At 70.1% G+C, this 56,410-nt stretch carries 54 protein-coding genes and 3 pseudogenes (1 of these 57 running past the window's edge); 43 read left to right on the forward strand and 14 right to left on the reverse strand.

Annotation, left to right across the window (positions count from 1 at the left end; all coding sequences use genetic code 11):
- The first annotated feature begins 90 nt into the window (after window positions 1-90).
- The 9 genes from rpmI to ACFZDA_RS28540 all read left to right on the forward strand — a co-directional run bounded on the left by rpmI (window position 91) and on the right by ACFZDA_RS28540 (window position 10,091).
- Window positions 91-285: a 50S ribosomal protein L35 gene (rpmI, locus tag ACFZDA_RS28500; protein WP_086563630.1), complete on the forward strand. Its 195-nt coding sequence runs from the start codon at window positions 91-93 to the stop codon at window positions 283-285.
- Between the two features lie 95 nt (window positions 286-380).
- On the forward strand, window positions 381-764 hold the full coding sequence (rplT, locus tag ACFZDA_RS28505; RefSeq protein ID WP_003989074.1) for a 50S ribosomal protein L20: 384 nt from the start codon (window positions 381-383) through the stop codon (window positions 762-764).
- A 92-nt stretch (window positions 765-856) separates the two neighbouring features.
- Window positions 857-1,717: a TrmH family RNA methyltransferase gene (locus ACFZDA_RS28510; RefSeq protein ID WP_391086853.1), complete on the forward strand. Its 861-nt coding sequence runs from the start codon at window positions 857-859 to the stop codon at window positions 1,715-1,717.
- 54 nt (window positions 1,718-1,771) lie between these two features.
- Complete coding sequence (locus tag ACFZDA_RS28515) at window positions 1,772-2,920, forward strand: ATP-binding protein (protein WP_391086856.1); 1,149 nt, start codon at window positions 1,772-1,774, stop codon at window positions 2,918-2,920.
- A 126-nt stretch (window positions 2,921-3,046) separates the two neighbouring features.
- On the forward strand, window positions 3,047-4,174 hold the full coding sequence (gene pheS, locus ACFZDA_RS28520) for a phenylalanine--tRNA ligase subunit alpha (protein ID WP_391086859.1): 1,128 nt from the start codon (window positions 3,047-3,049) through the stop codon (window positions 4,172-4,174).
- Complete coding sequence (pheT, locus tag ACFZDA_RS28525; protein WP_391086862.1) at window positions 4,174-6,687, forward strand: phenylalanine--tRNA ligase subunit beta; 2,514 nt, start codon at window positions 4,174-4,176, stop codon at window positions 6,685-6,687. The genes pheS and pheT overlap by 1 nt, the downstream gene beginning before the upstream one ends.
- Window positions 6,688-6,838: 151 nt before the next feature.
- The gene (locus tag ACFZDA_RS28530; RefSeq protein ID WP_391086865.1) at window positions 6,839-7,849 is read left to right on the forward strand and encodes a SpoIIE family protein phosphatase; all 1,011 of its coding nucleotides are present in this window, start codon (window positions 6,839-6,841) and stop codon (window positions 7,847-7,849) included.
- Window positions 7,850-8,097: 248 nt separating this feature from the next.
- On the forward strand, window positions 8,098-9,438 hold the full coding sequence (locus ACFZDA_RS28535) for a transcriptional regulator (protein WP_391086868.1): 1,341 nt from the start codon (window positions 8,098-8,100) through the stop codon (window positions 9,436-9,438).
- Between the two features lie 107 nt (window positions 9,439-9,545).
- A complete protein-coding gene (locus ACFZDA_RS28540; RefSeq protein ID WP_391086871.1) occupies window positions 9,546-10,091 on the forward strand; it encodes an NUDIX domain-containing protein in 546 nt (181 codons plus the stop codon).
- Between the two features lies 1 nt (window position 10,092).
- Here ACFZDA_RS28540 and ACFZDA_RS28545 read toward each other — a convergent pair whose 3' ends face one another.
- A complete protein-coding gene (locus ACFZDA_RS28545) occupies window positions 10,093-10,350 on the reverse strand; it encodes a hypothetical protein (RefSeq protein WP_010045250.1) in 258 nt (85 codons plus the stop codon).
- Between the two features lie 218 nt (window positions 10,351-10,568).
- A complete protein-coding gene (locus ACFZDA_RS28550; RefSeq protein WP_391086875.1) occupies window positions 10,569-11,444 on the reverse strand; it encodes a 3-hydroxybutyryl-CoA dehydrogenase in 876 nt (291 codons plus the stop codon).
- Window positions 11,445-11,624: 180 nt separating this feature from the next.
- Between ACFZDA_RS28550 and ACFZDA_RS28555 the strand changes: the two genes are divergently transcribed.
- Entirely contained in the window at window positions 11,625-12,863 is a 1,239-nt protein-coding gene (locus tag ACFZDA_RS28555; RefSeq protein ID WP_391086878.1) for a family 10 glycosylhydrolase, read from the forward strand.
- 1 nt (window position 12,864) lies between these two features.
- Here the strand turns inward: ACFZDA_RS28555 and ACFZDA_RS28560 are convergent, their stop codons facing one another.
- The gene (locus tag ACFZDA_RS28560) at window positions 12,865-13,065 is read right to left on the reverse strand and encodes a DUF1918 domain-containing protein (RefSeq protein WP_031114695.1); all 201 of its coding nucleotides are present in this window, start codon (window positions 13,063-13,065) and stop codon (window positions 12,865-12,867) included.
- A 96-nt stretch (window positions 13,066-13,161) separates the two neighbouring features.
- A complete protein-coding gene (locus ACFZDA_RS28565; RefSeq protein WP_391086881.1) occupies window positions 13,162-14,082 on the reverse strand; it encodes an EamA family transporter in 921 nt (306 codons plus the stop codon).
- Here ACFZDA_RS28565 and ACFZDA_RS28570 point away from each other — a divergent pair.
- From ACFZDA_RS28570 to ACFZDA_RS28580, 3 genes are all read left to right on the forward strand, one after another.
- Window positions 14,081-15,517 (forward strand): aminotransferase class I/II-fold pyridoxal phosphate-dependent enzyme, encoded by a 1,437-nt coding sequence (locus ACFZDA_RS28570; RefSeq protein ID WP_391086884.1) that lies wholly within the window; start codon window positions 14,081-14,083, stop codon window positions 15,515-15,517. The genes ACFZDA_RS28565 and ACFZDA_RS28570 overlap by 2 nt on opposite strands.
- 39 nt (window positions 15,518-15,556) lie before the next feature.
- Window positions 15,557-15,997: a GNAT family N-acetyltransferase gene (locus tag ACFZDA_RS28575; protein ID WP_391086887.1), complete on the forward strand. Its 441-nt coding sequence runs from the start codon at window positions 15,557-15,559 to the stop codon at window positions 15,995-15,997.
- A gap of 73 nt (window positions 15,998-16,070) precedes the next feature.
- Window positions 16,071-16,664 (forward strand): histidine phosphatase family protein, encoded by a 594-nt coding sequence (locus ACFZDA_RS28580; protein WP_391086890.1) that lies wholly within the window; start codon window positions 16,071-16,073, stop codon window positions 16,662-16,664.
- Here the strand turns inward: ACFZDA_RS28580 and ACFZDA_RS28585 are convergent.
- A complete protein-coding gene (locus ACFZDA_RS28585; protein ID WP_391086893.1) occupies window positions 16,646-17,086 on the reverse strand; it encodes a DUF6314 family protein in 441 nt (146 codons plus the stop codon). The genes ACFZDA_RS28580 and ACFZDA_RS28585 overlap by 19 nt on opposite strands.
- A 137-nt stretch (window positions 17,087-17,223) precedes the next feature.
- Here ACFZDA_RS28585 and ACFZDA_RS28590 point away from each other — a divergent pair, with 137 nt between their 5' ends.
- The 5 genes and pseudogenes from ACFZDA_RS28590 (at window position 17,224) to ACFZDA_RS28610 (ending at window position 23,308) form a co-directional block, all read left to right on the forward strand.
- Window positions 17,224-19,707 (forward strand): alpha-L-arabinofuranosidase C-terminal domain-containing protein, encoded by a 2,484-nt coding sequence (locus ACFZDA_RS28590; protein WP_391086895.1) that lies wholly within the window; start codon window positions 17,224-17,226, stop codon window positions 19,705-19,707.
- A 50-nt stretch (window positions 19,708-19,757) separates the two neighbouring features.
- A pseudogene (locus ACFZDA_RS28595) lies at window positions 19,758-20,102 on the forward strand (3'-5' exonuclease); the annotation flags it as partial.
- Window positions 20,103-20,449: 347 nt separating this feature from the next.
- Entirely contained in the window at window positions 20,450-20,785 is a 336-nt protein-coding gene (locus ACFZDA_RS28600; RefSeq protein ID WP_391086898.1) for a metalloregulator ArsR/SmtB family transcription factor, read from the forward strand.
- Window positions 20,785-21,507, forward strand: coding sequence for a cation transporter (locus tag ACFZDA_RS28605; RefSeq protein WP_391086901.1), 723 nt, complete (start codon window positions 20,785-20,787; stop codon window positions 21,505-21,507). The genes ACFZDA_RS28600 and ACFZDA_RS28605 overlap by 1 nt, the downstream gene beginning before the upstream one ends.
- Window positions 21,508-21,724: 217 nt before the next feature.
- A complete protein-coding gene (locus ACFZDA_RS28610; protein WP_391086904.1) occupies window positions 21,725-23,308 on the forward strand; it encodes a DHA2 family efflux MFS transporter permease subunit in 1,584 nt (527 codons plus the stop codon).
- A 190-nt stretch (window positions 23,309-23,498) separates the two neighbouring features.
- Here ACFZDA_RS28610 and ACFZDA_RS28615 read toward each other — a convergent pair whose 3' ends face one another.
- The 3 genes from ACFZDA_RS28615 to ACFZDA_RS28625 all read right to left on the reverse strand — a co-directional run bounded on the left by ACFZDA_RS28615 (window position 23,499) and on the right by ACFZDA_RS28625 (window position 25,417).
- Window positions 23,499-23,987, reverse strand: coding sequence for an SRPBCC family protein (locus ACFZDA_RS28615; protein WP_391086907.1), 489 nt, complete (start codon window positions 23,985-23,987; stop codon window positions 23,499-23,501).
- A 66-nt stretch (window positions 23,988-24,053) separates the two neighbouring features.
- Window positions 24,054-24,923: a M48 family metalloprotease gene (locus ACFZDA_RS28620; protein WP_391086910.1), complete on the reverse strand. Its 870-nt coding sequence runs from the start codon at window positions 24,921-24,923 to the stop codon at window positions 24,054-24,056.
- Between the two features lie 128 nt (window positions 24,924-25,051).
- A complete protein-coding gene (locus ACFZDA_RS28625; protein ID WP_391086914.1) occupies window positions 25,052-25,417 on the reverse strand; it encodes a BlaI/MecI/CopY family transcriptional regulator in 366 nt (121 codons plus the stop codon).
- 141 nt (window positions 25,418-25,558) lie between these two features.
- Here ACFZDA_RS28625 and ACFZDA_RS28630 point away from each other — a divergent pair, with 141 nt between their 5' ends.
- From ACFZDA_RS28630 to ACFZDA_RS28685, 12 genes are all read left to right on the forward strand, one after another.
- Window positions 25,559-26,710 (forward strand): hypothetical protein, encoded by a 1,152-nt coding sequence (locus tag ACFZDA_RS28630; protein ID WP_391086917.1) that lies wholly within the window; start codon window positions 25,559-25,561, stop codon window positions 26,708-26,710.
- A 3-nt stretch (window positions 26,711-26,713) separates the two neighbouring features.
- On the forward strand, window positions 26,714-27,112 hold the full coding sequence (locus ACFZDA_RS28635; RefSeq protein WP_391086920.1) for an iron-sulfur cluster assembly scaffold protein: 399 nt from the start codon (window positions 26,714-26,716) through the stop codon (window positions 27,110-27,112).
- A complete protein-coding gene (locus tag ACFZDA_RS28640; protein WP_391086923.1) occupies window positions 27,087-28,304 on the forward strand; it encodes an aminotransferase class V-fold PLP-dependent enzyme in 1,218 nt (405 codons plus the stop codon). The genes ACFZDA_RS28635 and ACFZDA_RS28640 overlap by 26 nt, the downstream gene beginning before the upstream one ends.
- 67 nt (window positions 28,305-28,371) lie before the next feature.
- Window positions 28,372-29,421, forward strand: a complete 1,050-nt coding sequence (locus ACFZDA_RS28645; RefSeq protein WP_391086926.1) for a U32 family peptidase — start codon at window positions 28,372-28,374, stop codon at window positions 29,419-29,421.
- Window positions 29,422-29,436: 15 nt separating this feature from the next.
- Window positions 29,437-30,267: a hypothetical protein gene (locus tag ACFZDA_RS28650; protein ID WP_391086929.1), complete on the forward strand. Its 831-nt coding sequence runs from the start codon at window positions 29,437-29,439 to the stop codon at window positions 30,265-30,267.
- Window positions 30,268-30,276: 9 nt separating this feature from the next.
- Entirely contained in the window at window positions 30,277-31,476 is a 1,200-nt protein-coding gene (locus ACFZDA_RS28655) for an acyl-CoA dehydrogenase family protein (protein ID WP_391086931.1), read from the forward strand.
- The gene (locus ACFZDA_RS28660; RefSeq protein WP_391086934.1) at window positions 31,473-31,781 is read left to right on the forward strand and encodes a phosphopantetheine-binding protein; all 309 of its coding nucleotides are present in this window, start codon (window positions 31,473-31,475) and stop codon (window positions 31,779-31,781) included. The genes ACFZDA_RS28655 and ACFZDA_RS28660 overlap by 4 nt, the downstream gene beginning before the upstream one ends.
- Before the next feature lie 11 nt (window positions 31,782-31,792).
- Window positions 31,793-33,472: an AMP-binding protein gene (locus tag ACFZDA_RS28665; RefSeq protein WP_391086937.1), complete on the forward strand. Its 1,680-nt coding sequence runs from the start codon at window positions 31,793-31,795 to the stop codon at window positions 33,470-33,472.
- On the forward strand, window positions 33,473-33,994 hold the full coding sequence (locus tag ACFZDA_RS28670) for a flavin reductase (protein ID WP_391086939.1): 522 nt from the start codon (window positions 33,473-33,475) through the stop codon (window positions 33,992-33,994).
- A gap of 85 nt (window positions 33,995-34,079) precedes the next feature.
- Entirely contained in the window at window positions 34,080-34,889 is an 810-nt protein-coding gene (locus ACFZDA_RS28675) for a 4'-phosphopantetheinyl transferase superfamily protein (RefSeq protein ID WP_391086943.1), read from the forward strand.
- Between the two features lie 288 nt (window positions 34,890-35,177).
- Window positions 35,178-36,056, forward strand: coding sequence for an aminotransferase class I/II-fold pyridoxal phosphate-dependent enzyme (locus ACFZDA_RS28680; RefSeq protein WP_391086946.1), 879 nt, complete (start codon window positions 35,178-35,180; stop codon window positions 36,054-36,056).
- A gap of 18 nt (window positions 36,057-36,074) precedes the next feature.
- Complete coding sequence (locus ACFZDA_RS28685; protein ID WP_391086949.1) at window positions 36,075-37,208, forward strand: acyl-CoA dehydrogenase family protein; 1,134 nt, start codon at window positions 36,075-36,077, stop codon at window positions 37,206-37,208.
- 60 nt (window positions 37,209-37,268) lie between these two features.
- On the opposite strand, the gene ACFZDA_RS28690 is transcribed toward ACFZDA_RS28685, so the two are convergent.
- Window positions 37,269-38,309 carry a cation diffusion facilitator family transporter gene (locus tag ACFZDA_RS28690; RefSeq protein WP_391086952.1) on the reverse strand — a complete coding sequence of 347 codons (1,041 nt, stop codon included), beginning with the start codon at window positions 38,307-38,309 and terminating at the stop codon, window positions 37,269-37,271.
- A 293-nt stretch (window positions 38,310-38,602) separates the two neighbouring features.
- On the opposite strand from ACFZDA_RS28690, the gene ACFZDA_RS28695 reads away from it, so the two are divergent.
- From ACFZDA_RS28695 to ACFZDA_RS28730, 8 genes and pseudogenes are all read left to right on the forward strand, one after another.
- Complete coding sequence (locus ACFZDA_RS28695) at window positions 38,603-39,274, forward strand: hypothetical protein (RefSeq protein WP_391086955.1); 672 nt, start codon at window positions 38,603-38,605, stop codon at window positions 39,272-39,274.
- An 85-nt stretch (window positions 39,275-39,359) separates the two neighbouring features.
- Window positions 39,360-39,959: a copper resistance protein CopC gene (locus tag ACFZDA_RS28700; RefSeq protein ID WP_391086958.1), complete on the forward strand. Its 600-nt coding sequence runs from the start codon at window positions 39,360-39,362 to the stop codon at window positions 39,957-39,959.
- Entirely contained in the window at window positions 39,949-41,991 is a 2,043-nt protein-coding gene (locus ACFZDA_RS28705) for a cytochrome c oxidase assembly protein (RefSeq protein WP_391086961.1), read from the forward strand. Before ACFZDA_RS28700 ends, ACFZDA_RS28705 begins: the two co-directional genes overlap by 11 nt.
- Window positions 41,988-42,656, forward strand: coding sequence for a thioredoxin domain-containing protein (locus tag ACFZDA_RS28710; RefSeq protein ID WP_391086964.1), 669 nt, complete (start codon window positions 41,988-41,990; stop codon window positions 42,654-42,656). The genes ACFZDA_RS28705 and ACFZDA_RS28710 overlap by 4 nt, the downstream gene beginning before the upstream one ends.
- Window positions 42,657-42,795: 139 nt before the next feature.
- A pseudogene (locus tag ACFZDA_RS28715) lies at window positions 42,796-43,499 on the forward strand (cytochrome c biogenesis CcdA family protein).
- Between the two features lie 136 nt (window positions 43,500-43,635).
- Window positions 43,636-44,091, forward strand: a complete 456-nt coding sequence (locus tag ACFZDA_RS28720; protein ID WP_391086967.1) for a DUF3093 family protein — start codon at window positions 43,636-43,638, stop codon at window positions 44,089-44,091.
- A 77-nt stretch (window positions 44,092-44,168) separates the two neighbouring features.
- Window positions 44,169-44,870, forward strand: a complete 702-nt coding sequence (locus ACFZDA_RS28725) for a hypothetical protein (protein WP_391086970.1) — start codon at window positions 44,169-44,171, stop codon at window positions 44,868-44,870.
- 42 nt (window positions 44,871-44,912) lie between these two features.
- On the forward strand, window positions 44,913-45,665 hold the full coding sequence (locus tag ACFZDA_RS28730) for a DUF1775 domain-containing protein (protein WP_391086973.1): 753 nt from the start codon (window positions 44,913-44,915) through the stop codon (window positions 45,663-45,665).
- A 151-nt stretch (window positions 45,666-45,816) separates the two neighbouring features.
- Here ACFZDA_RS28730 and ACFZDA_RS28735 read toward each other — a convergent pair whose 3' ends face one another.
- The 5 genes and pseudogenes from ACFZDA_RS28735 to ACFZDA_RS28755 form a co-directional block, all read right to left on the reverse strand.
- Window positions 45,817-47,781: a copper resistance protein CopC gene (locus ACFZDA_RS28735; RefSeq protein WP_391086976.1), complete on the reverse strand. Its 1,965-nt coding sequence runs from the start codon at window positions 47,779-47,781 to the stop codon at window positions 45,817-45,819.
- Window positions 47,782-47,840: 59 nt separating this feature from the next.
- Window positions 47,841-48,287, reverse strand: coding sequence for a hypothetical protein (locus ACFZDA_RS28740; protein WP_391087252.1), 447 nt, complete (start codon window positions 48,285-48,287; stop codon window positions 47,841-47,843).
- Between the two features lie 210 nt (window positions 48,288-48,497).
- A pseudogene (locus ACFZDA_RS28745) lies at window positions 48,498-49,851 on the reverse strand (SulP family inorganic anion transporter).
- A 78-nt stretch (window positions 49,852-49,929) separates the two neighbouring features.
- Window positions 49,930-50,541: a carbonic anhydrase gene (locus tag ACFZDA_RS28750; protein WP_391086979.1), complete on the reverse strand. Its 612-nt coding sequence runs from the start codon at window positions 50,539-50,541 to the stop codon at window positions 49,930-49,932.
- Between the two features lie 147 nt (window positions 50,542-50,688).
- Window positions 50,689-51,072, reverse strand: a complete 384-nt coding sequence (locus tag ACFZDA_RS28755) for a hypothetical protein (RefSeq protein WP_391086982.1) — start codon at window positions 51,070-51,072, stop codon at window positions 50,689-50,691.
- Window positions 51,073-51,317: 245 nt separating this feature from the next.
- On the opposite strand from ACFZDA_RS28755, the gene ACFZDA_RS28760 reads away from it, so the two are divergent.
- The 5 genes from ACFZDA_RS28760 to ACFZDA_RS28780 all read left to right on the forward strand — a co-directional run.
- A complete protein-coding gene (locus tag ACFZDA_RS28760; protein ID WP_391086985.1) occupies window positions 51,318-51,902 on the forward strand; it encodes a hypothetical protein in 585 nt (194 codons plus the stop codon).
- Window positions 51,903-52,028: 126 nt separating this feature from the next.
- Complete coding sequence (locus tag ACFZDA_RS28765; RefSeq protein WP_391086988.1) at window positions 52,029-53,180, forward strand: pyridoxal-phosphate dependent enzyme; 1,152 nt, start codon at window positions 52,029-52,031, stop codon at window positions 53,178-53,180.
- Entirely contained in the window at window positions 53,177-54,430 is a 1,254-nt protein-coding gene (locus tag ACFZDA_RS28770; RefSeq protein WP_391086990.1) for an MFS transporter, read from the forward strand. The genes ACFZDA_RS28765 and ACFZDA_RS28770 overlap by 4 nt, the downstream gene beginning before the upstream one ends.
- 658 nt (window positions 54,431-55,088) lie before the next feature.
- On the forward strand, window positions 55,089-55,745 hold the full coding sequence (locus tag ACFZDA_RS28775) for a DUF3105 domain-containing protein (RefSeq protein WP_391086993.1): 657 nt from the start codon (window positions 55,089-55,091) through the stop codon (window positions 55,743-55,745).
- Between the two features lie 89 nt (window positions 55,746-55,834).
- Window positions 55,835-56,410: the 5' portion of a DUF305 domain-containing protein gene (locus ACFZDA_RS28780; protein WP_391086996.1), read on the forward strand. It continues 27 nt past the right edge of the window; 576 of the gene's 603 nt are visible here — the first part of the coding sequence; it begins with the start codon at window positions 55,835-55,837; its stop codon lies off the right edge, out of view.

Consider the following 56,410-nt stretch of genomic DNA (forward strand, 5'->3'; position numbering starts at 1 on the left):
CCAGGAAGCAACCGAAACAAGACGACGCTCCACCGTGCCCGGTTTCGCGACCGGGCACCGGAGCGCCACCGACGAGGAGAGTACGGCGTTATGCCGAAGAACAAGTCGCACAGCGGGTCCAGGAAGCGCTTCAAGGTCACTGGCTCGGGCAAGGTGCTCCGTGAGCGCGCCGGCATTCGCCACTACAACGAGCACAAGTCGTCCCGCGTGACGCGTCGCCTCACCGGCAACGCCGAGATGGCCCCGGGCGACGCCAAGAAGATCAAGAAGCTTCTCGGCAAGTGACGCTCCGGCGCCTGAGCGCCGTACGTCAGGACCGGGACCCAATCGATACCGGGCCGTGTGAGGACCACCGCGGCCCCGCTACAAGGAGTTAAAAAGTGGCACGCGTCAAGCGGGCAGTGAACGCCCACAAGAAGCGCCGGGCGATCCTCGAGCAGGCCTCCGGCTACCGCGGTCAGCGTTCGCGCCTGTACCGCAAGGCCAAGGAGCAGGTCACCCACTCGCTGGTCTACAACTACAACGACCGCAAGAAGCGCAAGGGTGACTTCCGCCAGCTGTGGATCCAGCGCATCAACGCGGCTGCCCGCGCCAACGGCATGACCTACAACCGCTTCATCCAGGGTCTGAAGGCCGCGAACGTCGAGGTCGACCGCAAGATCCTGGCCGAGCTGGCCGTCAACGACGCCGGTGCGTTCGCCGCGCTCGTCGAGGTCGCCCAGAAGGCGCTGCCGAGCGACGTCAACGCCCCCAAGGCGGCCTGACGCCGGCTCCGAGCCGATGTGACGGAAGGACCCGCAGGCCCGAGCGGCCTGCGGGTCCTGCTGTGCACCCAGCCACTGAGAAAGCGAACGCCATGCCCCCCGCCACCCCCGAGCTCATCTCCCCCCGCTCCCCCCGCGTCTCGGCGGCGCGGCGGCTGGCGAAGCGGAACTTCCGGGGCAAGGAGCGGCTGTTCCTCGCGGAGGGCCCGCAGGCGGTAAGGGAAGCCGCCGGGCACCTGGCCCAGGGTGCGGCCACGCTAGTGGAACTGTTCGCCACGCTGGAGGCCGCCGAGCGGTACGCCGACATCGTGGGGGCGGCCCGGGACGCCGGTGCCCGGGTGCATCTCGCCGCCGAGCAGGTCATCGCGGACATCTCCACCACCGTCACCCCGCAGGGCCTCGTCGGCGTCTGCCGGTTCCTGGACACGCCCTTCGAGCAGGTCCTCGCGGCGCGCCCCCGGCTCGTCGCCCTCCTCGCCAACGTCCGCGACCCGGGCAACGCCGGGACCGTGCTGCGCTGCGCCGACGCCGCCGGTGCCGAGGCCGTCGTCCTGACCGACGCCTCCGTCGACGTGTACAACCCCAAGGCCGTCCGCGCCTCCGTCGGCTCCCTGTTCCACCTGCCCGTCGCCGTCGGCGTCCCCGTGGAGCGGGCGGTCGAAGGGCTGCGGGCCGCCGGTGTGCGCGTCCTCGCCGCCGACGGGGCCGGCGACCGCGACCTCGACGACGAGCTCGACAAGGGCACCATGGGCGGGCCGACCGCCTGGGTCTTCGGGAACGAGGCCTGGGGCCTGCCAGAGGAGACTCGCGCCCTCACCGACGCCGTCGTCCGCGTCCCGATCCACGGGAAGGCCGAGAGTCTGAACCTCGCCACCGCCGCCGCCGTATGTCTCTATGCGTCGGCGCGTGCACAGCGCGCCGCCGGAGGGTGCCGCTCCGTCACCGGGAACTAGTAGGGTGACCAGCTCAGGGACCCCTCTGCGGAGCCTTGGAGGTGGGGTACGGGGATGAGCGTGGGCACGAGCAGCGCACCGGGGCAGGGCGCCGGGAGCCCGCCCGCCGCGTCCCGGCCGCCCGGTGATCTCGCCGACCTGGGCATCGACCCCGACATGCTGCCCGACGGACTCGTCGTCGCCGACGAGCAGGGCCGGGTCGTCTGCTTCAACGCCGCCGCCGAGCGCATCACCGCCGTCCGCGCCCGGGACGCCCTCGGGCAGCCCCTGGAGAAGGCCCTGCCATTAGAGGACCTGGAGGGGCGACGCTGGTGGCAGCTGACCGACCCGTACGGCGGGCTCGCGATCCGGGTCGGACAGCCCGAGCGCAACCTCCTCCTGCCCGGCGGCCGTGAGGTGCTGGTCTGCGCACGCTACGTCCGCACCCGGCCCACCGGGCCCCTGAGGCGCCTGGTCGTCACCCTGCGCGACACCGAGGCCCGCCGCCGCACCGAGCGCAGCCACGCCGAGCTGATCGCCACCGTCGCCCACGAACTGCGCTCCCCGCTCACCTCCGTCAAGGGCTTCACCGCCACGCTGCTCGCCAAGTGGGAACGCTTCACCGACGACCAGAAGCGGCTGATGCTGGAGACCGTCGACGCCGACGCCGACCGGGTCACCCGGCTCATCGCCGAGCTCCTCGACATCTCGCGGATCGACTCCGGCCGGCTGGAGGTGCGGCGCCAGCCCGTCGACATCGGCGCCGCCGTCGGCCGTCACATCCAGGCCTACGTCGCCGCCGGGCAGAGCGCCGACCGGTTCCTGCTGCGTGTCCAGCAGCCGCTGCCCGATCTGTGGGCCGACCCCGACAAGATCGACCAGGTGCTCAGCAACCTCCTGGAAAACGCCGTGCGGCACGGCGAGGGAACTGTCACCATCGACGTCACGGCCACGGCGTCCCTCCGCGAGGGCGAGTACGCCGAGAACGCAGCCACGTCGGTCACGGTGAGCGACGAGGGGCCCGGCATCCCGGAGGAGTCCATGAACCGCGTCTTCACCCGCTTCTGGCGGGGCAGCAAGCGCGGTGGCACGGGCCTCGGGCTCTACATCGTCAAGGGCATCGTGGAAGCCCACGGCGGCACCATCACGGTCGGCCGCGCCCCCGGCGCCGGCGCCGAGTTCCGATTTACGTTGCCCGTGGCGGCTCCGGCGTATCTCGCCTGAGGAGCACGGGCGCATCCGTACACCTCCACCCCGTTAGACTCGGCCCTTGGCACCTTTGTGTCCCGCAGACGGCCGTCCGAGTCGGTGACGGGGACCTCCAGCCAGCAATCGGAAGCACGGGAAGAGATGTCGGCACCGAATAAGTCGTACGACCCTGTAGAGGTCGAGGCGTTGAAACCGGAAGAGATCGAGCGCATGCGGGACGAGGCGCTCGCCGCCTTCGCCGCCGCGGACTCCCTCGACGCGCTCCACGAGGCCAAGGTCGCCCACACCGGCCCCGCCTCTCCGCTGGCCCTCGCCAACCGCGAGATCGGCGCCCTGCCCCCGCACGCCAAGGCCGACGCCGGCAAGCGCGTCGGGCAGGCCCGCGGCGCCGTGAACAAGGGCCTCGCCGCCCGCCAGGCCGAGCTGGAAGCCGAGCGGGACGCCCGCGTACTGGTCGAGGAGGCGGTGGATGTCACACTGCCCTACGACCGCGTACCGGCCGGCGCCCGGCATCCGCTCACCACGATGATGGAGCGGGTCGCGGACGTCTTCGTGGCCATGGGCTACGAGATCGCCGAAGGTCCGGAGGCCGAGGCGGAGTGGTTCAACTTCGACGCCCTGAACTTCCTGCCCGACCACCCGGCCCGGCAGATGCAGGACACGTTCTTCGTGCGGGGCCCCGAGGGCACCGAGGAGTCCGGCTCAGGCGTCGTCCTGCGCACGCACACCTCCCCGGTGCAGGCCCGCGCCCTGCTCGACCGTGAGCTGCCGGTCTACATCGTCTGCCCCGGCCGGGTGTTCCGCACGGACGAGCTGGACGCCACGCACACCCCCGTCTTCCACCAGATCGAGCTGCTCGCGATCGACGAGGGCCTGACCATGGCGGACCTCAAGGGCACCCTGGACCACATGGTCCAGTCCCTGTTCGGCGCGGACATGAAGACGCGGCTGCGGCCGAACTACTTCCCCTTCACCGAGCCGAGCGCCGAGATGGACATGCTCTGCTACGTCTGCAAGGGCGAGTCCATCGGCAACCCCGACCGGCCCTGCCGCACCTGCTCCTCCGAGGGCTGGATCGAGCTCGGCGGCTGCGGCATGGTCAACCCCCGGGTGCTCACCGCCTGCGGCGTCGACCCCGAGAAGTACAGCGGGTTCGCCTTCGGGTTCGGCATCGAGCGGATGCTGATGTTCCGCCACAACGTCGAGGACATGCGAGACATGGTCGAGGGTGACGTCCGGTTCACCCGGCCGTTCGGGATGGAGATCTGATGCGGGTCCCGCTTTCTTGGCTGCGGGAGTACGTCGACCTGCCGGCCACCGAGACCGGCCGCGACGTCCAGGCCAAGCTCATTTCGGCCGGTCTGGAGGTCGAGACCGTCGAGCAGCTCGGCGCCGACCTCAAGGGGCCCCTGGTCGTCGGCCAGGTCGCCACCATCGAGGAGCTGACGGAGTTCAAGAAGCCGATCCGCTTCTGCACCGTCGACGTCGGCCAGGCCAACGGAACAGGTGAGCCGCAGGAGATCGTCTGCGGCGCCCGGAACTTCGCCGTCGGCGACAAGGTCGTCGTGGCCCTGCCCGGCGCCGTCCTGCCCGGTGACTTCCAGATCGCCGAGCGCAAGACCTACGGCAAGATGTCCCGCGGCATGATCTGCTCCAGCGACGAGCTGAACATGGGCGACGACGGCACCAAGGGCATCATCGTGCTGCCCCCGGAGACCGAGGTCGGCAAGGACGCGATCGAGCTGCTGGAGCTGGTCGACGAGGTCCTCGACATCGCCGTCACGCCCGACCGCGGCTACTGCCTGTCGATGCGCGGCGTCGCCCGCGAGACCGCGATCGCCTACGGCCTGCCGCTGCGCGACCCGGCTTTGCTCGACGTGCCCGGCCCGAACGCGTACGGCTACCCGGTGCGGATCTCCGACCCGATCGGCTGCGACCGCTTCACGGCCCGCACGGTGACCGGCCTCAGCGCCGAGGCCCGCTCCCCGATCTGGCTCCAGCGCCGGCTGCAGAAGGTCGGCATGCGCCCGATCTCGCTCGCCGTCGACGTCACCAACTACGTGATGACGGAGCTCGGCCAGCCGCTGCACGCCTACGACCGCGGCCTGGTCCAGGGCACGATCGGCGTGCGCCGGGCCGAGCCGGGCGAGAAGCTCACCACCCTCGACGGCGTCGAGCGCACGCTGGACGCCGAGGACCTGGTGATCACCGACGACCGCGGTCCCATCGGGCTCGCCGGCGTCATGGGCGGCGCCAACACGGAGATCGCCGACCACGACGACACCGAGAACGCCACGGCGGACGTCGTCATCGAGGCCGCCCACTTCGACGCGGTGTCGATCGCGCGCACGGCCCGCCGCCACAAGCTGTCCTCCGAGGCGTCCCGGCGCTTCGAGCGCGGCGTCGACCCGCAGGCCGCCGCTGCCGCCGCGCAGCGCACGGTGGACCTGCTGGTCCTCCTCGCGGGCGGCACCGCCGAGGCCGGCGTCACCGAGGTCCTCGCCCCGACCGCGCCCCGCACCATCACGATCCCGGCCGACCACCCGGACAAGGTCGCGGGCGTCGCCTACGGCCGCGAGACCGTCGTACGGCGGCTCCAGGAGATCGGCTGCGACGTGTACGGGCAGGACGAGCTGATCGTCACCGTGCCGTCCTGGCGGCCCGACCTCACGGACCCGAACGACCTGGCCGAAGAGGTCATCCGCCTGGAGGGCTACGAGAACCTGCCTTCCACACTGCCCAAGCCGCCGGCCGGTCTCGGCCTGACCAGCCGGCAGCGGCTGCACCGCCGCGTCGGCCGGGCCCTGGCCGGTGCCGGCTACGTCGAGGCGCTGAACTACCCGTTCATCGGCGAGCAGGTCTTCGACCAGCTCGGCCTCGAAGCGGACGACCCGGCCCGCCGCGTCGTGAAGCTCAGCAACCCGCTGAGCGACGAGGAGCCCGCGCTGCGCACGACGCTGCTGCCGGGTCTGCTCACCGCTCTGCGGCGTAACGACGGCCGTGGCTCGCACGACCTCGCCTTGTTCGAGACCGGCCTGGTCTTCCGGCCGCGCGAGGAGCAGCGGATCGCCGCCGTGCTGCCCGTCGACCGGCGCCCTACCGACGAGGAGCTCGCCGAGCTGAACGCTGCGCTGCCCGAGCAGCCGCGGTACGCCGCCGTCGTCCTCGCCGGCGCGCGCGAGCAGGCAGGCTGGTGGGGCAAGGGCCGTCCGGCCGACTGGGCCGACGCGGTTCAGGCGGCGCGGTCCGTCGCCCGCGAGGCCGGTGCCGAGCTGATCATCCGCAAGGGGCAGTACGGGCCGTGGCACCCGGGGCGGTGCGCCGAACTGGCCGTCACCGTGGACGGTGCCGAGCGGGTCGTGGGGCATGCCGGTGAACTGCATCCGCGGGTCGTGAAGGCGCTGGGTCTGCCCGCGCGCACCTGCGCGATGGAGATCGACCTGGACGCGGTGGAGTCGGCGGGTGACGCCACGGCGCGGGCGCCGCGGATCTCCACGTTCCCCGTCGCCACGCAGGATGTCGCCCTGGTCGTCGACGCGGTCGTTCCGGCGGCGGAGGTCGAGCAGGCCCTGCGCGAGGGGGCCGGGGAACTGCTGGAGTCGATCCGCCTGTTCGACGTGTACGAGAACGCCGAGCAGCTGGGGGAGGGGCGCAAGTCGCTGGCGTACGCGCTGCGGTTCCGGGCCCCTGACCGGACGCTGACCGTGGATGAGGCTTCCGCGGCTCGGGACGCGGCGGTGGCCCTTGCCGGTGAGCGTGTGGGGGCTGAGCTGCGGAGTTAGCGCCGCCTCACTCGTTTGAGTGGTAAAGGTAGGTAAGCCTGCCCTTCGGGGCGGGCTGTCGACAGAATCGGACCGGCCTCATACGGGCCGGTCCGATTCTGTGTCAGGGCCTATTTGGGGGGCCATCGGCATGATCCGCATCAGGGGTCGGGTGCGAACTCTCGGTCTGCCGATCGCGTGGGGCGCGGCGGCCGTCACATACAAGCTGGCCTGTCCGCTCGCCCAGGAGTCCGGCCTCGAAGCGCGGATCGTCACCAGTACCGTGTTCTTCGCGGTCGGCACCGGGCTGATCCTCCATGTGCGGCAGACGCTGCTGCGCGAACTGCGGCGAGTGCGCCGCGTCGCGGGCGCCGCGCAGAACGCGCTGGTGAGACCGCTGCCCTCGTGTGTGGACGGACTGGACGTCGCCGCCGCCCAGTTGCCCTCGGAACGGGGAGCGGCCATCGGCGGTGACCTGTACGAGGTGATCGCCACCGAGTACGGCGTACGGGCCGTGATGGGTGACGTCCGCGGGCACGGGACCGGGACGTTCGGGACCGTCGCCGCCGTGCTCGGCTGTTTCCGTGAGGCCGTGCACGACGAGAAGGATCTCGGCGGTGTGCTGCACCGGCTGGAACGCGCGCTGGACCGGCATCTGCGCCAGGAACAACCGGCGGGCGCCGCCGAGGAGTTCGTGACGCTGCTGCTCGTGGAGATCCGGGCCGACGGGGAGATGATCGCCCTGAACTGCGGGCACCCGTGGCCGTACCGGCTGAGCGGCACCGACGTCGACCAGCTCGCCCCGGCCGATCCGCACCCGCCCCTGGGCGTGTTCCCGCTTCCGGCCGACCTGTCCCCCGTAGGGCTGGGGTATCTGGAGCACGGTGACGCCCTGTTCCTCTTCACGGACGGTGCGCAGGACGCGAGGGATGCCCGTGGCCGGTTCTTTCCGTTGCCGCATGCTCTGGCGCGGGCAACCCGGGACGCGCCGTTCTCCTCGCAGACGATCCTGAGCAGGATGTCGCATGACCTTCTGCACCACACGCGGGGCGGACCGGCGGACGACATCGCCCTGATGATCCTCACGAGGAGCGGGTGCACGTCACTCAGGGGTGCGGGGAACTGCGCGACCGGCCACGACGCACCAGCAGCCGGCAACGCACCCTGCACACCACGGCGATGAACCCCCCGGCGGAGCCGTCCGCCCCGCCACGGAGTGTCGGGCAGGCGGCCGGGCGGACGGCGGAAGCGGGCCGCCGCACTGTACGAGGGGGAGCCGGCGGCCCGGCCGGCCTCTTGCGAGGCATTTCAGTCAACCGGCTGACGACTCTCCGCGACAGTGCGCACACAGTGCGGATTCGAGCACTCCGTTCACACCCCGTGTGAAGGCGGAGCCACTAATCTGGCCGCACCGAGCCTACGGGGGCCCACATGCAGCCCAACACTCTGCTCGACGCGATCCTGGACGAGGCCGGGATCTCGCACGCGGGGCTGGCCGCACACGTCAACCAGGCGGGACGGGCGCGTGGTCTGTCCCTGAGGTACGAACACACCGCCGTCGCCCGGTGGTTGAAGGGGCAGCGTCCCCGCGGGCAGGTGCCCGACCTGATCTGCGAGGTGCTCGCCGCCCGCTTGCGGCGGCAGGTGACCCTCGACGACATCGGCCTGGGTGTGCCCGGAGAGCCGTCCGCCGCGCACACCGGCTCGCTGTCCGGCTTCGTCGAACGGGCCACCGCCCTGTGGCGCTCCGACCAGCAGCAGCGCCCGCACATCCTGGGCGCGCCCGCGCTCACCGGCACGCCCGCCGTCATGCCGGTGTGGGAGTGGGAGAACCCGCCCGAGGACGTGGACGTCTCGCGCGGCGGCCGGCACCGGGTCACCCCGGGCGACCTCGACATGCTGCGGGCCGCCCGCACGCACTACGAGCAGCTGTACCGCAAGGCCGGGGGCATCGCGACACGGGCCCGCATCGTCGGCTTCCTCAACACCGAGGCAGCGCCGCTGCTGCGCGGCAGCTACACCGACGAGACGGGCCGTCAACTTCACCGCGCCACCGGCGGACTGGTGGCCGTCGCCGGGATCTGCGCCTACGACTCCGACGCGCACGGCCTCGCACAGCGCTACTTCCACCAGGCGCTGCGGCTCGCCAAGGCCAGCGGGGACCGGGGGCTCGGCGCCTACGTCATCGCCCTGCTGGTCAACCAGTCGCTGTTCATGCGGGAGTACCGGCAGGCCGTCGCCTTCGCGGAGGCCGCGCTGCGGGCCGCCGGCAAGCGCATCACCCCGGCTCTCGCCTCGGATCTGTACGCGATGCAGGCCAAGGCGTACGCGCATCTCGGCGACGGCACGAGCGCCCTGGCCTGCATCCGCCGGGCCGAGCAGGCAGCGGCCCGTATCCGGCGTGGCCACGAGCCCGACGAGACCGGTTACGTCCAGCCGGGGCTGGTCAACGTCCAGGTGGCGGAGGCGCTGCTGAGCCTCGGGGAGATCGCGGCCGCCGGGGAGCACGCCGCGGCCGCGGTCGACAACCCGGCGCACGACCGCGGCCGGGTGCACCGGCTGGCCATGCTGAGCACGATCGAGCTGCGGCAGGGCAACGCGGACAAGGCCGTGGCCATCGCCGTGCAGATGGCCGAGCAGGCCCGCGGCATGGAGTCCCAGCGGCTGCGCGACCGGCTGCGCGCGGTGCGGGAGCACCTGGTGCGCAGCGGCTGCGCCGGCACGGCCGAGGCGGCCGAACTCATCGACGGGGCCCTGCGCGTACCGTTGTAGACCCCGGGCGCCGTCGCCCGCGTCATCCCGAGCGACGTCCTGTGCGCCTGCTGTCCGTACGTCCCTCCTGCGATATTGCCACTTACTCGACGGAAGGTGGCAGAACCGTGCAGTGGACGAAACACAACGAACAAACTGTGTACTCAAATCGCTGGTTCAGCGTCAATCTCGCGGATGTCGAACTGCCGGACGGCCGGCACCTCGACCACTTCCTCATACGGCTGCGGCCCGTGGCCGTGGCCACGGTCGTGAACGAGGCCAACGAGGTGCTGCTGCTCTGGCGGCACCGCTTCATCACCGACAGCTGGGGCTGGGAACTCGCGGCGGGCGTCGTGGAGGACGGCGAGGAGGTCGCCCGCGCGGCCGCCAGGGAACTGGAGGAGGAGACCGGCTGGCGGCCGGGACCCCTGCACCACCTCATGAGCGTGGAGCCGTCCAACGGGCTCACCGACGCCCGGCACCACGTGTACTGGGCCGACGAGGGCGAGTACGTCGGGCACCCCGTGGACGACTTCGAGTCGGACCGCCGGGAGTGGGTCCCCCTCAAGCTCGTCCCCGACATGGTCGCCCGCGGGGAGGTCCCGGCCGCCAACATGGCGGCCGCGTTACTGCTGCTGCACCATCTCAGGCTCGGGCAGGACACCTTGCCCTGAGCTAACGTCCCAGTGCCTGCCAGATCGCCACGACGAGGGCACCCACGGCGGTGAGGGCGGCGACCGCGGGCAGCGGCCAGCGCGCGTGTTCCAGTGAGTTGATCCGGGTGTTGAGCTCGTCGAGTTCCTTGGCGGTCTCCTCGGTACGGTGGCTGAGCAGCGCCAGCCCGCCCTCGACTCGGGCGTACGCCACATCGAGGCGGCGTCGTAACTCTGCGAGTTCTCCATGGACGACCGGATGCTCGGGATCGACGGTCACGAGTCCGCTCCTTTCCGTAGTCGTTGCACATCCCTTGCATGCGCATGAGGAGTCAACTCGCCTGGTGGGCGGCTGGGGAGAGTGTGCGACGGGCATATGCGAGCCCGGCGCGCACACGGTGTGTGAATGCCGCGGGCCCGGCACCCGTTCCGGTGCCGGGCCCGTCGGTTGGCCGAATTATGACCGTCCGTAATCAGCCGCGGGGGGTGTGCGCGGGGTCAGTCGTACGTGTAGAAGCCCGACCCCGTCTTGCGGCCCAGCCGGCCCGCGTCGACCATGCGCTGCAGCAGCGGCGGAGCGGCGTACAGCGGCTCCTTGTACTCCTCGTACATCGACTGGGCCACCGAGGCGACCGTGTCCAGGCCGATGAGGTCGGAGAGCTTCAGCGGGCCCATCGGGTGGGCGCAGCCCATCTCCATGCCGTTGTCGATGTCCTCGCGGCTGGCGATGCCCGTCTCGAACATCCGGATCGCGGAGAGCAGGTACGGGATCAGCAGTGCGTTGACCACGAAGCCGGAGCGGTCCTGGGCGCGGATCGCGTGCTTGCCCAGCAGTTTCTCGGTGAACAGCTGGGCCCGGCTCAGCGTGCCCTCGGACGTGGTGAGGGCCGGGATCAGCTCGACGAGCTTCTGCACGGGGGCCGGGTTGAAGAAGTGGATGCCGATGACCTGGTCGGGCCGCGAGGTCGCCACCGCCAGCTTCACCAGCGGGATGGAGGAGGTGTTGGAGGCCAGGATGGCGTCGGGCCGGGTCACGACCTGGTCGAGCACCTGGAAGATCTCGGTCTTGACCTGCTCGTTCTCCACGACGGCCTCGATCACCAGGTCGCGGTCGGCGAACTCGCCGAGGTCCGTGGTGAAGCTCAGACGGGCTTGCGTGGCCTCCAGCTCCTCCTCGGTGATCTTGCCGCGCTCGGCTGCCTTGGCCAGGGAGTTGAACAGCCGGGTCCGGCCGATCTCCAGGGCCTCGCCGGTGGTCTCGGCGACCATGACGTCCAGACCGGCCCGGGCGCACACCTCGGCGATCCCCGCGCCCATCTGACCACAGCCCACGACTCCGACGCGTGCAATGTCTCCCGCTGGGGTGTCCGTCACATCGTCCCTTTCGCCGCTGATCCACTTCCGGGCAGGTGCTCCGGGTCCCGGTGCCTGCTCCGTTCGTGCACGTTACTCCCAAGTATCGATGATCGATCGCGGGGGTCGCGCCCGCTTCGGGCATGCTGGTCGCGGAGCGATCCGCGACCGGGCGGATCCGCGGCTTTTTGGGGCATGCGGATGGGACGAGTGTCACGCAGGGCGTTCGCGGTGGCGGCGCTGTCGGCTTTCACGATGGTGCCTCCGGCGTCGGCCGCGCCCCAGCGGGGCGGCCGGGGCGACGACCGGGCTGCCTCCGAGATGCGGGGCGTGTGGCTGGCCACCGTGGCCAACCGCGACTGGCCGTCGAAGCCGGGGCTGACCGTCGCGCAGCAGCGGGCCGAGCTGATCACCCACCTCGACAGGGCGGTCCGCGACCGGCTCAACACCGTGGTCTTCCAGGTCCGGCCCGCGGCGGACGCCCTGTGGCCCTCGCCGTACGAGCCGTGGTCGCACGTCCTGACCGGCACCCAGGGCAAGGACCCCGGCTGGGACCCGCTGGGCACGGCCGTTCAGGAGGCCCACGCCCGCGGACTGAAGCTGCACGCCTGGTTCAACCCGTACCGGGTCGCCGCCCACGCCGACCCGACCCGGCTGGCAGCCGGCCACCCCGCCCGTGAGAACCCGGACTGGGTGGTGACGTACGGCGGGAAGCTCTACTACAACCCCGGGCTGCCCGAGGTCCGCAGCTTCGTGCAGGACGCGATGCTCGACGCGGTGGAGAAGTACGCCGTGGACGGCGTCCACTTCGACGACTACTTCTACCCGTACCCGGTCGCGGGCCAGAGCTTCGACGACGACGCGGCCTACGAGGAGTACGGCGCCGGCTTCCCCGACCGGGCGGCGTGGCGGCGGGACAATATCGACAAGCTGGTGCGGGAGACGGCGCAGCGCGTCAAGCGGGTCCGGCCCGGCACCCCCTTCGGCGTCAGCCCCTTCGGCGTGTGGCGCAACGCCGCCACCGACCCGCTCGGCTCGGACAGCCGGGCGGGCGTACAGACGTACGACGACCTGTACGCGGACACCCGCACATGGGTGCGCGAGGGCTGGATCGACTACATCGTCCCGCAGCTGTACTGGAACATCGGCTTCGCCGCCGCCGACTACGCGAAACTGCTGCCCTGGTGGGCGGAGGTCGCACGCGGCAGCTCGACGCGGCTCTACGTGGGGGAGGCGCTGTACAAGGCCGGTGACCCGGCGCAGCCCGCGGCCTGGCAGGACCCGGCCGAGCTGTCCCGGCACCTGACGCTGGCCGGGGACCACGCGCAGGTGCGCGGGCACGTCTTCTTCGCCGCCAAAGACGTGGCGGCCGATCGGATCGGGGCGATGGCGAGGGTGGTCGCCGACCACTACGGGCAGCCGGCGCCGCCGCCGCGCTGAATCACGGCCCGGTGGTGGTCTCCCGGTGCCGGATCTCGGTGTCGGGTCCCGGCGAGCACACGCCCTCGTGCCCGTCCTCGAACCGGACGCGGTACGGGGGGTTGCCCTCCTCGCCCAGCACTTCGACGATCTCGCCGACCTTGTCGTGCTGACCGACCACCCTGCCGTGCTGGACAAGCTGGTCGCCCACGGTTGCGCGCATCTGGAGCCTCCTCGCGATCTGCGGAGCAGCGGTGGTCCGTGGCCTTTCGAGTCTACGGCCCAGGGCGCCACGCGGCAGGGGCCGCGGGTGCCCGGCTCAGCCGCGCGCCCGTTGTGTGACGGCGATGCAGACCAGCACCGCCACCGCTGTCAGCGGGGCGGCCACGGGCAGGTGCTCGCCCAGCAGCAGCACCGACCACACCAGTGTGAGCAGGGGCTGGGCGAGCTGCAACTGGCTGGCCTTGGGGATACCGACGGCCGCCATGCCCCGGTACCAGACGACCAGCCCGAGGAACTGCGAGCCCGCCGCGACCCACAGCAGCCCGGTGACGCTGTGCGCGGTCAGCCGCAGCGGTTCCTGCGCCAGGGCCAACGCGGCGACGGGCACGGTCAGCGGCAGGCACAGCACCAGCGCCCAGCCGATGACATGCCAGCCCGGCATGACCCGGGCGAGCCGGCCGCCCTCGGTGTAGCCGGCCGCGCACACCAGCAGCGCGGCGAAGAGGTACAGGTCGGCCCTGTTCAGGGCGCCGCCGCTCTGCTGCGCGGTGAAGGCCGCCACCGCCGCCGCGCCGGCGAGGGCCGCCGCCCAGAACGTGCGCGAGGGGCGGGTGCCGACGCGCAGGGCGGACAGCAGCGCGGTGGTCAGCGGCAGCAGCCCGACCACGACGGCGGCGTGCGCGGTGGTCGAGGTCTCCAGCGCGAGCGTGGTCAGCAGCGGGAAACCGAGCACCACACCGGCCGCCACGACCGCGAGCCCGGACCAGTGGCGACGGGCGGGCAGCGGGACGCGAAGAGCGAGCAACGCACCGCCCGCGATCACGGCGGCCAGGACGCTGCGGACGGCGACCAGCGACCAGGGCCCGAAGCCCTCAAGCCCCCAGGCGGTGGCCGGGAAGGTGAGGGAGAAGGCGGTGACGCCCAGGGCGGCCTGGAGGGTGCCGAGGCCGGGCCGCTGCTCCCGCTCCTCGGCGACCGCTATCCGGGAAGCGGTAGTAGCGCTACTCTGTACTCTCATGCAAGAGCGTAGCAGCGTCGGTGAGCTGGCGGAACAGCTGCGGCGGGAGCTCGACCGCTACTCGCCTGGTGGAAAGCTGCCGTCGAGCCGGGCCCTGGTCGAGCGGTTCCGGGTCAGCCCCGTGACCGTGTCGCGGGCGCTGGCTCAGCTCGCCGCCGAGGGACTGGTCGTCACCCGGCCCGGCGCGGGCGCGTTCCGCGCGCAGGCCAGGACCGCACCGGCCCCCGCCGGGGACACCTCCTGGCAGGAGGTCGCGCTCAGCGCGGAGGGTGCCGCCGATCTCGTGCCGCGCTCGGTGGACGCCTCCGGGGTCCTCGTCTCGCTGGCCGCCCCGCCGCCCGGCGTGATCGAGTTCAACGGCGGCTATCTGCACCCCTCGTTGCAGCCGGAGCGCGCGATGGTCGCGGCCCTGTCGCGCGCCGGACGCCGCCCCGGAGCCTGGGGTCGCCCGCCCATGGAGGGGCTGGCGGAGCTGCGCGAGTGGTTCGCGCGCGGCATCGGCGGATCCTTCACGGCCGCCGAGGTGCTGATCACCGCGGGCGGACAGTCCGGGCTCACCACCGCCCTGCGCGCCCTCGCCCCGCCCGGCGCCCCCGTCCTCGTCGAGTCGCCGACCTACCCGGGCATGCTCGCCATCGCCCGTGCCGCGGGCCTGCGCCCGGTGCCCGTCCCGGTCGACCCGGACGGGGTGAGACCGGCGCTGCTCGCCGACGCCTTCCGGGCCACCCGCGCCCCGGCCTTCGTCTGCCAGCCGCTCTTCCAGAACCCCACCGGTGCCGTGCTCGCCCCCGAGCGGCGCCAGGAGGTGCTGCGCATCGCCCGTGAGGCGGGCGCGTTCGTCGTCGAGGACGACTTCGTACGGCGGCTCGTGCACGAGGACGCGGGACCGCTGCCACGCCCGCTGGCCGCCGACGACCCCGACGGTGTCGTCGTCCACGTCTGCTCGCTGACCAAGGCGACCTCGCCGAGCTTCCGGGTCAGCGCCCTGGCCGCGCGCGGCCCTGTCCTGGAGCGGTTGCGCGCGATCCAGGTCGTCGACACCTTCTTCGTGCCCCGGCCCCTCCAGGAGGCGGCGCTCGAACTCGTCGGCTCGCCCGCCTGGCCGCGCCATCTGCGCGCGGTGGCCGCCGAGTTGAAGGCGCGCCGGGACGCGCTGACCGCCGCGCTCGCGCTGCGCCTGCCGGAACTCGCCCTGGCGCACGTGCCGTCCGGCGGCTACCACCTGTGGCCGCGGCTGCCGGACGGGCAGGACGAATCGGCTCTCGTGGCGGCCGCCCTGCGCGCGGGCGTCGCGATCACCCCCGGCCGCCCCTACTTCAGCGCCGAGCCGCCGGCCGCCCACATCCGGCTGAGCTTCGCGGCCGTCGCGGGGACCGGGGAGATCGCGGAGGGCGTACGGCGGCTGCGCACGGCCTGCGACGAGGTGCTGGGATAAGCGTTCGACGCACGGCCGCCGGCCTGCCAGCATCCCGTCATGACCGATACGCCGAGCCTGCCCGAGGGCTACGAGATCTCCACCGACCCCGCCCGCGTCGACGCCGAGCGGGTCCACCACTGGCTGTCCACCGACGCGTACTGGGCGCTGGGCCGCCCCCGCGAGAAGCAGGACCGGGCGATCGAGGGGTCGCTCAACTTCGGGGTGTACGAAACGGTGTCGGGCGAGCAGGTGGCGTACGCCCGGGTCATCACGGACCGGGCGACCTTCGCATGGCTCTGCGACGTGTACGTCGACCCGTCGGTGCGCGGCAAGGGCGTCGGCACCGCACTCGTGGCGGCCGTACGGGAGGAAGTGCGGCCGTACGGGGTGCGCCGGGTCCTGCTCGCCACGCACGACGCGCACGGCGTCTACGAGAAGCTCGGGTTCGCGGCGCTGGAGCGGCCCGAGCACTGGATGGCGCTCATCTTCGGCCCGTGAGGGCCGGTGCACCCTGGGTAACTCCCTGGTAACGGCTCTTGACCTGCGCACTTGCGGCACCCACCATCACCGCATGCCACTTCGGGTCACGTTCGTCGCCGCCGCCCGCAGCTCCCCGCTGCTCGCCGAGCGCTTCGAGGACGACCGGCCACTGGACCCGGCCGGCTGGGGTGAGGTGGAGCGCGTCGCCCACGAGCTGCTGCCGCTCGCCGCGGCCGAACTGCGCTACTGCTCGCCGACCCCCCGCAGCCGTGCGACGGGGGAGGGGCTCGGGTACGCGCCGCTCGTCCAACTCGGCCTGCGGGACTGCGACATGGGCCGGTGGCGCGGGCTGACCCTGGGCGAGGCGATGGCCCGGGAACCGGAGGCCGTGGACGCCTGGCTCGCCGATCCGCGCGCCACACCGCACGGCGGTGAGTCGCTGGTGGACTTCATCACCCGCGTCGGCGGCTGGCTCGACACCCGGCCCGTCGAGGACGGCTGCCGGGTCGTGGCCGTCGCCGAGCCGTCCGTGATCCGCGCCGCCTTGGTGTACGCCCTGAAGGCACCGCCCTCGACGTACTGGAACATCGACGTCCGCCCGCTGTCGACGACCGCCGTGACGGGCCGGGCGGGGCGCTGGAACCTGCGCTTCGACGGAGTGCCGGCTCAGCCGTCGCGCGCGTAGTCCGTGCGCAGCACCAGATCCTTGGCCGGGCCGCGCACGCGCCACACCGTCCGCCAGTGGTCCGGGTCGTGGACGGTGAACTCGCCGCGGTAGAGGTCCGCCGCGCAGGGGTGGTCGGCGACGTGCCGTCCGGACGTCAGGTCCAGGTCGTGGAACGGACGGCCGTCCGCGAACCGGACGTCCGCCGTGCCGCCCGGGCCGGGCAGGAACCGCAGCGTCCGCTCGGCGGGCCGGGCGACGCCCTGCCAGACGAAGCTGCCGGACTCGTGGTGCAGCAGCCCGCCGTCCTCCTCTGCGGTGAACACCGTGGTCCCGGCGAACTCCCCCTGCTCGCCGCTCGCGAGATCCCGCACCGACCGGGCCACGCGCCAGTGCCCTGCCAGATAGGCCAGTGCGTCCGGAACTGCCCAGAACTCGCCCATTGCGTCCCGCTCTCCGTAACAACCGTCGCTGCGCGACCCATTGACGTGCATCAGCCCCCTCCCTATCTTGCCGTTCGAAGTGCTGATCAATGTCTGATATTTCGAACACTCCTCTACCAGAGAGCCGCGGAGTATCCATGCCACGCACCGCCCGCACCCGATGGAGAGTCGGTCTCACGACCACCGCCCTCCTGACGGCAGCAGCCCTCGTACCGGCCCCCGCGCACGCCGAGGACGTCGCCGACTACGCGATCACCGTCGACCCGTCCGCCAAGGGCCCGGCGATCGACGACACCATGTACGGCGTCTTCTTCGAGGACATCAACCGGGCCGCCGACGGCGGTCTGTACGCCGAACTCGTGCAGAACCGCTCCTTCGAGTACTCCACCGCCGACAACGGCTCCTACACGCCCCTGACCTCCTGGACGGTGGGCGGCACGGCCGAGGTCGTGAACGACTCGGGCCGCCTCAACGAGCGCAACCGCAACTACCTCTCCCTGGGCGCCGGTTCCTCGGTGACGAACGCCGGCTACAACACCGGCATCCGGGTCGAGCAGGGCAAGAAGTACGACTTCTCCGTGTGGGCCCGCGCCGAGAGCGGCAGCACCCTCACCGTCTCCCTCAAGGACGCGACGGGCGCGCTGGCCACCGCCCGGCAGGTGGCCGTCAAGGGCGGCTGGGCCAAGTACCGGGCCACCTTCACCGCGAGCCGCACCAGCAACCGCGGCCGCCTCGCCGTGGCCTCGTCGAACGCCGCCGCGCTCGACGAGATATCCCTCTTCCCGCGCGACACCTACAAGAACCAGCCGAACGGCCTGCGCAAGGACCTCGCCGAGAAGATCGCCGCCCTGAAGCCGGGCTTCGTGCGCTTCCCCGGCGGCTGCCTGGTCAACACCGGCTCCATGGAGGACTACAGCGAGGCCTCGAACTGGCAGCGCAAGCGCAGCTTCCAGTGGAAGGACACCATAGGCCCGGTCGAGCAGCGCGCCACCAACGCCAACTTCTGGGGCTACAACCAGAGCTACGGCCTCGGCTACTACGAGTACTTCCGCTTCGCCGAGGACATCGGCGCCATGCCGCTGCCCGTCGTCCCCGCCCTGGTGACCGGCTGCGGCCAGAACAAGGCCACCGACGACGACGCCCTGCTCAAGCGGCACATCCAGGACACCCTCGACCTCATCGAGTTCGCCAACGGCCCCGCGACCTCCACATGGGGCAAGGTCCGGGCGCGCATGGGCCACCCCAAGCCCTTCCACCTGACCCACCTGGAGGTCGGCAACGAGGAGAACCTCCCGAAGGAGTTCTTCGCCCGCTTCCAGCAGTTCCGGGCCGCCATCGAGGCCAAGTACCCGGACATCACGGTCATCTCCAACTCGGGCCCGGACGACGCCGGCACGACCTTCGACACCGCCTGGCAGCTCAACCGCGAGCACGGCGTCGACATGGTCGACGAGCACTACTACAACAGCCCGAACTGGTTCCTGCAGAACAACGACCGCTACGACTCCTACGACCGCAAGGGCCCCAAGGTCTTCCTCGGTGAGTACGCCTCCCAGGGCAACGCCTGGAAGAACGGCCTCTCCGAAGCCGCCTACATGACCGGCCTGGAGCGCAACGCGGACGTCGTCAAACTCGCCTCCTACGCCCCGCTGCTCGCCAACGAGGACTACGTCCAGTGGCGGCCGGACATGATCTGGTTCAACAACCGGGCCTCCTGGAACTCGGCCAACTACGAGGTCCAGAAGCTGTTCATGACCAACGTCGGCGACCGCGTGGTCCCCTCGAAGGCCACGACCACGCCGAACGTCAGCGGCCCGATCACCGGTGCCGTCGGCCTGTCCACCTGGGCGACCAGCGCCGCGTACGACGACGTGAGGGTCACCTCGGCGGACGGCTCGACGCTGCTCAGCGACGACTTCTCCGGTGACGCCTCGAAGTGGAAGCACAACGGCGCCGGCAGCTGGAGCATCCAGGACGGGCAGTACGTCCAGACCGACACGGCCGCCGAGAACACCATGGTCACGGCGGGCGACCCGGCCTGGAAGGACTACGACCTGCATGTGAAGGCCACCAAGAAGTCCGGCAAGGAGGGCTTCCTCGTCGCCTTCGGCGTCAAGGACACCGGCAACTACTACTGGTGGAACCTGGGCGGCTGGAACAACACCCAGTCCGCGATCGAGCAGGCCGTGGACGGCGGCAAGGGCACGCTGATGACGAAGGCCGGATCGGTCGAGACGGGCCGCGCCTACGACATCGACATCAAGGTGCGCGGCCGTCAGGTCACCCTGTTCCTGGACGGCAAGGAGTGGGGCAGCTTCAAGGACGACAAGCCGGCCGAGCCGTTCCGCCAGGTCGTCACCAAGGACGCGAAGACCGGTGACCTGATCGTCAAGGTCGTCAACGCCCAGTCCGCCGAGGCCCGTACGGCCGTCGACCTGGGTGGCGCGAAGGTCGCCTCCACCGCCCGCGTGACCACGCTGGCCGCCGACGAGGACGCGGTGAACACCGAGACGGACACGCCGGTGACGCCGGTGACGTCCACGTTCCGGGGGGTGGCGCAGAAGTTCACCTACACCTTCCCGGCGAACTCCGTCACGTTCCTGCGGATCAAGCAGAGGTAGCGAGCACCTCGCGTGGGCCGCCGCCTCCTGGGGTGGCGGCCCACGCACGTGATCCAGCAGGTCGTGACCTGCAGCCGTTCGTGGAACTCGTCGACACCTACGGCCCGCAGGCCATTATCGCTGCGGTCGATGCGCTGGCCGACGAGGGGCAGGCCGATGTCACGGTCTCGACCGCTCACACGGCCAAAGGCCGAGAATGGCTCAAGGTCAAGATCGCCGATGACTTTCCGCCGCCCCCAGACACCGACCGCCTCGACGACCGGGGCTGCCCGGTCCCGGAACCCGTGAATGCAACCGACGCGCGCCTCGCGTATGTAGCCGTCACGCGCGCCCGCCATCATCTGGACCTTGGAGGACTTGCGTGGATTGAGAACCACCCAACTCGCAGGGACTAAACCCCATCCCTCGGGTGGGTGTCGCGCAGAAGGCGTCACCGCCCATGCCTCACGCTCCTGCCCGCGGACGGCGGCGATCAAGGGGGTGGCGATGGACGGCAAGATCGGCATGATCACCAAACAGAGGGCAGCCAGAATGATGCCTGAGTGGAGGGCCTCCGCCCGCCCGAGGCTGACAGCGTGCCCATGAATCGACCGTGCTGTGCAAGGCGAGGTGGTGCGGCAGGGGGTGGCGGAGCGTCGGCAGGTAGACGTGGCCTCGGCTTGTGCCATCGCGCGACCCAACCGTGTGAACGCGACTTGATTCAGACTTTGCTGAATTCAGATTTTTCTGTATCGTCTCCGCTGTGCTGAATCTCGCGTCCGACATTGAGGTGCTGGCGCGGTTCGGTCGTGCGCTCGCCGATCCGATCCGCTGCCGGCTGCTGCTTGCATTGCGTGCTGCTCCGGCCTATCCGTCCGATCTTGCCGACGCCCTCGGTATCTCCCGTACCCGACTGTCGAACCACCTGGCGTGCCTGCGTGACTGTGGCCTTGTCGTGGCCGTGCCCGACGGCCGCCGCAGCCGCTACGAGCTGGCCGATCCTCGTCTCGGCCACGCGCTGGACGATCTGCGCACCGCCGTTGTGGCTGTCGCCGAGGACAGTACGTGCCCGGACGCGGAGGAGAAGGGCTGCTGCTGATGACCGCGATTTCTCTCGAGCCCACTCCGGACCGCCGCGAAATCCTTGCGAAGCGAATACGGCTCCTCGTGGCCGCAACGATCACCTACAACGTCGTCGAGGCGATCGTTGCGATCACCGCGGGCACGCTGGCTTCCTCCACTGCGCTGATCGGTTTCGGTCTCGACTCGATCATCGAGGTCTCATCCGCCGCTGCGGTCGCCTGGCAGTTCTCCGCCGCCGAGCACGCCGTGCGAGAGGCACGTGAGAAGACCACCCTGCGCATCATCGCGGTGTCGTTCTTCGCCCTCGCCGCCTACGTCACCTTCGACGCGATCCGCGCCCTGACGGGCAGCGGTGAGGCCGAACGCTCCATCCCTGGCATCGTGCTCGCCGCGCTGTCTCTGGCGATCATGCCGTTCCTGTCCGCGGCTCAGCGTCGCGCCGGACGGGAGATCGGCTCCGCGTCCGCAGTCGCCGACTCCAAGCAGACCCTGCTGTGCACCTACCTGTCCGCCGTGCTCCTGGTGGGCCTGGTCCTCAACGCCACTCTCGGCTGGTCGTGGGCCGACCCCATCGCCGCCCTGGTCATAGCCGCGATCGCGGTCAAGGAGGGCCGGGAGGCATGGCGCGGTGACGGCTGCTGCGCACCGAGCGGTCTGAGCACGCTCAAGGCAGGCGCAGAGCCGGACAAGGGCGAGGACGCCTGCGGCTGCGCCCCGGGGTGCTCCTGCTGCAACTGACCTGACGGTGCTGCCGCTTACGGCAGCGTCTGACAACTTCATGAGGGGGACTTTCGACTCGGCCCCCTGAGTGCCATGCAACGGCTCAGGGGGCTTTCGCGTGCACCCGTATGCACGTCGGCCACGGCAGATCAGCCCGTGGCCCCACTGGCCGGGCAGTCGGCCCGGCCCATTCATCGACTTTGTGTTTGCGCCCTGCTGAGGAGCATCCATGGCAATGCCCGGCACCACCGCAACTGATCAGCCAGCACTGCTGGCACGCAACCGCTGGCTCGCTCTGGCCGCACCCGTCTTCGGCCTGATGATTGTCGGCCTGGACGCGACGATCCTTACGGTCGCGCTGCCGACGCTGGCCACCGAACTCGAGGCCACCACCACCGAGTTGCAGTGGTTCACCGACGGCTACACCCTTCCCTTCGCCGGTCTGCTGCTGCCGCTCGGCGTGCTGGGAGACCGGATCGGACGTCGGCTTGTCCTGATTGGCGGTCTGCTGCTGTTCGGCGTGGGCTCGGCGATGGTCATGGCGGTCGACAGCCCTGACGGGCTCATCGTCGCCCGGGTGGTCATGGGCGCGGGCGCTGCCGCGATCACTCCGCTGGCTCTCGGGATGGTGCCGCTGCTGTTCCCGCCCTCAGAGCGGTCGAAAGCGATGGCGATCGCCACCGCCGGCTTCGCGCTGGGACTGCCGCTCGGGCCGCTCGCGGGCGGTTGGCTGCTGAGCAACTTCTGGTGGGGATCGATCTTCCTGATCAACATTCCCGTCGTGATCGTCGCCGTCCTCGGGATCATCCTGTTCGTGCCAGAGTCTCGCGACCCGCACGCGAAGAAGCTCGACTTGATGGGCGCCGCGCTGTCGCTGGTGGGTGTCTCCGCGTTCGTCTACGGCGTCATCGAGGTACCTAACGCCGGATGGTCCGACCCGACCGTCCTGGTCACCATGATCGGCGGCCTGGTTCTGCTGGCGCTGCTGCTGGTGTGGCTGCGCCGGGCCTCCAGCCCGCTGGTGGACCTCGGGTTCTTCCGCAACGCCCGCTTCACCTGGTCCAGCGTGGCGATCTCGGCGGTGATGTTCATCCTGTTCGGCGTGCTGTTCGTGGTGCCGCAGTTCCTGCAGCAGGTGCAGGGCAAGGACGCCATGGACACCGGGCTGCACCTGCTGCCGATGATCGGCGCCCTGATCATCGGGGCGGGCGTGGGTGGTCGGCTGGTCGGCAAGATCGGCACCAAGATCATCGTTACGGCGGGCATGGTGCTGTGGGTGGCCGGGCTGGGGCTGCTGGCCACGGTGGACGCCGACACGGACTTCACTGTGACGGGCACTGCGCTGGCCGTCATGGGCCTGGCCCTGGGCTTCACAATGCCCACCACGCTGGACGCGATCCTCAGTTCTCTTCCGGCCGACCAAGTCGGCGCGGGCTCCGCGCTGGCCAACAGCATGCGGCAGATCGGGGCGTCGGTCGGAGTCGCCGTCCTCGGCAGCTCGCTGAACTCCGCCTACCGCAACAACATCGACGACGACATCCCCGCCGCGCTGCCACCACAGGCGCAGGAAGCGGTCAGGGACAACGTGGCCGGGGCCATCCAGGTCGCCGAAAAGCTCCCCGCTGCCCAGGCGGGTTCCCTCGCGGACACGGCTCGGGAAGCCTTCGTGGCCGGCATGTCGACCGTGTCGTGGATCTGCGCCGGACTGGCCGCAGTCACCGCGGTGGTGGTGGCCGTGCTGCTCCCGGCACGGGAAACCAGGCCGCTGGTGGCCGAACCGGCCGAGGCGCAGGCGAAGGCGGAGAGCACCGCACCATAAAGGGCTCCTGGCTCCGTCGGCCCGTGCCGGAGGAGCCAGGAGGGCGTGGTGCGGTTCTCCCCCGTGCCGTGCCACGCCCACCCGCTGCCGGGCCGGCGGCTTACCCGTCCGGCCCGGCAGCCGGCTCGCTGATCGCTTCGCGGCCGTCGGCGAGCAGCCTCTGCCGCACCGAGCCTGCTGAGGCCAGCCGTCAGGCGGACTGGTGGTCCTTTTCCAGCGTCTCCTTCAACCGCTCAAGTGTGGTTCGCATCGACTGGCGGTTGTAGGCGGCACGGTCGTGGATGCCGCTGACCCGGGGACCGATGAAGCGCATGAACCAGCCGCGCTCGTCGATCCAGGTCTCGGTCACCTTCGTGGCCCGGCCGTAGCTGAGAGGCTCGAAGCGGTAGCTCCAGATGGAGATGCGCAAGCCGGCGGCCTTGGCCAGGAAGGTGAACTTCTGCCCCGGCTCGGCGGCGGTGACGGTGCAGTGGGTCGACCAGCGGCGCTTGGCGGAGGCATTGTGGCCGGTGAACCGCATGCCCGGCTTGACCTGACGGTCCAGGATGTCCTCGCCCTTGACCTCGCCGCCCGTGCACTCCGGGCTCCAGCGCCCCATGTCGGCCACGTTCGTCACCGCCTCGTACACCACGCTCGGCGGCACCTCGATCTCGATGGACTCCTCGACTCTCATTTCCATGGCATCCCTTCTCGAAGACGTTCTCCGGTCAACAAAAAGGCCCTTCGCATGAGGTGCGGAGGGCGGTCATCGGCAGATCCAGGTACACGCTGCGGCCAGGACGCCGAGTGCCGTCAGAACGGCGGGCGCCACGGCGACGGCGCAGGCCACGCAGAAGACCGCGGATGCGGTCAGGGAGTTGCAACATCGCGCGTTGCTCAGCAGATGACGGCGCCGGGTGGCCACCGGGCACTGCGAGCCGGGCTCGGGTTCCGGGCTCTTGTCGTACGCCATGCGGGCCAGGGCGCTGGCTGTGACGTGGCGGCCGCACTTGACGCGGGCCGCGCAGTCGGCACGCATCTCGATCAGCCCGTGGAAGCGTTCGGCGAAGCGGACCGCGAACAGCCGCTTGGGCAGGGCCGTGCAGAACGCCTCGCTGAGCTGGGTCAGCAGATGGTGGCGCTGGCGCAGGTGGGCCTGTTCGTGAGCGAGGACGGAATCGACTTCCTCGCGGCTGAACTCGGCCAGCACCACATCGGAGATGACGGCGTGGCCGCCCTCAGGTCCTGGCACGCTGTAGGCGAGGGGCTGGCGGCTGGGCAGGATCACCGCCCGTTTCTTCTGGTCCGCGCGGCCGAAGAGTGACAGCAGGGTCAGATGCCGCTCACGCCGCTGGGAGCCTTGGCGGTGTATCCGCGTGTAGGCGTGGATCACGCGGGCGACGAAGGCCCAAGCGATCACGACGGAGGCCAGGTCTGCCGGCAGCCGTAGCGTCCGGTGCCGGGCGATCTCCTCGAAGTGCACGGCCAGCCCGTAGGTGGCGCACATCAGACCGGTCAGTGCACCGAGGCACCCTGCGAGCCACAGGGCCAGCGCCGCGCAGGGTGCCCGGTAGGCCCACTTGGCATGGGTGACGACGGCTGAGACCCCAGCCAACAGCAGGACAGACAACAGCACGAAACACAGCGCATCCACGTAACCCCCCGTTACTTTGGTTCACTTGTTCTCGTCCGCGCAGCCGACTCCGCCCCCCGGAGTCGGCCCGCTGCCCGGCGCCTGTGCAGGTCGGCCGCGCGTGATGTGCCCTATGTCCGCGGGCTGCGCTCCTCCCGCTGAAGGCGTTCGGTCAGCGCCGCACGCGCTTCAGGACTGATGCCGTCGACGAACCGGAGCATGGCCTCGTGCTCGTCGCCGGCGATCCCCAGGGCGTCGGTCATGAGCTCGGCGAACAGCTCATCGCGTGTGGCGACCGCGCTGAACCGGTGCGCCCTGGCCTGGGTGTCCTGGGTGACCAAACCTTTGCGGGCCAGGCGCTGCAGCGTCGTCATGACTGTGGTGTAGGCCAGCTGCCGTTCCGTCAGCGCCTCATGCACCTCGCGTACGGTCTGCGGCTCCTCGGACTGCCACAGGGCGTCCAGTACCGCTCGCTCGAGGTCACCCAGTCTCGCCATGGCCAGAAGCATAGGACATCGGCCGATCCTTGACTATCCACGTAGTACTACTGCAATAGTAGGTCGCGCCGTGGTCGGGGCTTTCACGCCATCTGCCCGACTGCGCTGTGCAGTTCTTGCTGCCCAAATCTAGGGGGATTCATGGAACTCGCTGCCATGCTCGGCTGCCCGGATGTCGCTTTCCGGCAGGCCGAGGGCGAGTGGGAAGCATCCGTCACCACCGCGCTCCGCGAGGTGTTCTCCGAGCATGCCGAGCGCAACGCGTTCTACCGCGCCCAATGCGAGGCCGCCGGTGTGAAGGCGGAGGACATCAAGACCCTGGCTGACCTGGTCAGGGTTCCGCTGCTGCCGGTCCGCATGTTCAAACAGCCCGACGCGCACGTTCTGATGACCGCTCCGCTGACCGACGTCGAGCTGGAGATTCGCTCCACCGGCACCGGAGGCGTGCCGAGCGTGGCCCGGCGCGACGTGACGACCGTCAGCCGCGTGATGACCGCGATCTTCGCTCAGTACCGGGAGTTCTTCCAGGTGGGTAAGGGGGCGGGCCTGTTCCTGTGCCCGTCGACCGCCGAGACGCCGGAGATGGGCATGGTCAAGGCGTTCAACGTCCTCAACGGCCTGCTGGACGACCACGCCTACATCGTGCGCGACTACGCCTTCGATCCCGAGGAAGCCCTCGCCCAGCTGGACAAGTGGGAGGAGTCGATGACGCGCCACATCATCGGCCCGCCGTTCCTCGTCGGCCGGCTCCTGCGCTACCTGGAGCTGGAGGACATCACCCTCAAGCTCGACCCCGAGTCCCTCGTGATCACCCTGGGCGGATGGAAGCGGTACACCGGCGAGTCCATCAGCCGCGAGGAGTTCAACGCCAAGGTCGAGAAGTACCTGGGCATTCCCGCGGACCGGGTCCGCGACATGTACGGCATGATCGAGTCCAACATGCTGGCCATGGAGTGCCAGCACCACCGCAAGCACGTGCCGCCGTGGTCCTACATCTCCATCCGCGATGTCGAGGACACCGACGTCGAACTCGCGCCCGGCAAGACCGGCGTGATCGCTCTGCTGGACGCGCTGTCCACCGGCTACCCGGCGTTCATCCTCAGCGAGGACGTCGGCGAGGTCGACCACACCCCCTGCCCGTGCGGCCGCACCGGCCAGACGGTGTCCTTCCGCCGCCGCCTGCAGGGCGCCGAGCTCGGCTGCTGCGCGGTGAGCATCGAGAAGTTCATCGACAACCAGGAGATCGTCGCCGAGTGCGAAGTCCCCGCCGCCGCTGCACCGGTGGAGGGCTGACACGTGTCGCGATACAGCCAGACCGTGGTGGACCACTTCACCAATCCACGAAACGCCGGTGAACTCGACGAGCCGGACGTGCGGGCCTTCATCGGCAACCCGGTGTGCGGAGACCAGATCATGCTCACCGCCCGCATCCGAGACGGCGTCGTCGAGGAGATCCGCTTCCGCGCCCACGGCTGCGCCGCCTCCCTGGCAACCGCCAGCGTCATCACGGAGGCCGCCCAGGGTGCCAAGCTCACCGACATCGAGTCGTGGGACGACCAGCGGGTCGAGGAACTGCTCGGCGGCCTCGCCCCTGACCAGCGACACGTCGCCACGCTCGGCACGCAGGTGGCGCACCGCCTGGTGACCAACCACCGGGAGGGAGTGGACGATGACGCGCCTCTCATCTGTGCCTAGCCCGTCCCAGCCCACGGCGGGCGGAACGGGCATCTACCTCGACCACGCTGCCACCAGCCCCGTCTGCCCCGCAGCGGCCGAGGCGGTGGTGCGGGGCATGGGCATCACCGGCAACCCCTCAAGCCGACACGCGGCCGGCGACGAGGCCAGGGAGGCACTGGAATCCTCCAGGGCTCAGATGGCCGCGCTGCTGGACTGCACCCCCGACGACGTGGTGTTCACCGGCGGTGGGTCGGAGGCCGACGCGCTCGCCATTTGCGGCACCGTCCTGGCCGCCGCCGACCGTCCGGTCCATGTGATCACGACAGCGGTCGAACACTCCGCCGTCCTGGAATCCTGCGCCATGGCTGGCGAGTTGGGCGCCGAGGTCACCATCCTGCGGCCGGACTCTCGCGGCTGGATCGACCCCGACGATGTACGGCGCGCACTGCGGCCGCACACGCTTCTCGTGTCGGTGATGCACGCCAACAACGAAACAGGTGTCCTCCAGCCGGTCGCGGACATCGCCGACATCGCTCACGAGGCCGGTGCGCTGATGCACACCGACGCGGTGCAGACCGCGGGCAAGGTGAGCCTGGCGGAGATCGGCGCGGACCTGGTGTCGGTCTCCGCGCACAAGTTCTACGGCCCCAAGGGCGTCGGCGCGCTGAAGGTCGCGCCCGAGGTGCGGCTCGCGCCGCTGATCCGCGGCGGCAGCCAGGAGCGCGGTCTGCGCGCCGGCACGGAGAACGTGGCGGGTGTCCTCGGTATGGCTGCTGCCGCGAGCGCGGCCCTCCACCACCTGGACGACCCGGAGTTCCAAGAACACCGGCACGCGCTGCGAGCCCACCTGCTCAAGGAGCTGGAGGCGGCGGGCGACATCGCGGTCAACGGGGAAGGCGCTCCGTGCCTGCCGGAGACGCTGAACGTCTCCTTCGCCGGTGTGCGCGGCGACACCCTCGTCGACATGCTCGCCGTGCACGGCATTTGTGTCTCGGCGGGTTCCGCCTGCCACGCCGGCAGCGACGAGCCCTCCCACGTGCTCACCGCGATGGGCATCCCTGCCGAACGCGCCCGGTCCTCTGTCCGGTTCAGCCCCGGCCGCACCACCAGCGTTGACGAAGTCACCGTGGCGGCCGCCAGGACCGTCGACGTCGTGGGCAAGCTGCGGGCGCTCGGCCCGGCGGACACACCACAGCCGACCCACGCCTAGGGGACCGGCGCAGCTACCGACCTGACGGGCCGACAGCACAACCAACACCAACGTGCAACGGGGGCGGATGGACGTGTCTGATGTAACCGACCAGTGGGCAATGGCCCCGCCGCACACCGATCGGGAGGCCGCGTTCGTGGCCGTACCGGACCCGGCTGCGGCGGCATCGGTGGCGCTCGATGCGCCGGTGCGCAACCTGCAGATGCTGGAGCTGCAGGTCACCGGTGGCGCCACCGAGATCTACCTCGCACATCGACCCCCTGCCGAAGCGGCCAGCAGTTTCGATGCGCTGCCCGGCAAGAGGGACGGAGATCCCACCCAGGTGTCCAACCGGCGCCTGCTGAAGGAGATCATCGCGCAGGCCCATGCGGCCGGCATGAAGGTCCACCTGTGCGCGGACGCCCCCGCGGTCACCGCGGGCGACAAGGACGCCTTCCTGGCCCATGTCGCTCAGGGCATCGAGGCGGGCGCGGACAACGTGGTCGTCGGCGCCCTGCCCGCCGCCCGGTGGATCGCCGATACGCATCCGGACGTCCCGCTCGTCGCCGGTGCTCCCCTCGGGGTCAGTACCGTCGCCTACGCGAAGCGGCTGCAGGAGGCGTACGGCGTGCGGCGGATCGTCGTCCCGCATGCCACGACGCTCGACGAGATCGCCGCGTTCTGCGCCCTGGACGGCCTCGAGGTGGAGGTCCCGGTCCAGACCGGGTCCGGTGCCGATTGCCATCACTGCCGACTGCCCGACCAGCAAGGGTCCGGGCTCGGTTGCCGGGCGGGCTATCAGGGCCGATCGGCAGCAGGCGACGGCACTGTGGATCTGGGCGGGTTCCTCGACGGAGGGTCGGACTGCGCGCTGTGCGACGTGCCGTCGCTGGTGGCGCTCGGCGTGGCGGCGCTGCAGATTCCCGGCCGGGAAAGCCCGATCATCCGCCAGAACGCCAAGATCACCCAGATGTACCGACGGGCGCTGGACGGCGTGGCGAAGGGCTGGAGCACCAAGCAGACCATCGCCGACATCGATCGCGTCGAACTGACATGGCAGATGGGCTGGGTGCCGCGAATGTGCGAACAGCAACGCTGCCGCTTCCGCGACACCGCCCGCCGCCGCGCCCACGTCTAGGCCGCAAGGAGACACGTGACTGTCGAAGTCCGTCTGACCACCTGCGACCGGCTGGAGGAAGTCCTTCGCCTGCCCGTCGACGCGGTGAGCATCGGGCAGGAAGGCTGCGCGGCCAAGCTGCCCGACGCGAGCACGCTGCGGCGTGCAGTAGGCCGCATCACCGAGATCGGGCTGCGGGCCGGCATCGTCCTGCCCGCCGCCTGGCAGCGCAGCGAAGCCCAACTCATCGATGACGCCCTGGCCTTGGCACAGCGGAGCCCGCTCACGGTGACCGTCAACGATCTCGGCACTGCCGCCGGCCTCGCCGGCACTGCGGGCTGCGAGCTGGTCGCCGGACTCGCCCTGCTGCCCGGACGGCCGCACGACACGGGGGAGACGCCGCGTCACCCGCTACAACCGCCGATGTTCGAAGAGGCATACCTAGAGGAGCTCGAAACCTTCGGCATCCGCATGCTGGAGGCGGAGGCAGCAGCCACCGTGCCCGAACGGGAGGGCTGGCGCGTGCGCCGCCTGGTGGACGTCACCCCGCTCGCCTGGGCCCGCTCCTGTCCCACCGCCCGCCACCATCAACTGGCCCTGCCCGACTGTGCGAGCGCCTGTGACCAGTCGATCGACATGGTGGCTACCCACCGCTGGCAGCTCGGCCACGGACATCGCGAGCCCATCCCGGTCGCCGACCGCCCCGCGCAGGTGCCCCTGGTCGTGTACGGCAACGCCGTCTACGCCACCACACCCACCGTGGAAGCCGGTGACGACCTGATCATCGATGCCCGCTTCTACAGCCCGGATGCCCTGGCCGAGCGTCTCACCGCCCTGCGCCCCTCCGTATCCGCGGCGTCCCTTTAGGAGCCACCTATGGTTGACCTCGCATTGAGCAGTGACCAGCAGGACATCGTCGACCAGGCGCGAGCGGTCGCCCGCCGCTGCCTGGCACCGCGCGCCGGCGAGCACGACCGCACCGGTGCCTTCCCCGCCCAGAACATCGCCGACCTCCACGACGCCGAGCTCCTCGGGCTCCTGGTGCCCACCCAGTACGGCGGCACCGGTGCCGATCTCATCTCCTGGGGGCTGGCGGTGGCCGAGCTCGCCGAAGCCTGCGGATCCACCGCGCTGATCTTCGCCATGCACTCCGGTGCCGCCCGGCTGCTCGCCGCCGACGCCGCCACCAACCCGGTCGCCGAACGCGTCCTGAAGGAGATCACCTCCGAGGGCAAGCTCCTCAGCTGGGGCTTCTCCGAGCCGGGCACCGGCGGCAACATCCTCAACCCGCAGCTTCGGGCCACACCGGACGGCGACAGCGTGCACCTGGCCGGGACCAAGGCGTTCTGCACCGGCGCCGGGCACGCCGACTACTACCTCATCAACGCCCACAGCGGCGAGACCGAGTTCCGCCGCAGCCAGACCATGGCCATCATCCCCGCCGGACAACAGGGCCTGGACGTCAAGCAGTCCTGGGACGCGATGGGCATGCGCGCAAACTGCGCCAACACCCTCATGCTCGACTGCCGCATTCCCACCCAGCACTGCGTCGGCGGTCCGGGAGGCGGCATGACCCGCCTCACCCACGCCCTGCCCGCCCTCATCCTGGGCTTGGCCGCCGCCTCGCTCGGCATCGCCCGTGCCGCCCAGAGCTTCGCCAACGATCACGTCATGCGCCGCAAGCTCGCCCCCACCGGCCAGCCGCTGGCCGCGTTCCAGGGCGTACGGCTGCACGTCGCCGACATGGCCACCACCGTCCACACCGCCCGCCTGTCCCTGTTGCACGGCGCCTTCACGGCCGAGACCGACCAGCTCGAAGCCCTCCCGGCGCTGAACATGACCAAGTACATCTGCAACAAGGCCGCCATCGCTGTCGCCGACACCGCCATGCAGGTCACCGGTGGCCACGGCTTCCTGCGCGCCAATCCGCTGGAGCGGCACTACCGCGACGCCCGGGCTGGCGCCGTCATGGGCGCCAACCTCGACGCCTTGCGCGACATGATCGGCAAAGCAGCCCTGGGCCTCGACCCGCGCAGTGACACCATCACCGCACCCACAGGAGAGAACCGGCCGTGACCACCACACCCGCCGCTGCCACCCCGACCGACGCCGAGCTGCTGACGGCGCTGCGCGAAGCCCTCGCCGACATCCTCGATCCGTCCGACCTCGCGAACGTCGACCTCGACGGCCTCGACCGCGACACGCCGCTGCTCAGCCTGCCGCTGGACTCCATCACCCTGGTCGCCGCGATGAGCCGCATCGAGAACACCTTCCGCGTTTTCATCCCGGAGCAGAAGGCGTTCGCCTTCACTCACGTCGGCGACCTTGCTGACTTCGTCCGCGAGCGGGTGGCCGCCAAAGCGGCCCGCGCCGACAAGTGAAGGATCAGCCGATGACCATCACACAGGTCGAACGGTCACCGCTGCTCGACTACCGCACGCTCGGCAACCACCAGGCAGGCGTCACCTTCCTCGACTCCCGCGGCATCACCGCCGAAGCCACCTACCGCCAGCTCGCAGAGCGCGCCAGGGGAGCCGCGGGGGCGCTCCTGGCCCGCGGCCTGACGCGCGGTGACCGTGTCCTCATCCCCCTCGGCACGGGCCCCGACCACCTGGCCGCCATGTGGGGCTGTCTGATCGCCGGTCTGGTTCCCTGCACGATCGTCGTCCCGCCCCACCCGGCGGACGAAAGGGCGACCGGCACGCGCCAGTTCCGCGCCGTGGTCACGGTAACCGAACCTGCAGCCGTCATCACCGCGGACGCCGAGACCGCCAGTGCGCTCGCCACCGACGAAGGGCCCCTGTACCTGACCGTGGCGGACCTCGACCACGCACCCGCCACTGATGAACAACTCGGCGCCCCGCACCCGGACGACGCGCATCACATCCAGCTCACCTCCGGCTCCACCAGCGCCCCCAAAGCCGCGGTGCTGACCTACGCCCAGGTCACCGCCAACGTCCGCGCCATCCACCGCGCGCTGGACATGACGCCTGAACGGGACCGGGTCTGCCACTGGCTGCCCCTCCACCACGACATGGGCTTCATTCTGACCCTGTCGACCATGACCCGGGGCGTGCCGCTGAACCTCATGCCGTCCATCAGCTTCCTGCGCGACCCGCTGTCCTGGCTCCGGCACATCTCCGAGCGCGGCGCGACCATCACCACCGCCCCGCCCTTCGGCTACCGCACTGCCACCGACCGCTTCCGCCGCACCCCCGACACGGAACTTGACCTGTCCACACTGCGGCAGGCGTACGTGGGGGCGGAACCCATCCCGCTGCAGGTACTGACCGACTTCCGCGACACCTTCGCCAAACAGAAGCTCGACGAAGCCGCGATCATCCCCTGCTACGGGATGGCCGAGACCGTGCTTGCCGCCACGATGTCCCTCGACCGGCGCCCGCCCGGCGACCTGTCCTGGGGGCGGGTGAAAGCCCTGCGCCTGGACCGCGAGGACCTGCACCAACACAACAAGGTCGCCGAGGCCAGCCCGGACCGGCCCTCGATCACCGTCCTCGCCTGTGGCCGGCCGCTCGGCGGCCTCACCGTCCACATCCGCACCCCGGACGGCGCCGAGTGCGCCGACAACGAGATCGGCGAGATCCACCTGCGGGGCGACTCCGTCATGGCCGGCTATCTCCGCCCCGGCGGCACAACGACACCCGTGGCCGACCGCACCCATGCCACCGGTGACCTCGGCTTCACACGAGACGGTGACCTCTACATCGTCGGCCGCGTCAAAGAACTCCTCATCGTCAACGGCCGCAACCTCCCGCCCTACGACGTAGAGGAGAGCATCGAGGCCCATCCCGACATCGGTGCCGGCAACAGCGCCGTCTTCTCATACACCGACGACACAGGTGAACACGTCGTCGCCGTCGTCGAATCCCGGCTGCGCGCCGACGACCACGCACGCATCAAAAAGGAAGCCGCCACCCTGGTCCGCCAGTCATTCGGATTCAACGTGCACGACGTGATCGTGCTGCGCCGCGGCGGCATACCCCGCACCACCAGCGGCAAGCGGCAACGCGGCCGCCTGCGTGAGGACTACCTGACCGGGAGGCTGGCCTAGATGCCGCACAGCACCGTGCCCCGCACACCCCCAGCCGCCCCCGACGCCGCCACCAGTAAGCGACAGCAGCAGTTCCGCCGCGTCATGGGCGAACTGGCCGCCGGGGTCACGGTGCTGACCACCACGTCCCCGAGCGGCCCCGTCGGCATGACAACCAGCGCCGTCACCTCACTGTCACTGGACCCGCTGCTCGTCCTGGCCTGCCTGGCCAACTGCTCCGGCACGCTCGCCCTCATCCGGGAACACGGCACCTTCGCGGTGAACATCCTCGCCGCCGCCATGGACGACACTTCTCAAGTCTTCGCTGAAAAACCCCTGCTGGAGCGGTTCGCCGGCGTCCCGCATCACTACCAGGACACCGTGCCGATCCTCGACGAGGCCGTCGCCGCAGTGACGTGCCGCGTCCACGCCACTCACCCCGGTGGCGACCACACCATCCTCATCGGCGCCGTCACGACCACCAGCCACCGGCAAGGCGAGCCCCTACTGCGCCACCGAGGCTCCTACCGCCGCCTCGCCTGACAAGGCACCACCGCGGACGCCGCCCACATTCATCGACCGTCGAACACCGCGACCAAGCCCCATGGGGCGAGAGGAACAGCTGCGGATGACAGTCTGGGCACCACACCACCTCCTGCCCCACCTCACCCTTCCGCCAGCGGGATACCGCCCGCCGCCCGGCCACATCGATGTCTGGACCCTGCACGCCGACCCGGACACCGCCAGCCGTTCACAACATCTCAAAGGCCTGCTCGACGCTACTGAGCGCCAACGCGCGAACAGCTTCCTGAGCACCGACCGACGAGACACCTACGTCCTGGCACATCTGGCCCTGCGGCTCATCCTCGCCAACTGCCTTGACACGCCCCCGCGAGCCGTGCCCATTTCTCGCGCCCCGTGTCCCACCTGTCACAGGCCGCACGGACGGCCGACGGTGCGGCAGAGTGACCTGCACTTCTCCTTGTCCCACACCCGTACGACCATCATGATCTCCCTCGCTCGGACCCCTGTAGGCATCGACCTCGAAGCGGTCGACCGCGCCGAGGCGGTGCTGCTGCACAGGCTGCATCAGAACGAGAAGGAGGCGATCCGCCAACTGCCGTCAGCCCACCGCTCCCGAGCCCTGATCGAATGCTGGGTCCGAAAAGAGGCGTACCTCAAGGGGCAGGGAACCGGCCTTGCGGCAGGTCACCTTCACACCGTGGACGTTGGACTGGGACCTGAGTTCGGCGGCCATCCTGACGCACCCGCTGGCTGGCTTTTGACACCACTCGCTGCGCCTCCCGGGTATGCGGCCGCCGCGGCCCTGCAGTCCCGTACCGCAGCCTGCCAGCAGTTGACCCTCGCACATCACGGATGCGGCCTGTGCAGCCATCCGGCACACGCCGTCGATGCCGGAGCCACGTTGTCCGCGTAACGCGGCCCGCAGGAGGCAGCTCGGCTCCGCCGAGTGCGCCCTGCTGATGGACGGCCGCCCCCGCCTGATGCTGGGGTCGAACAACTATCTCGGCCTCGCCGACCACCCGCTGGTCATCGAGGGCGCGCGCGCCGGGCACTGGAACGCTTCGGAGCCGGGTCCACCGGCAGTCGGCTGCTTAACGGCACGATCGACCTGCACCTCGAACTCGAAGCAGAACTCGCTGACTGGTTCGGCACCGAGGCCGCGATCGTGTTCACCACCGGACACTAGGCGAACCTGGGGACCGTGGGCGCCCTGGCCGACCGCGGCGACGTGATCGTCTCCGACTCCGACGCACACGCTTCTCTCCACGACGCGGCCAAATTTACCGACGCGCAGTCCGTCCGGTTCCGTCACAACGACATCGACAACCTGGCCGAGAAGCTGGCCGCAGCGGCCAAGCGCGGCCGGCCGGCCATGGTCACCGTTGACGGGGTGTACTCGATGGAGGGCGACCTGGCGCCGATCGACCAGATCGCGGAGGTTTGCCTGGAGCACAACGCGCTCCTGCTGGTCGACGAGGCGCACTCGGTCGGCGTGCTCGGCCCGAACCTGACCGGCGTCACCGAGCTGTACGGCAAGGCCGGCAAGACGCCACTGCGCACCGGCACGTTCTCCAAGAGCATCGCCTCGACCGGTGGCTTCGCGGTGGGCTCGCACGACCTCATCGACACGATCCGGACGAACGGGCGAGCGTTGCTGTTCACCGCGGCAGGGGTGCCCGCCGCCATCGGCGGTGCGCTCGCCGCGGTCCGGCTCATCCGGTCCGCCGAGGGCCAGGAACGGGCCAAGCGGTGCCTGGCGAACGCCCGATTCCTGCGAGGCTCCCTTGCCTCGCTGGGGGTTCCGCTGGCCGACCCGGCGATCGGACCCGACGGTGCCGAGGCGGTGACACCGATCGTGCCGGTGGTCGTCGGCGAGTCTCTGCGCGCGTTCGCCAAGTGGCACGAGCTGTACGAGCGCGGTGTGTTCGCCGCCCTCGCGCACTATCCCGCGGTGCCGCTCAACCGTGCCCTGCTGCGGCTGGCCGTGACCGCCGAGCACACCTTCGCCGACCTGGAAGAGGCGGCCAAGTCGGTCCACACCGTACTGAAGCTGGATGTTGAGCACCAACTCGTCGCATAACAACACTAGGGGGATATCGTGACGATCCGCATGATGGCGACGGAGCGCGCAGCCCTTGAGCGCTACCTGCCCGATCTGCAGAAGGAACTCGCCGGGCACAGCCTGCTCGGCCTTGAAACCCGAGGCAGCGGGGTCATAGAGATGTTCAAGAATTCCGACGCGCCCGCGCTGGTGGTGCCCGAGGAATGGGGTGGTCTCGGCGCATCCGCGTTGGCCGCGACCCGCGTGCACCGGGCCATCGGCGCATTGTCGCCGTCGCTCGGTGCCGCCACCACCATGCACCATCTGTCGATCGCCACCCTCATCGAGCACAGCGCCACCGGCACCGACGAGGAGAAGGAACTCCTCAAGGCCGTGGTGCTCGCGAGGATGTTGCTTGCGTCGGGCTTTTCCGAGGGCAACCCCGGCACCAGTGCGGCGAGTGCCTTCCAGCCCACCGTGACGGCGCAGCAGGTCGAGGGCGGCTTCAAGGTCAACGGCCGCAAGCAGCCGTGCAGCCTGTCCGCGTCGATGGACCTGCTCACCGCCAGCGTCGCCGACGAGGCGGCCGGCCGTCGCGGCGTCATCGTGGTCCCGGCCGAGTCCGAAGGGATCACGGTCGAGCCGTTCTGGGAAACCCACGTCCTGGCCGCCTCGCAGAGCGACACCGTCGTGCTCAAGGAAGTGTTCATTCCCACGGACATGCTGTTCTGGAACGACGTCGACGACCCGACCGGCCGGCACGAGAAGACCGGCTATGTCTGGTTCGGCCTGCTGATCTCGGCCACTTACCTTGGTGCCGCGTCGCTGCTGCTCGAGCGGATGCTGGCGAATCCGAAGACCAGCCCGATGCTCTACGCCGACGCCGCGTGCGAGATCGAGACGTCGATGGCGGCGCTCGAGGCCATCGCCCGCGCCTTCGACGAAGGCGACCGCTCCGACGAGCTCAGCGCGCGGGTCCTGTTCGTGCGCGAGGGGATCCGGCACGGCATCAAGCGTGCCGTGTCGACGGCGGTGGACGCGCTGGGCGGCATCGCCTTCATCAAGTCGCCTGAGATTGCTTACCTGTTGGCGGCTGTGCAGGCGGCCGGCTTCCACCCGCCGTCCCGCCGGGCGACCGCGGACACGCTGCACGCGTACCACGCAGGCACCGGCGCGGTGAGCCTGGGCTGACCGAGCTCCGTCCTGCCGCCGAGACCGCAGTACACGGCATCGCTGACGAATCAATGCGGGTCAGTGTTCGTGCGGCCCGTCTCGGTGAATCGGCCCGTGTGACTCCTTGCAGTGCGAGGCGTCGTTCACAGGCAGTAGTTCACGAGTGGCGGGCGACGTCAGTTGCATCACCGGATCGGGAGCGTGGTCGACCTGGAGAGTGGTGTGTGTGATGCCGTAGCCGTGCCGGAGCAGTTCTTCGAGGTCACGGCGGACGGCATGGCAGTCGCCGCCGGGTTCGACGAGAACGTGGGCGGACAATGCGGCCTGGCCGGACGTGATTTCCCAGACGTGTAGGTCGTGGACCTCCACGACGCCCGGCTGGGCGACAAGCTTGTCGCCGACGGTGTCGGGGTGGATGTGCGTGGGGGCGGCCTCAAGGAATATCCGGCCGGACTCGCGAACGAGCCCGTACCCGGCCTTCACCATGAGCGCGACGACGACGAGCGTGGCGATGCCGTCGGCGCGGGCGAAGCCGGTCAGGACGACGATCAGCGCGGCGACGGCGGTGCCGATGAAGGCGAACAGGTCGTTGAGGATGTGCTGGTAGGTGCCCTCCACGTTGAGCGAGGAGCGGTTGGCCTTCGAGATGCACCAGGTGGCGATCACGTTCACGACGATGCCGGCGAGTGCGGTGGCCAGCATGAGGCCGCCCTCGACTTTTGGCGGATCGATCAGGCGATGCACAGCCTCGTACGCCAGCCAGGCGCCCAGCAGGATCAGAGTCAGGCCGTTGGCCTGGGCGGAGAGGATCTCGGCGCGCTTGAGACCGTAGGTGTAGCCGCCGCGGGCGGGGCGCGCGGCGAGCCGCATGGCGATGAGCGCCAGAACGATGGAGACGGCGTCGGTCAGCATGTGCGCCGCGTCCGAGATCAGGGCCAAGGACTGGGCGATGATGCCGATGACGACCTCGACCGCCATGAACGCGGTGATCAGTGCGAGTGCGATGGCCAGCCAGCGGCGGTCGGCGTCCGCTGATACTCCGTGGGAATGTCCGGAGTGACCGCCTGGGCCGTGCTCGTGTCCTGGGCCGTGATCGGGTCCGTGACGGTGATCGCTCATGCGGTACGCCCTCCCCCTCGTGACAGATGCTTCACCTGGAGTGAAACGCATCCATGCACATATTGCAAAGTCTGCATCTGTGACCGTTGTCATGTCCGTTAACAAGCCTCTGACCTGTGCAAACTTGTCGATCATGTGAAGCGGGCGGGCAGCGTTTCCGCAAGCTCTACCCTGTCGTGAAGCTGCGGTCAGGGTGGCCGGTACGCTGCCGGGTGTGCGGGGCTGCGATCCCATGCTCCGTCACCCGCCCCGTCCGCTCCATGTTGCACCAACTTCCTGAAGGCCTCGATCTGATGCGTACGCACTGGCTGCGAGGACCCGGCTCGCCGGCGTCCGGTGTGCTGCGCGGGCTTCGGGCCGGGGTGCTTGCCCTGCTCTGCGTGCTCCTGCCGCTGGCCGGGCACGTGCTGGCGCAGTGCCACGCACCCCGCTGGATCATCGTGGCAGCGATGGCCGCTGTGGCCGTGCCTGGTGCTGTGCTGCTGACGCGGCGTCGGCTGACGGACGCCCAGTTGCTGGGCGTGCTCGCGGCTGCGCAGTTGGCCTACCACGCTGCTTACTCCCTGCCCGGGGCTTGTGCGGCGGTCACGAGCCAGGACGGTTTCGCCGGTGGCCTGTCCGGGCTGGTCGACCATGACGCGGTCGCCGGGCAGCCGCCCGGAGTGATGTTGGCCGGTCACCTGGTCACCCTGCTGCTCGCTGCGCGTCTGCTGGGCACCACTGAGCGGCTGCTGTGGCAGAGCAGGTCGTTGCTGAGGGTCGTCCGCCGACTGCTGCTGTTCCTGTGGCCGCTGCTGAGTGGCCGCCACGACACAGGCCCGCGGACCACGTTCCCGGAGAGCACAACGCCGCCGATGTCGGCGCTGCTGGTGCGGCTGCATGAGGGCCGGGCGCCCCCACGGTACGGGCGCCGCCCGCTTGCCCTTCTCCGGCCGATGCCGATCAGCGGTCCCTGCTTGCCCTGACGGGCACTGTGCGAGGGTGACCGCGCGGCGGGCCGGCCCCTTCGTCCCGGCGGCCAGGTCGCCGGGGGACAGAGAGTCCCGCACCATGAACGTCACCGACCGGCGTGCCGCCCGCACGGCGGCGCGCGTCCTCGTCGCACCCGCCGCCCTGGCGGTGCTGGCAGTCGCGGCTCCGCAGGCCGCCGCGCACACCGAGCTCGACACCAGCAGCCCCGGCAAGAGCGCCACCCTCGCCGGGCTGCCCTCGCGCGTCACTTTGACCTTCAGCGACGCGATGACCCGGAAGTACGCCAAGGTCGCCATCACCGGCCCGGACGGCAAGTCGGCTGCCGCAGGAGACCCACAGGTCGACGGCAAGACCGTGGCCCTCCCAATCGACACGGCGTCCCCGCCCGGCCGTTACACCGTGGGGTACCGGGTGGTCTCCGCCGATGGCCACCCGGTCTCGGGCTCGTACACCTTCATCGTGCGGGCGACCGGCAGCCCGAGCGCGTCGCCGCGGGCTGCGGAGACAGCCGACGCGCCGGCCCCGCCTACCTCCCGTACGGCCGCAGCGGACCAGGCCGGTGAGGAGTGGTCCGGCATCGGTGCCTCCGCCCTCTTCGGTGGAGGGGCGCTGGCCCTGGTCGTGGCGGCGGTGGGCGCGTACGCGGCGCGGCGGAGGCGGGCCGGTCATGGCGACTGAGGGCGCCACCAGGACCGGGCGACTGTCACGGCTTCCCCTCGTGCTGCTCGCGGCGGCGGGTGTGGCCGTCGCCGTGACCGTGGTCGGGATGTGGGCCGGTGGCGGTGCGGCGGTCGGGACCCCCGGCATCGAGGATGCCGGCGCCGTGACCGCGTGGGGTCTTCCGGTGGCCCGCACTGTCACGGACGCCGCCGCGGTGGCCACCGTCGGCGCACTTCTGCTGGTGGTCGTTCTGCTGCCTGGCGGCAAGAAGCTGTGCCCTGCGCAGTTGCGCTACCTGAACTGGGCTGCGGCTGCGGCGACGTTGTGGGCCGCCGGGTCGGCCGCCGCCCTGGTCTTCACGCTGTCGGACCTGTTCGCCCAGCCGGCCACGGAGATCGTCTCTCCCGGCGTGCTGGCGGACTTCGTCACGACGGATGCCCAAGGACGCTCGTACGCCCTGATGGCAGCGGCCGGCTGCGTGATCGCCATACTCTGCATCGGTATCGGAACAGCCCGATGGGCGCGATGGGCGCTGCTGGTCGCTGTCGCGGGCCTGCTGCCACCCGCCTTCACCGGCCATTCCTCCGCCTCCGGAAACCACGATGCCGCGGTGACGAGCCTCGCCCTGCACCTGGCGGGCGTGGCCGTGTGGGTCGGCGGACTGGTCTTCGTGCTGATCGCCGCTGCCCGGCGAGAGGAACAGGCAGCGGACGCGGCCCGGCGCTTCAGCCCGCTCGCCGCCTGGGCCCTGATCGCGGTCGCGGCCAGCGGGCTCGTCAACGCCACAGTCCGGCTCCCGTCCCCGGAGGAGGTGTTCACCAGCCGGTACGGGCTGATGATCCTCGGCAAGGTGATCGCGCTCGCGCTGCTGGGTGGCATCGGCTGGTGGCACCGGCGGCGCACATTGCCCGCGCTCGCGAACGGCGTAAGGGGGGCGTTCGTCCGACTGGCGGCCGGTGAACTGCTGCTCATGGCGGCGGCGATGGGCCTCGCGGTGGCCTTGTCCCGGACACCGCCGCCCGGCGAACAGGACGCTTCGCTCTCGCCCACCGAGGAACTTCTCGGCTTTCCCATGCCGCCGCCGCTGGGCGACTTTCCCTGGACTCCACTGTTCACGCAGTGGCACTTCGATCCGCTGTTCGCCTTCGGAACGGCCGCTGCCGCCCTGCTGTACCTCGCGGGGGTGCGGAAGCTGCGAGCCCGGGGCGACAAGTGGCCGGTCGGGCGGACGGTGTCGTGGCTGCTGGGTCTGGCGGTGGCCGTCCTGGCCACGATGAGCGGCCTCGCGGTGTACGGCAAGGTGCTGTTCAGCGTGCACATGGGCCAGCACATGATCCTCGCGATGACGGTGCCGATCCTGCTGGTGCTGGGCGCGCCCGCCACGCTGGCTTTGCGTGCGCTCCCCGCCGTCCCGAAGGGGGAACCGGACGGTCCGCGCGAGATGCTGCTGAAGCTGCTGCACAGCCGCTACGTGAAGCTCGTCTCGAATCCGGTCGTGGCGAGCCTGCTGTTCATCGGCAGTGCCTTCGTCGTCTACTACACCTCGCTGTTCGAGACGCTGATGGGCAGCCACCTCGGGCACATGTTCATGCTGGTGCACTTCCTGGCCGCCGGGCTGCTGTTCTTCTGGGTGATCATCGGCATCGACCCCGGCCCGCGCCGCCCGCCGCACCTGGGCCGGCTGTTCGTGCTCATCCTCACGATGCCGTTCCACTCCTGGTTCAGCATCTCGCTGATGAGCTCGTCCGCGCTGATCGGAGAGGGCTGGTGGTCGCTGCTCGACCGGCCCTGGGTCGAGGACGCGATGGCCGACCAGTACGACGCCGGGGCCATCGCCTGGGCCACCGGTGACATCCCCGTCCTGATCACCACGATCATCCTCGCCATCCAGTGGGTCCGCTCCGACCTGCGTGAGGCACGCCGCGTCGACCGGCAGATCGACCGCGGCGACGCGGGCGACCCGCTCGCCGCCTACAACGCCTACCTGGCCGGCCTGCACTCCCGCGATCGGCGTCCCGCCCGCACCACAACCCCCACCGAGGAATCATGAAGAAGCTGTACAAGCACCTGATCGTCGTCGCAGTCCTAGTGGCCGGCTTCGCCGCCGCCCTGGGCTCCTACCTGCTCTTCAGGCCCGACGACCGCGGCAGCGCCGGGGTGGACGTGCAGCCCGCCGCCCAGGCGCAGCCCGTCCGTGCGTCCAGCCACCGCCTGAGCGAGCCGAAGCGGAGCGAACTCACGGTCGTCGAGTTCCTCGACTTCGAGTGCGAGGCGTGCGGGGCGTACTACCCCGTCGTGGAGCGGCTGCGCGAGGAGTACGGCGACCGGGTCACCTTCGTCGCCCGCTACTTCCCCATGCCCGGACACCGCAACGCCGAGCCCGCCGCACGCGCCGCCGAAGCCGCCGCACAGCAGGGCAAGTTCGAGGCGATGTACACCAAGCTCTTCACGACCCAGAAGGAGTGGGGCGAGTCGCAGGAGTGGAAGGAGTCCGTCTTCCGGGGCTACGCCAAGGATTTGGGGCTGAACATGAAGAAGTTCGACGCCGATTTCACCGATCCGGAGACGGCCGGACGCGTTCAGTACGACCAGCGTGACGGCGTTGGCTTGGGCGTCCAGGGCACTCCGACCTTCTTCCTCGACGGCACCAAGATCCAGCCCCCTGCCTCGTACAAGGAGTTCAAGGCACTCATCGACGACCGGCTGTCCGACTGACGGATGGGGGAGGCAGCATCATGCACCACCTGATCCACCAGGCCCGGCTCCTTCTGTGCTCGCGGCAACCCGCTCCGAAGGAGGCTGAGCTGTGGTGATCGCGGCCGGGTTGGAGGCCACTGTGCTCAGCGGCTCGCTCATGATGGCGCTGCCGATCGCGGTTCTCGCCGGGCGGTCTCCTTCTTCTCCCCGTGTGTTCTGCCGCTGGTTCCCGGTTATCTCTCCTACGTCACCGGGGTCAGCGGCGCCGACCTGGCGGAGGCGCGGCGTGGTCGCATCCTGGCCGGCACGCTGCTGTTCCTGGCCGGGTTCACCGCGGTGTTCGTCTCCTTCGGCGCCGCGTTCGGTTATGCGGGCAACGCCCTGCTGCAATACCAGGAGCCGCTGATCCGGATCCTGGGCGCACTGACGATCGTCATGGGCCTGTCCTTCATGGGTGTGCTGCCCGGGATGCGCAGGGAGTGGCGTCTGCACCGGCGCCCGACGATCGGGCTGGCCGGAGCGCCCATGCTGGGCGTGGTCTTCGGCATCGGCTGGACGCCGTGCATCGGCCCAACCCTGGCCGCTGTCCAGGCACTCGCATTCAGCGAGGCCAGCGCCGGGCGTGGTGCGTTCCTCACTGTCGCCTACTGCGTCGGTCTGGGGGTGCCCTTCATCGTGGCGGGGTTGGCGTTCCGCAAGGCGCTCGGGGTGTTCGCCTGGGTCAAGGCTCACCACCAGTGGGTGATGCGGATCGGCGGCGGCATGATGATCGCCACCGGCCTGCTGATGGTCACCGGCGTGTGGGGCTACCTGATCAGCCAGATGCAGACCTGGTCCGCTGATTTCACCGTCGGCATCTAGATGCCACTGGAGCAGCCATCAGGCGAGCGCGCACACGGCCAGCGCGGCCGCGCTGACTCCTCACGCATCCGTCCGCGCGTCGTTGCGCGCGTGAACACGTCCCACCCGACTGACGTACACGACAAGGTGAACGCCCGTGCTCCGTACCAGCCGACTCCTCTACGACGAACGTCTGACCGCTCCCAGGTCCTGGTGGGCCATATCCGTCCTCTTCGGTCTCTCCCTGGCCGCGGTCTTCATGCCCTACGGGCTCATTGCGGCCCTCATAGCCCTGGCCATCGGCACCTGTCTGGCCGGGATGTACGTCAGCGCGCAGGGATCGACCCGCATCCGGGTCACCGAGGACACGCTGTTCGTCGCGGATGCCCGCATCCCGCTGGCCGCGCTGGGGCAGCCGGAGGTCCTGGAGGGCGAGGAAGCCAGGGCCTGGCGGACGTACAAGGCCGATCTGCGGGCTTTCATGGTGATGCGCAGCTTCATCCCCGGGGCGGTGCGCGTCGAGGTCCTCGACCCGGGCGATCCCACTCCGTATCTCTATCTGTCCACCCGGACCCCGGACCGGCTCGCCCAGGCGATCGCTACCCGGGACTGACCGCGCCGCCCGGCGAGTCGGGCCTCGTACGGCTGTTTCCGGGACGGCCGCCGAACGGCGGAGGATGATGGGCGATCGTGCAGCGTGATCGCGTGACCAGGCACGAAGCGCTTGCCTCAACACGTTTGGCGAGCCGCGCGGGAGCGTGCGCCCGGGCCGGCCTGTTCGCTGTGCTCGGAACCGTGCTGGCGACCTTCGGCCACCACGCGATCGTCGAAAGCGCAGTGCCCTGGCGGCTCATGGGCCTGGCGATGGTGGCTCAGCTCGCGGCCGTCTGGCCGCTGGCACGCCGCCGCTACACGCCTGCCGCGACCGTCGTGTGCACGCTGGTCACGCAGGGTGTGCTGCATGTCGCGCTGTCCTTCATGGACGGCGACACTCGGCGGGCGATGCCCGGGCACGCGATGCACACCGGGCACGGCTCGGCCGAAGTCGGGGACGGGCACACCTGGCATCATGCCGGTACGGCGATGACCACGGTGCACGTGGTCGCCGCGCTGGTCGTGGCCTGGCTGCTGCATCGGGCAGACGCACGCATGACGGCCGCGCTCGGCGTGCTGGGCACGCTCGCCAGGAAGGCTGCGGCTGCACTGGCCCATGTGCTGCCGCGGCTGGTGCGCCGCACCGGCGGGATGCCGTTCGCGTTGCCCGACCGGGGGCTCGGCGCCTGTGTCGAGGTAGCGGCACGGGTATGGGACGACGTACTGGAGCATGCGGTGGTGCGCAGGGGACCACCGCGATCAGAGCATCTCCGGTCCGTCACCCGGCCCGGCGTCTGAGGGCCGACTCTTCCCCTATCAGCAAGGAGTTCCCCTGTGCCAATGTCCATGTCCCCGGTGGCCCGAACCGGTCGCCAGATCGCTCTTGCCGGTGCCGCCGCGCTGACGGCCACGCTCGCCCTGGCCGCACCGGCCGCCGCGCACGCGGAAGTCGAGGCCGACACCCCGCAGGCCCTCGCCGAGAACGTCACCCTCACGTTCGTCTCCGAGGCTGAATCCGCCTCTGCGGGCTTCACCCAGATGCGTGTCGTGCTGCCGGACGGCATCGCCTTCGGAGACGTGACGCTCACCGAAGCTCCCAAGGGCTGGAAGCTGAAGGCCACCGACGGCGGATACACGGTGGCCGGCCCCGCCCTGAAGGCGGGAGTCGACGCCGAGCACAAGATCAAGGTCCGGCAACTGCCCGATGCGAAGGAGATCGCGTTCAAGACGATCGAGACCTACAGCGACGGCGAAATCTCCCGCTGGATCGAGCTGCCCGGCGGGGACACCGAGCCCAAACAGCCCGCGCCCGTCCTGAAATTGAAGGCGGCAGCGCCCGGAGCGACTGCGGTCAGCCCCAGCCCGACCGAGAGTGAGGCGGCCAGCCCGACCGAGAGTGAGGCGGCCAGCCCGACCCCGTCGGCCACGGAGTCGAACACCGCGGCCACCGGTTCTGACACGGACGACAAGGCCGCCGAGAGGGACAGCAGTTCGGCGGGCCTGGGCATCGCCGGGGTGGTCGTGGCGCTGCTCGCCGTGGGCGGGGGCGCGTGGTGGCTCGTGAAGCGACGCGCCAGCGCGTCGTCCAGCTGACCGTCGCTGACGTCTAAGTGGGGCGGAAGTGGTTCCGCCCCACATACGGCCGCAGTTGGCCCGGAAGTGGTGGTGCCGCCGGTCCGCTGCTGACCGGGGCCCTTCGAGGTGACGGCCCGGGGCAGCAAAGCTGAGCAGTGTCGTCGTCCGGTCAGGTCGGCGACGGCTTGATGGTCACGTTCTTGGTGACGGTGACCTGGTCGATGTCGGTGACACGTACGGCGACCCGCAGGGTCCAAGTGCCGGGTACCGGAATGCGCAGGCGGTCGCTGATCCAATATCCGCCCCGGTTGATGAGCTTCGCGTCTAGGGGGCCGATCCGCTGGGCGTGCTGGGTGAGGGTGAGCTGGAGTTCGGGGACCGCGATCACGCCCCCGTCGGCACCGAACAGCAGAATTTCCACCGTGTTGTCGCCCACGCGGCCGGGCAGGAAGGTGATCTGCACCCTGCCGTTGCCGTTCGGTGTGCCGGTGTCGAACGGAATCACCGCCACCTGCGCCGCCGGTGCCCGGGCTGCCGCGAGCGCGGCGGCGCTCTGGGTGGCGGCGCGGCTGGGCTGAGTGCCCGTGAGCAGCGTGGTGATCGCCAGGACGACGACACCGAGCAGGGCTTCGACGGCGACAGACCGGCGCAGGGCGCGTCGGTGGTGGTCGGTGGCTGGCGGCGAGGAAGTGTCGGCAGAGTCCGGGCCGTCGGCCGAATCGTACGGAGCGGAAGACTCGGCGGTGCTGGCGCCGCCCACAGCGGTCGAAGCACCGGCGCCTACGGTCTGCGCCGCAGGTACGGGATGGGGTTCGGCTGCCGAGACGGATTCCTTCGGCGGATGCTCCTGGATGAGCTGAGCCGTCCACCGGCGGGAGGACGCAGCCACGGTCAGCACCAGCACCACGGCGATGGACTTGAAGACGAGGAGTCGGCCGTACTCGGTGGTGGACAGGGCCTCGACGGAGCCCACCTGCCGCCAGGACTGGTAGATGCCGGTGGTGACCAGGACGACGACCGCGGCGAAGGCCAGCCGAGAGAAGCGCGCGACCGCCGCCGCCGGGATCACTGTGTGGGCGGGGGCCGGGAACAGGGCGACCACGAGTGCGACCAGACCGCCGAGCCACACCGCCATGGCGAGCAGATGCAGCACGGCGACCGGGATCGCCAGCGGAACATGGAGACCGGCGGAGGCGTGCTCGGCGGCGGCCCAGGTGAGGGCCAGACCCACGGCGAGCAGCGCGCCGACGACATGTACGCCGATGCCGGACTGCGGTTTCTCGGCGGGCTGATCGGTCGGTGCGGATCCGCTGGCCGCACGGCTCGGTTGCCTGTCGGCTTCGCGGCGGAGCCGCACGGCGAACAGAGCCAGGAGGACGCCTGCCACCATGACCAGGACGAGCCGTGAGCCCAGTGCCAGCCCGCTCCTGCCCATGAGGGTTCGGCCCAGCAGCGACAGGTCGAGCACCGCAGTAAGGCTCTTGCCGCTCTCATAGGGGCCGCGCAGCAGCAACAGCACGATGGTGGAGGCGAACAGCGCTGCCCATCCGGTCAGTAGCAGCTTGCGCAGCGGGCGCAGTGTGGCGCTGGCCGGCCAGCAGTGGAGGGTGAACAGCGCGATGCCGATGAGCAGGGCTAGAGCGCCGTAAGCGACGTAGCGGAAGAACCCGTACGGGCGGGTAAGGGACGTGTCGGGGCGGGACTCGGCCGGCACTGTGGCGGCGTTGGGGGAGGGCTCGCCGATGGAGAAGGTGAACGCGCCGGAGATCGGGTGGCTGTCCGAGGAGACGACCCGCCAGGACACGGTGTAGGTACCTTCGGGCAGCTTGTCGGTCAGTCTGACGCGGGCGGTGTTCGTCTTCCCGGCCGCGTGCTGGACCGATCCCCGGTCGACGCGCAGGTTCTTCGGGGACAGGACGCGCAGGGAGCCGTCGGCGAGGCGGACGGCTTCGTTGAAGGTGAGGGTGACCTGCTTCGGTGCGGTTTTGAGGACGGAGACGTCCGCTGGGTCGGATCGGGTCACGATGGCGTGTGCGGAGGCGGGTCCCGCGCCGCCGAGCAAGAGGGCGAGCACAGTGCCGACCAGGACCAGCGCGGCCAACGGGGTCTTGGCCCGGCGTGATGCCGTGGGCATGAAGCAGCCTCCGAACAGGCAAGTCGTACGTGGCCGTGGGGGGTGGAGGGGGAGTGCCGCTACGACGCCTTCGGGGCGGGCGTCGGACCTATGCCCCGCAGCTGCTGAATGGTTCCGCCGAGCTTGGAACGGAACTCGTCCAGCATCTTCGGCTCTTTCGCGCTGACGATCCACCGCGAGCCGACCAGGTACTTGCCCCCGTAGATGGCAGCGGACTCCAGCCAGGTCTGCTTGTACTTCTCCTCAGGGAAGGTCGTGATGAGGTAGTCGACCTTCGGCGTGTGGCAGAGGCCCTGGCGCAGTTCGTCCGCCTCGATGCGGATCTTGGGCTTGCAGCCGGTCAGTTGCGCGATCACCTCTACTTTCGCCGGTGCTACGACCCCGGCTGCGGGAGCGGCTGAGATCTTCGAAGGGTCGCTGTTCACCGCAGCGTCGTCCGCTCCACCGCTGCACGCTGTGGCAAGGGGGAGAAGGGCGAGGCTTCCCGCGAGCGCGGCGCCGCGTATCAGGCGGGTGGTGGGCAGAGTACGGCTGGTGCGTCCTCGGTGCGGCTGCTGTGGCACGTGCCTTCTCCGTCTCCGGGCTGTTCCTGCCGCACCGGGCGGTGAGGCATACGACTACGACTAGGGGTACGGGTGAAAGCTCATCCCTGTTCACCCCGGTATGTCACGGCTGGTCCGTGGAGCGGCCGGAACACCGCCCCACGGACCGATGGCTCACGCCGAGGCGGGGGCGCGCTCGGGGTGAACGGTGTGGGCGTTGTGCTGATCCGCCCAGTGCTGCAGGGCGCTCATGCAGGCGTGGTCGAGGTGCCGCAGTCCGGCGAGGTTGAGCTCCACCGGTCGGTCGGCGGGCAGCTGTTCCAGGGCGTCGAGGATGCGCGGCAGGCGCAGGAAGGTGGCGTGGCCGCGGATCCGCACTCGCACCGGCCCTTCACCGGCATCGTCGATGTCGATGTGGACGTGTGAGGTCTCCCAAGCCGCCTTGACCACGGCGAGCAGCAGTCCGATCAGGACGCCCTCGAACATGTTGGTGACCAGGATGGCCCCCGCTGTGATCACCAGCACCACGGCTGAGGGCGGCGAACAGGAGCAGCCACACGCCGTGCAGGACGCGGGAGACCTTGGTCTTGGCGCCCGCTTGGACGTTGGCTGCGCTGCGAACGATCACCGCGGTCATCGGCAGGGCGCCCAGCATCCCGCACAGGGTGTTGCCGGCGCCCTGGGCCATCAGCTCCTTGTCGTAGTCCGTCTTCGGGCCGTCGTGCAGGCGGTCCACCGCGGCGGCGCTGAACAGCGACTCGGCTGAGGCGATCAACGTGAACGCGACGATGGTGGTCAGCAGACCGACTTCCGCCAGGCGTGCGAAGTCGCTTCCGCCGGGCGGCTGGATCGCCTCCACCAGTCCGCTGACCTCGACACGGGCGATGGGCAGGTCGAGGAGGGCGGTGGCGAGGGTCGCCACACCGACCGCGACCAGCGGACCGGGCAACAGCTGGGCCTTATCGGGCAGCTTCTTCCACAGCGTCATGACGACGACCGTCCCGGCGCCGATGCCGACGGCGATCAGGGCGGGGTCCGAGGTGATGACGTCGAACGCCAGCCCGGGCAGTCCGGCGATGTTCGATGTGCCGCTGCCCGGTGCCTTGCGGTCGGCGAGGGCGTACACCTGTCCGGCGATCAGCACCAGGCCGATACCGGCGAGCATCCCGTGCGCCACGGACAGTGAGATGGCGCGGAAGAAGCGGCCCAGACGCAGGGCGCCGAGGGTGAGTTGGAGCAGGCCGGAGGCCAGCACGATCACGCCGAGGGCGGACAGCCCGTAGTCGTTGACGGCGGTGAAGACCAGGACGGTCAGGCCGGCCGCCGGGCCGCTGACCTGGAGGCTGCTGCCGGGCAGCAGTCCGGTGACCAGACCGCCGACGATGCCGGTGATCAGGCCCAGTTCGGCCGGGACGTCGGAGGCGACGGCGACGCCCACGCACAGCGGGACGGCGACGAGGAAGACGACCAGGGAGGAGGTGAAGTCGGTGCGCAGGGCGGACCGTAGGGATGCGAAGGGTGAGGTCATGGCGTTCTCTCTGTGGGGGAAGGAACGTCGCGTGGCACGCGACCGGAACGGGTGTGTGCGGGGCCGTGGTCCGGTCGGTCACAGGGGCTTGAAGGCGCGGGTGCCGGGCATGGCGAAGAGGACTTCGCCGGTCTCGACGGTGTAGTACCAGCCGTGCAGCCGCAGCCGCCCCGACGACAGACGCCGGGAGATGAAGGGGTAGCTGCGCAGGTGGGCGAGCTGAGTGAGCACGTGCTGCTGGGTCACGGCGGTGGGGTCCTCGCCCAGGCCCTGGATCTGCCACGGCTCGTCTGCCTTGCCGCGGTGGCCGGCCCGGGACAGCCAGCGTCGTACCAGCGGCATCGTGTGGACGTTCTGCTCGCGAATCAGTCCCTGGACGGCGCCGCAGTGGGAGTGGCCGCACACGATGATGTCGGGCACCTGCAGGGCCTGGACGGCGAATTCCAGGGATCCGGCCACACCGCAGGCGGCCTGCCCTCGGTAGGGCGGGACGATGTTGCCCGCGGTGCGCACTTCGAACAGGTCACCGGGGCGGGCACCGGTGATCATGGCGGGGACGACGCGGGAGTCGGAGCAGGAGATGAACAGGGCCTGGGGCTGCTGGCCCCGCGCCAGTTGAGCGAACTCCTCCTGCTGGTCGGCGGCGACCTTCTCGGGGAACGAACGAGCGTGCTCGATGAGAGCGTGCATGGGAATGGGCCTCGTGACTCTTCGTAGGGCTCTCTGGATGAAAGGGTGCGAAGAGGGCGTGCTGCGGGCTTCCGGGTATGCCGGCTCCACCGCGGTCGGCGATGGGGAGCAGCGGACGATGGAAGTGTGCTCGCAGCACGCTGCCGATCAGCAGCGGAACGTTTGCAAGCTACTGGGCGTGGGCGCTGCTCCCGAGGCCGGGTTGCGGACGTCTCTTGCCGTGCGTGGCAGAGCTGGGCGGGATCCGGCGGTCACGATGGCGGGGTCTTCCGCGGCCTTGTCCAGCTGTGCGGGCTCGGAGACGGGCTCGCTCGCTCGGGGCAGCCACGCTGGAGCGTCGAGTGCCTCCGCATGGAGCTCGGAGCTCTTGTGCGAGTGCACCAGCAAGGCTGTGGGGTCGTACGTCTTCCTGGACTCCGGTTCGACGGCCGGGGCCATCGCGGGCGTGGCCAAGGGAGCGGCTGTGGAGTGGTGGGGCGTGGCGATGTGCAGCAGCAGGGCGGCAGCCAGCAGCACGATGGCTGCCGTCATGCGCCGTATCACTGCTGGACCCCCGATGGTTCGCTTTCTGCCGATGCCGGAACGTTACCGGGCCGTGCTCCTCGTGCGTGCTGAACTCCGCAGAAGAAGGGGTGAGATGACCAACACGCCGTCCCTCATCGCACGAGCAATCTCCCAATTGGGAGAGAGTCGCCCGTTGTAGCGCGCGAGTGGGTCCGGCCTGGGGCGGCCATGGCCGGCCCTGTCGGACGCGCTGGATTCCCCCGTTACGGTGAATGACCGCATCCGGTGTCCTGGCAGCGCTGACCCGCTCGACCAGCGACGAAGCTTGGATTCAGCGCCGGATGGCGGATGCCGCAGCTGACGGCGACTCCAGTTCCCGACGCGCACTTTATGCGCATGGTCAATTACGTTCTGTGTTGATGGGTGTCTGGTCGGCGAGCCGCAGCAACCGCCCCGTGTCGCGGACCGGGGTGGTGCTCGCGGTGCTCTTGGCCGCACTGGTACACGTGCTGGCGTGCGGCCACGGACCCGCCCCGGCTGGAGGGGGCCGTGCGGATGCGATCCTGATCGTCTCCACCGCATCCTCCGGGCCGTCTTCTTCGGCGGCCTGCGATGCGTCGCCCCAGGCGCCCGATCCGGCCAAGGACGGCAGGGTGCACTGCTTCGGCCTGGACGAGCCGACTGCGCAGCCGTCGCGTGACGGCACGCCGGTCGCTGATTCGGTTCACGATCGGCCGACCGCCGAGCCCGTCGGCACGTCACCCGATGACCTGCGACAGTGGCCACAAGCGTCCCCGGATCTCGCCCCCTCGTCCGTTCACCGCGAGCGGGCCCGCCTCGGCGTGTGGCGGACCTGATCGCTCCTGAGCCGGTAGTCCGGACGGCACTCGTATGCCCCGGCGTCGGCTCCCGCTCAGTCCAGCCTCCTCCACCACTCAACGGCCGTCAGCCGTGTGCGCCGCCGGCCGCGGGAGAAGCACGCCATGAACCAGACCACCCCCACCGCGAGTCTCGTCGCACCCGCCCAACTCCTCGCCGACACCAAACGCCCGATGCACACCCCCGCCGGACTGGTCGGTGACACCCCCGTCCTGTGGATCGGCGCACCTTTCACCGCTGCCGGACGGGGCTTCTGGGCCAAACTCGAGGGCCACAACCCCGGTGGCATCAAGGACCGCACCGCCCTGCACATGCTCCGCGCCGCCCGGGACCGCGGGCAGCTCCTGCCCGGCGCCCGCATCGTCGAGTCCACCTCCGGCACGCTCGGCCTCGGCCTGGCCCTGGCCGGTGCCACGTACGGTCACCCGGTCACCGTCGTCACCGACCCCGGTATGGAACCCCTGATGACCGGGCTCCTCACGGCGTACGGCGCCGAAGTGGAACTCGTCGACACCCCACACCCCACAGGGGGGTGGCAGGAGGCCCGCCGTCGGCGGGTCGAGGAACTGCTCACCGTCCACACCGATGCCTGGTGCCCGGACCAGTACAACAACCCCGACAACGTCGCCGCCTACGCCCCGCTCGCCCACGAACTCGTCGCCCAGCTCGGCCGGATCGACACTCTCGTCGTCTCCGTCGGCACCGGCGGCCACTCAGCCGGGATCGCCTCCGTGCTACGCGGCTTCTTCCCCCGCCTTCGCGTGGTCGGCGTGGACACGACCGGGTCGACCATCTTCGGCCAGCCCGCTGCACCACGGCTGATGCGGGGCCTGGGCAGCAGCATCCACCCCCGTAACGTCGCCTACGACCTGTTCGACGAGGTGCACTGGGTCGCCGCTCCAGAAGCCGTCTGGGCGGCACGCTGCCTGGCCCGTGACCACTACGCCACCGGCGGCTGGAGCGTCGGCGCCGTCGCGCTCGTCGCCCGCTGGCTGGCATGCACCCTGTCGGCCGAGAACCGGGTCGTCGCAGTCTTCCCCGACGGGCCGCAACGCTACGTGGGCACCGTCTTCAACGACGCCTACTGCCGTGAACACGGCCTCCTGGACCACCGGCCCGCCGATGAGCCCGACATGATCACCCACTCCAGCGACCGGACCGTGACCCGCTGGACGCGCTGCACGCATGTGATCGATCCCCTCGCCACGGCCGAGCCCGATGCCGCCGCCCACACCCTCGCAGGAGCCGTCCGATGAACAACCTGTGGCGGCAGACCCGCTCCTTCCCGCCCGCCGCGCGGCTGCTGATGGCCAACCAGTTCGCCATCAACCTCGCCTTCTACATGCTCATGCCCTACCTCGCCGCCCACCTCTCCGGTGGGCTCGGCCTGGCGGCCTGGGCGGTCGGACTCGTCCTGGGCGTGCGGAACTTCTCCCAGCAGGGCATGTTCCTCGTCGGCGGCACCATCGCGGACCGTTTCGGCTACAAGGCCCCGATCATGGCGGGCTGCCTGCTGCGCACCGCCGGCTTCGGCCTGCTCGGCTGGGTCGACAACCTCCCCGCCCTCATCGCCGCCTCGGCAGCCACCGGCTTCGCGGGCGCCCTGTTCAACCCGGCCGTCCGCGCCTACCTCGCCGCCGAGGCGGGCGAGCGGCGCGTGGACGCCTTCGCCACCTTCAACGTCTACTACCAGGCCGGCATGCTCCTCGGCCCGCTGGTGGGGCTGGCCTTGCTGGCCACCGACTTCCGCCTCGTCTGCACGGTCGCCGCCGCGATCTTCGCCGTCCTGACCGTACTGCAAGGGCGTGCGCTGCCCGCCCGGAGAGGTGAGACGGCCGGCTCGAAGCCGGAGAAGGTCCTGACCCAGTGGGGCACGGTCGTGACCAACCGGCCCTTTCTGCTCTTCGCCACCGCGATGATCGGCTCGTACGTCCTGACCTTCCAGGTCTATCTGGCCCTGCCCTTGGCCGCCGACGACACCCTCGGCTCCAAGGGGACGTGGGTGACGAGCGGTTTGTTCGTCGTCTCGGCCGCAGTCGCCGTCATGGGGCAACTGCGGCTGACGGGCTGGGCCAAACTACGTTGGAGTCCCGCACAGGCGATGGTCCGCGGACTGGCCGTGATGGGCCTGGCCTTTCTGCCGTTGGCCCTCACACCGCCCGACGCCACCTCCGCCGTCCTCTTCGCCCTCGTGGGCGCCGTGGCGCTGCTCGCGGCCGGTAGCACGGTGGTCTATCCCTTCGAGATGGACACCGTCGTCACGCTCTCCGGCAACCATCTCGTCGCCACCCACTACGGCCTGTACAACACCGTCTCCGGCCTCGGCATCACTCTCGGCAACCTCGCCACCGGCGCCCTGTGGGACTTCGCCGAACGGCACGACGCCCTATGGCTGACCTGGTGCGCCCTGACCGTGACCGGGCTCGCCTGCGCGGTCTCCGTGAAAGCGCTCGCCCGCAGCGGACGCCTTGCCGCGCCGCGGGAACAGACAGCCGCCCTCGCCTGACCGGGCTTGGGGGCCGCCCCTCTCTGGCGTCCCCCGCACGGTTCGGCTTCCACGGTTGGCGCCCGAACGCCCCAGGACCCACAGGACCGATTAACATCACCGTGATGACGAGCAGGACGCCGCCGGTGCAGCGCAGACCCCGCGGAGCGTGGTGGACCACGTGGGCCCCGGACCTCTGCCTTGCTCTCGCCGTCCTGCTCACGGCTGTGGTGATGTGCCTGGACTACGCGGAACACGGCGACAGCCGTAACCCAACCGCTTCCCTAACCACCATGACCGACGCTTCCAGCCCGCCGATGCCGGCAGGCGACCCAGCCGAGCACCGCACCAGAGCGGTCGTACACGCGGGCGACTGTCCGACTGGCGATGTGTGCTGCGCTACAGCCGCACACGCGGCAGCCGCGGTACTCGCGGCCCCCGTTCAACCGATGTCGGCACTCCTGCCCCGCATGCCGGATCTCCCTTGGTGGCAGGTCAACCCCGCGCTTCTCGCCCAGCCTCCCCCGACCACCGGCGCTCCTGACCTCCACGTCCTTCAGGTGCTGCGGACCTGAGCGGATGCCATGACGCTGTGCGCTCACCCGTGCGCACGCGCTCAAAGACATCCACTCCATCCCCGCACCGACCGCCGTACGGCGGGACGGAAGGACACCCAGTCATGAGCAAGACGAGCAAGAAGGCCGCCGCAACGTCTCGCAAGGCCCGCATAGAGGAGATGCGCCGCGCCGAAAGAGCCCGCGAGCGCCGTAACCGCATCCTCACCATCACGCTCAGCGCGGTCATCGTCGCCGGAGTGGCCGGCTTCGGCGCGTATGCCCTGAACAAGGCCAACGAGAAGGACGAGCAGCAGGCCGCCGCCGCGAAGAAGCCCGTACGCGGAGAGAAGACGTGGGACGCGAAGAAGCTCGGCCGCAACCACGTCCAGTCCGCCGTCGACTACCCGATGAACCCGCCCGTCGGCGGCGACCACAGCCAGGCGTGGATGACCTGCGACGGCACCGTCTACACCAAGGCCATAGGCAAGGAGAACGCCGTCCACTCCCTCGAACACGGGGCGGTCTGGGTGACGTACAACGACAAGGCCGCCGACGCCGACATCAAGAAACTCAGCGACAAGGTCTCCAAGACCCCCTACACGCTGATGAGCCCCGTCGACGACCAGCCCGGGACGATCACGCTGTCGGCCTGGGGTTACCAACTCACCGTGGACAAGGCGTCGGACCCGCGAGTCGAGCAGTTTCTGACCAAGTACGTCCAGGGCTCGCAGACTCCTGAGCCGGGCGCCGCATGCACGAACGGACTGACCCAGACATGATGGACACACCCGTCATCGAGCACGGCACATCGGACGCCGACCAAGCCCCACGCGGTAAACCGGTGCTCGGCCGATGGGCGTTGGTGGCTATGGCGTCCCTTGTGGCCCTCGGTCTGGTGCTCTGGATCGTGGCTGCCTCCGGCAGCAAGGAGTCGCCCGGAACCCCTGCCACCGACTCGGCCGACGCCGGCTTCGCCCGCGACATGGCCGTCCACCACCAGCAGGCCGTCGAGACGTCCTTCATCGTCCGCGACCGCACCGACGACGAGGATGTACGCCGCCTCGCGTACGACATCGCCCAGACCCAGGCCAACCAGCGCGGCATGCTGCTGGGCTGGCTGGATCTGTGGGGCCTGCCCAAGGCGTCCACGGACGGCTACATGACCTGGATGAAGGACGCCCACGGCGGCCACTCGGGCCACGAAATCAAAGACGGTTCCCTGATGCCCGGGATGGCCACCAACACCGAACTCGACCAACTGCGCGAGGCCGAGGGCAAGGACGCTGAGATCCTCTATCTCCAGTTGCTCACCGACCACCACATGGGTGGAGTCACCATGGCACGAGGCTGCGCCCAGCAGTGCACGGTGCCGCAGGAACGGCAGCTGGCCCAGGGCATGGTCGAAGCCCAGCAGTCGGAGATGACGCTCATGGCCGACATGCTC

This window comes from Streptomyces sp. NPDC007991 (assembly GCF_042958445.1).
In the GTDB taxonomy this organism is placed as follows: domain Bacteria; phylum Actinomycetota; class Actinomycetes; order Streptomycetales; family Streptomycetaceae; genus Streptomyces.

Coding starts and splice junctions, on each gene's coding strand:
- ACFZDA_RS28560 (WP_031114695.1), bottom strand. CDS start 13,065: ATGCGCGCAACCGTGGGCGACCAGCTTGTCCAGCACGGCAGGGTGGTC.
- ACFZDA_RS28555 (WP_391086878.1), top strand. CDS start 11,625: ATGGGACGAGTGTCACGCAGGGCGTTCGCGGTGGCGGCGCTGTCGGCT.
- rpmI (WP_086563630.1), top strand. CDS start 91: ATGCCGAAGAACAAGTCGCACAGCGGGTCCAGGAAGCGCTTCAAGGTC.
- ACFZDA_RS28765 (WP_391086988.1), top strand. CDS start 52,029: ATGAACCAGACCACCCCCACCGCGAGTCTCGTCGCACCCGCCCAACTC.
- ACFZDA_RS28610 (WP_391086904.1), top strand. CDS start 21,725: ATGCCCGGCACCACCGCAACTGATCAGCCAGCACTGCTGGCACGCAAC.
- ACFZDA_RS28570 (WP_391086884.1), top strand. CDS start 14,081: ATGCAAGAGCGTAGCAGCGTCGGTGAGCTGGCGGAACAGCTGCGGCGG.
- ACFZDA_RS28670 (WP_391086939.1), top strand. CDS start 33,473: ATGCCGCACAGCACCGTGCCCCGCACACCCCCAGCCGCCCCCGACGCC.
- ACFZDA_RS28510 (WP_391086853.1), top strand. CDS start 857: ATGCCCCCCGCCACCCCCGAGCTCATCTCCCCCCGCTCCCCCCGCGTC.
- pheT (WP_391086862.1), top strand. CDS start 4,174: ATGCGGGTCCCGCTTTCTTGGCTGCGGGAGTACGTCGACCTGCCGGCC.
- ACFZDA_RS28735 (WP_391086976.1), bottom strand. CDS start 47,781: ATGCCCACGGCATCACGCCGGGCCAAGACCCCGTTGGCCGCGCTGGTC.
- ACFZDA_RS28665 (WP_391086937.1), top strand. CDS start 31,793: ATGACCATCACACAGGTCGAACGGTCACCGCTGCTCGACTACCGCACG.
- ACFZDA_RS28770 (WP_391086990.1), top strand. CDS start 53,177: ATGAACAACCTGTGGCGGCAGACCCGCTCCTTCCCGCCCGCCGCGCGG.
- ACFZDA_RS28615 (WP_391086907.1), bottom strand. CDS start 23,987: ATGGAAATGAGAGTCGAGGAGTCCATCGAGATCGAGGTGCCGCCGAGC.
- ACFZDA_RS28700 (WP_391086958.1), top strand. CDS start 39,360: ATGAACGTCACCGACCGGCGTGCCGCCCGCACGGCGGCGCGCGTCCTC.
- pheS (WP_391086859.1), top strand. CDS start 3,047: ATGTCGGCACCGAATAAGTCGTACGACCCTGTAGAGGTCGAGGCGTTG.
- ACFZDA_RS28710 (WP_391086964.1), top strand. CDS start 41,988: ATGAAGAAGCTGTACAAGCACCTGATCGTCGTCGCAGTCCTAGTGGCC.
- ACFZDA_RS28705 (WP_391086961.1), top strand. CDS start 39,949: ATGGCGACTGAGGGCGCCACCAGGACCGGGCGACTGTCACGGCTTCCC.
- ACFZDA_RS28605 (WP_391086901.1), top strand. CDS start 20,785: ATGACCGCGATTTCTCTCGAGCCCACTCCGGACCGCCGCGAAATCCTT.
- ACFZDA_RS28675 (WP_391086943.1), top strand. CDS start 34,080: ATGACAGTCTGGGCACCACACCACCTCCTGCCCCACCTCACCCTTCCG.
- ACFZDA_RS28625 (WP_391086914.1), bottom strand. CDS start 25,417: ATGGCGAGACTGGGTGACCTCGAGCGAGCGGTACTGGACGCCCTGTGG.
- ACFZDA_RS28750 (WP_391086979.1), bottom strand. CDS start 50,541: ATGCACGCTCTCATCGAGCACGCTCGTTCGTTCCCCGAGAAGGTCGCC.
- ACFZDA_RS28760 (WP_391086985.1), top strand. CDS start 51,318: ATGACCGCATCCGGTGTCCTGGCAGCGCTGACCCGCTCGACCAGCGAC.
- ACFZDA_RS28585 (WP_391086893.1), bottom strand. CDS start 17,086: ATGGGCGAGTTCTGGGCAGTTCCGGACGCACTGGCCTATCTGGCAGGG.
- ACFZDA_RS28775 (WP_391086993.1), top strand. CDS start 55,089: ATGAGCAAGACGAGCAAGAAGGCCGCCGCAACGTCTCGCAAGGCCCGC.
- ACFZDA_RS28695 (WP_391086955.1), top strand. CDS start 38,603: ATGCGTACGCACTGGCTGCGAGGACCCGGCTCGCCGGCGTCCGGTGTG.
- ACFZDA_RS28755 (WP_391086982.1), bottom strand. CDS start 51,072: ATGACGGCAGCCATCGTGCTGCTGGCTGCCGCCCTGCTGCTGCACATC.
- ACFZDA_RS28590 (WP_391086895.1), top strand. CDS start 17,224: ATGCCACGCACCGCCCGCACCCGATGGAGAGTCGGTCTCACGACCACC.
- ACFZDA_RS28515 (WP_391086856.1), top strand. CDS start 1,772: ATGAGCGTGGGCACGAGCAGCGCACCGGGGCAGGGCGCCGGGAGCCCG.
- ACFZDA_RS28580 (WP_391086890.1), top strand. CDS start 16,071: ATGCCACTTCGGGTCACGTTCGTCGCCGCCGCCCGCAGCTCCCCGCTG.
- ACFZDA_RS28655 (WP_391086931.1), top strand. CDS start 30,277: ATGGTTGACCTCGCATTGAGCAGTGACCAGCAGGACATCGTCGACCAG.
- ACFZDA_RS28575 (WP_391086887.1), top strand. CDS start 15,557: ATGACCGATACGCCGAGCCTGCCCGAGGGCTACGAGATCTCCACCGAC.
- ACFZDA_RS28535 (WP_391086868.1), top strand. CDS start 8,098: ATGCAGCCCAACACTCTGCTCGACGCGATCCTGGACGAGGCCGGGATC.
- ACFZDA_RS28690 (WP_391086952.1), bottom strand. CDS start 38,309: ATGAGCGATCACCGTCACGGACCCGATCACGGCCCAGGACACGAGCAC.
- ACFZDA_RS28640 (WP_391086923.1), top strand. CDS start 27,087: ATGACGCGCCTCTCATCTGTGCCTAGCCCGTCCCAGCCCACGGCGGGC.
- ACFZDA_RS28565 (WP_391086881.1), bottom strand. CDS start 14,082: ATGAGAGTACAGAGTAGCGCTACTACCGCTTCCCGGATAGCGGTCGCC.
- ACFZDA_RS28630 (WP_391086917.1), top strand. CDS start 25,559: ATGGAACTCGCTGCCATGCTCGGCTGCCCGGATGTCGCTTTCCGGCAG.
- ACFZDA_RS28730 (WP_391086973.1), top strand. CDS start 44,913: ATGTCCATGTCCCCGGTGGCCCGAACCGGTCGCCAGATCGCTCTTGCC.
- ACFZDA_RS28645 (WP_391086926.1), top strand. CDS start 28,372: ATGGACGTGTCTGATGTAACCGACCAGTGGGCAATGGCCCCGCCGCAC.